Source organism: Pseudomonas rossensis, from assembly GCF_039888995.1.
Taxonomy (GTDB): Bacteria; Pseudomonadota; Gammaproteobacteria; order Pseudomonadales; family Pseudomonadaceae; genus Aquipseudomonas; species Aquipseudomonas rossensis.
Map to the genome: position 1 here is coordinate 1 of NZ_JBBWCB010000047.1, position 43096 is coordinate 43096.

Annotated in this window: 44 protein-coding genes; 35 read left to right on the forward strand and 9 right to left on the reverse strand. The window is 59.4% G+C overall.

What is annotated here, in order from left to right; all coding sequences use genetic code 11:
• The 4 genes from WLY71_RS14600 to WLY71_RS14615 form a co-directional block, all read right to left on the reverse strand.
• The coding region (locus WLY71_RS14600; protein ID WP_347804109.1) for a dipeptidase at positions 1-1115 on the reverse strand (1115 nt) is incomplete at its 3' end.
• 198 nt (positions 1116-1313) lie between these two features.
• On the reverse strand, positions 1314-1949 hold the full coding sequence (locus WLY71_RS14605; RefSeq protein ID WP_129437498.1) for a LysE family translocator: 636 nt from the start codon (positions 1947-1949) through the stop codon (positions 1314-1316).
• 1 nt (position 1950) lies between these two features.
• Positions 1951-2721, reverse strand: coding sequence for a 2OG-Fe(II)-dependent halogenase WelO5 family protein (locus WLY71_RS14610; protein ID WP_056742718.1), 771 nt, complete (start codon positions 2719-2721; stop codon positions 1951-1953).
• Between the two features lie 92 nt (positions 2722-2813).
• A complete protein-coding gene (locus tag WLY71_RS14615) occupies positions 2814-3440 on the reverse strand; it encodes an alanyl-tRNA editing protein (protein WP_347804110.1) in 627 nt (208 codons plus the stop codon).
• 91 nt (positions 3441-3531) lie between these two features.
• On the opposite strand from WLY71_RS14615, the gene WLY71_RS14620 reads away from it, so the two are divergent.
• A complete protein-coding gene (locus WLY71_RS14620; protein ID WP_347804111.1) occupies positions 3532-4530 on the forward strand; it encodes a LysR family transcriptional regulator in 999 nt (332 codons plus the stop codon).
• Positions 4531-4595: 65 nt separating this feature from the next.
• On the opposite strand, the gene WLY71_RS14625 is transcribed toward WLY71_RS14620, so the two are convergent.
• Together WLY71_RS14625 and WLY71_RS14630 are read right to left on the reverse strand one after the other, a co-directional pair.
• Complete coding sequence (locus WLY71_RS14625) at positions 4596-5003, reverse strand: PA2817 family protein (RefSeq protein ID WP_007905217.1); 408 nt, start codon at positions 5001-5003, stop codon at positions 4596-4598.
• 83 nt (positions 5004-5086) lie between these two features.
• Entirely contained in the window at positions 5087-7534 is a 2448-nt protein-coding gene (locus tag WLY71_RS14630; RefSeq protein ID WP_347804112.1) for an acyl-CoA dehydrogenase, read from the reverse strand.
• Between the two features lie 249 nt (positions 7535-7783).
• On the opposite strand from WLY71_RS14630, the gene WLY71_RS14635 reads away from it, so the two are divergent.
• The 4 genes from WLY71_RS14635 (at position 7784) to WLY71_RS14650 (ending at position 10952) form a co-directional block, all read left to right on the forward strand.
• Positions 7784-8443 (forward strand): transglutaminase-like domain-containing protein, encoded by a 660-nt coding sequence (locus WLY71_RS14635; RefSeq protein ID WP_347804113.1) that lies wholly within the window; start codon positions 7784-7786, stop codon positions 8441-8443.
• A gap of 43 nt (positions 8444-8486) precedes the next feature.
• Positions 8487-9110 (forward strand): glutathione S-transferase family protein, encoded by a 624-nt coding sequence (locus WLY71_RS14640; protein WP_347804114.1) that lies wholly within the window; start codon positions 8487-8489, stop codon positions 9108-9110.
• Between the two features lie 133 nt (positions 9111-9243).
• Positions 9244-10176 carry an ABC transporter ATP-binding protein gene (locus WLY71_RS14645; RefSeq protein WP_347804115.1) on the forward strand — a complete coding sequence of 311 codons (933 nt, stop codon included), beginning with the start codon at positions 9244-9246 and terminating at the stop codon, positions 10174-10176.
• Complete coding sequence (locus WLY71_RS14650) at positions 10173-10952, forward strand: ABC transporter permease (RefSeq protein WP_010461900.1); 780 nt, start codon at positions 10173-10175, stop codon at positions 10950-10952. The genes WLY71_RS14645 and WLY71_RS14650 overlap by 4 nt, the downstream gene beginning before the upstream one ends.
• A 45-nt stretch (positions 10953-10997) precedes the next feature.
• On the opposite strand, the gene WLY71_RS14655 is transcribed toward WLY71_RS14650, so the two are convergent.
• Positions 10998-11519 (reverse strand): DUF2062 domain-containing protein, encoded by a 522-nt coding sequence (locus tag WLY71_RS14655; RefSeq protein ID WP_347804116.1) that lies wholly within the window; start codon positions 11517-11519, stop codon positions 10998-11000.
• A 135-nt stretch (positions 11520-11654) separates the two neighbouring features.
• Between WLY71_RS14655 and WLY71_RS14660 the strand changes: the two genes are divergently transcribed.
• The 12 genes from WLY71_RS14660 to WLY71_RS14715 all read left to right on the forward strand — a co-directional run bounded on the left by WLY71_RS14660 (position 11655) and on the right by WLY71_RS14715 (position 23104).
• On the forward strand, positions 11655-13877 hold the full coding sequence (locus tag WLY71_RS14660; RefSeq protein WP_347804117.1) for a DNA internalization-related competence protein ComEC/Rec2: 2223 nt from the start codon (positions 11655-11657) through the stop codon (positions 13875-13877).
• 98 nt (positions 13878-13975) lie between these two features.
• Positions 13976-14611, forward strand: a complete 636-nt coding sequence (locus WLY71_RS14665) for a MotA/TolQ/ExbB proton channel family protein (RefSeq protein ID WP_283181269.1) — start codon at positions 13976-13978, stop codon at positions 14609-14611.
• Complete coding sequence (locus WLY71_RS14670; RefSeq protein ID WP_347804118.1) at positions 14608-15039, forward strand: ExbD/TolR family protein; 432 nt, start codon at positions 14608-14610, stop codon at positions 15037-15039. Before WLY71_RS14665 ends, WLY71_RS14670 begins: the two co-directional genes overlap by 4 nt.
• Positions 15039-16049 (forward strand): tetraacyldisaccharide 4'-kinase, encoded by a 1011-nt coding sequence (gene lpxK / locus WLY71_RS14675; RefSeq protein ID WP_347804119.1) that lies wholly within the window; start codon positions 15039-15041, stop codon positions 16047-16049. The genes WLY71_RS14670 and lpxK overlap by 1 nt, the downstream gene beginning before the upstream one ends.
• 25 nt (positions 16050-16074) lie before the next feature.
• Positions 16075-16260: a Trm112 family protein gene (locus WLY71_RS14680; protein ID WP_007945752.1), complete on the forward strand. Its 186-nt coding sequence runs from the start codon at positions 16075-16077 to the stop codon at positions 16258-16260.
• Positions 16257-17021, forward strand: coding sequence for a 3-deoxy-manno-octulosonate cytidylyltransferase (kdsB, locus tag WLY71_RS14685; protein ID WP_008152377.1), 765 nt, complete (start codon positions 16257-16259; stop codon positions 17019-17021). Before WLY71_RS14680 ends, kdsB begins: the two co-directional genes overlap by 4 nt.
• Complete coding sequence (locus WLY71_RS14690) at positions 17021-17485, forward strand: low molecular weight protein-tyrosine-phosphatase (protein WP_347804120.1); 465 nt, start codon at positions 17021-17023, stop codon at positions 17483-17485. The genes kdsB and WLY71_RS14690 overlap by 1 nt, the downstream gene beginning before the upstream one ends.
• Positions 17482-18501: a UDP-N-acetylmuramate dehydrogenase gene (murB, locus tag WLY71_RS14695; protein WP_347804121.1), complete on the forward strand. Its 1020-nt coding sequence runs from the start codon at positions 17482-17484 to the stop codon at positions 18499-18501. Before WLY71_RS14690 ends, murB begins: the two co-directional genes overlap by 4 nt.
• A gap of 244 nt (positions 18502-18745) precedes the next feature.
• A complete protein-coding gene (locus WLY71_RS14700; protein ID WP_131062737.1) occupies positions 18746-19216 on the forward strand; it encodes a (2Fe-2S)-binding protein in 471 nt (156 codons plus the stop codon).
• Complete coding sequence (locus WLY71_RS14705) at positions 19213-21534, forward strand: xanthine dehydrogenase family protein molybdopterin-binding subunit (protein WP_347804122.1); 2322 nt, start codon at positions 19213-19215, stop codon at positions 21532-21534. Before WLY71_RS14700 ends, WLY71_RS14705 begins: the two co-directional genes overlap by 4 nt.
• Entirely contained in the window at positions 21534-22517 is a 984-nt protein-coding gene (locus WLY71_RS14710) for an XdhC family protein (RefSeq protein WP_347804123.1), read from the forward strand. Before WLY71_RS14705 ends, WLY71_RS14710 begins: the two co-directional genes overlap by 1 nt.
• Positions 22514-23104, forward strand: coding sequence for a nucleotidyltransferase family protein (locus WLY71_RS14715; protein ID WP_347804124.1), 591 nt, complete (start codon positions 22514-22516; stop codon positions 23102-23104). The genes WLY71_RS14710 and WLY71_RS14715 overlap by 4 nt, the downstream gene beginning before the upstream one ends.
• Positions 23105-23279: 175 nt before the next feature.
• Here WLY71_RS14715 and rne read toward each other — a convergent pair whose 3' ends face one another.
• Positions 23280-26462, reverse strand: a complete 3183-nt coding sequence (gene rne, locus WLY71_RS14720) for a ribonuclease E (protein WP_347804125.1) — start codon at positions 26460-26462, stop codon at positions 23280-23282.
• Between the two features lie 700 nt (positions 26463-27162).
• On the opposite strand from rne, the gene rluC reads away from it, so the two are divergent.
• Genes rluC through WLY71_RS14735 form a run of 3 tightly spaced genes read left to right on the forward strand, consistent with a single transcriptional unit; the run spans position 27163 to position 29788 of the window.
• Positions 27163-28125 carry a 23S rRNA pseudouridine(955/2504/2580) synthase RluC gene (rluC, locus tag WLY71_RS14725; RefSeq protein ID WP_046049069.1) on the forward strand — a complete coding sequence of 321 codons (963 nt, stop codon included), beginning with the start codon at positions 27163-27165 and terminating at the stop codon, positions 28123-28125.
• Positions 28112-28774: an HAD-IA family hydrolase gene (locus tag WLY71_RS14730; protein ID WP_347804126.1), complete on the forward strand. Its 663-nt coding sequence runs from the start codon at positions 28112-28114 to the stop codon at positions 28772-28774. The genes rluC and WLY71_RS14730 overlap by 14 nt, the downstream gene beginning before the upstream one ends.
• A gap of 24 nt (positions 28775-28798) precedes the next feature.
• A complete protein-coding gene (locus tag WLY71_RS14735; protein WP_347804127.1) occupies positions 28799-29788 on the forward strand; it encodes a S49 family peptidase in 990 nt (329 codons plus the stop codon).
• Positions 29789-29936: 148 nt separating this feature from the next.
• Here the strand turns inward: WLY71_RS14735 and WLY71_RS14740 are convergent, their stop codons facing one another.
• Positions 29937-30515 (reverse strand): Maf family protein, encoded by a 579-nt coding sequence (locus WLY71_RS14740; RefSeq protein ID WP_347804128.1) that lies wholly within the window; start codon positions 30513-30515, stop codon positions 29937-29939.
• A gap of 105 nt (positions 30516-30620) precedes the next feature.
• Here WLY71_RS14740 and WLY71_RS14745 point away from each other — a divergent pair, with 105 nt between their 5' ends.
• The 15 genes from WLY71_RS14745 to WLY71_RS14815 all read left to right on the forward strand — a co-directional run bounded on the left by WLY71_RS14745 (position 30621) and on the right by WLY71_RS14815 (position 42970).
• Positions 30621-31148, forward strand: a complete 528-nt coding sequence (locus WLY71_RS14745) for a YceD family protein (RefSeq protein ID WP_004371317.1) — start codon at positions 30621-30623, stop codon at positions 31146-31148.
• 13 nt (positions 31149-31161) lie between these two features.
• Positions 31162-31344: a 50S ribosomal protein L32 gene (gene rpmF, locus WLY71_RS14750; protein ID WP_008152339.1), complete on the forward strand. Its 183-nt coding sequence runs from the start codon at positions 31162-31164 to the stop codon at positions 31342-31344.
• A 4-nt stretch (positions 31345-31348) separates the two neighbouring features.
• Positions 31349-32359, forward strand: a complete 1011-nt coding sequence (gene plsX / locus WLY71_RS14755) for a phosphate acyltransferase PlsX (RefSeq protein ID WP_347804129.1) — start codon at positions 31349-31351, stop codon at positions 32357-32359.
• A gap of 125 nt (positions 32360-32484) precedes the next feature.
• Positions 32485-33423: an ACP S-malonyltransferase gene (gene fabD, locus WLY71_RS14760; RefSeq protein WP_347804130.1), complete on the forward strand. Its 939-nt coding sequence runs from the start codon at positions 32485-32487 to the stop codon at positions 33421-33423.
• Between the two features lie 16 nt (positions 33424-33439).
• On the forward strand, positions 33440-34183 hold the full coding sequence (gene fabG / locus WLY71_RS14765; protein WP_347804131.1) for a 3-oxoacyl-ACP reductase FabG: 744 nt from the start codon (positions 33440-33442) through the stop codon (positions 34181-34183).
• A 191-nt stretch (positions 34184-34374) separates the two neighbouring features.
• Positions 34375-34611 carry an acyl carrier protein gene (gene acpP / locus WLY71_RS14770; protein ID WP_003442511.1) on the forward strand — a complete coding sequence of 79 codons (237 nt, stop codon included), beginning with the start codon at positions 34375-34377 and terminating at the stop codon, positions 34609-34611.
• Positions 34612-34719: 108 nt separating this feature from the next.
• On the forward strand, positions 34720-35964 hold the full coding sequence (fabF, locus tag WLY71_RS14775; RefSeq protein WP_095132060.1) for a beta-ketoacyl-ACP synthase II: 1245 nt from the start codon (positions 34720-34722) through the stop codon (positions 35962-35964).
• On the forward strand, positions 35964-36779 hold the full coding sequence (pabC, locus tag WLY71_RS14780) for an aminodeoxychorismate lyase (protein WP_347804132.1): 816 nt from the start codon (positions 35964-35966) through the stop codon (positions 36777-36779). The genes fabF and pabC overlap by 1 nt, the downstream gene beginning before the upstream one ends.
• Positions 36780-36782: 3 nt before the next feature.
• Positions 36783-38048, forward strand: coding sequence for an endolytic transglycosylase MltG (gene mltG / locus WLY71_RS14785; RefSeq protein ID WP_347804133.1), 1266 nt, complete (start codon positions 36783-36785; stop codon positions 38046-38048).
• Between the two features lie 19 nt (positions 38049-38067).
• On the forward strand, positions 38068-38700 hold the full coding sequence (tmk, locus tag WLY71_RS14790) for a dTMP kinase (protein WP_347804134.1): 633 nt from the start codon (positions 38068-38070) through the stop codon (positions 38698-38700).
• Positions 38693-39682, forward strand: a complete 990-nt coding sequence (locus WLY71_RS14795; protein ID WP_347804135.1) for a DNA polymerase III subunit delta' — start codon at positions 38693-38695, stop codon at positions 39680-39682. Before tmk ends, WLY71_RS14795 begins: the two co-directional genes overlap by 8 nt.
• 42 nt (positions 39683-39724) lie before the next feature.
• A complete protein-coding gene (locus WLY71_RS14800) occupies positions 39725-40081 on the forward strand; it encodes a PilZ domain-containing protein (protein ID WP_033056958.1) in 357 nt (118 codons plus the stop codon).
• Between the two features lie 14 nt (positions 40082-40095).
• Positions 40096-40881, forward strand: a complete 786-nt coding sequence (locus tag WLY71_RS14805; RefSeq protein ID WP_347804136.1) for a TatD family hydrolase — start codon at positions 40096-40098, stop codon at positions 40879-40881.
• A gap of 342 nt (positions 40882-41223) precedes the next feature.
• Positions 41224-41862: a TetR/AcrR family transcriptional regulator gene (locus WLY71_RS14810; RefSeq protein WP_095132065.1), complete on the forward strand. Its 639-nt coding sequence runs from the start codon at positions 41224-41226 to the stop codon at positions 41860-41862.
• A 139-nt stretch (positions 41863-42001) separates the two neighbouring features.
• Entirely contained in the window at positions 42002-42970 is a 969-nt protein-coding gene (locus WLY71_RS14815; RefSeq protein ID WP_347804137.1) for a GTP 3',8-cyclase MoaA, read from the forward strand.
• The last annotated feature ends 126 nt before the right edge of the window (positions 42971-43096 follow it).

Consider the following 43096-nt stretch of genomic DNA (forward strand, 5'->3'; position numbering starts at 1 on the left):
GGCTCGGAGGAGTGGGCCGAAACGCCGGTGACCGTCAGCTTGACGTCTTTGCCGACGACCTTGGCGGTTACCTCGAAGTTGCCGCCATTGCGCTTGGCATAATCGCTACCTGCCTTCTGCAGGCTGGCGGCCAATTCAGCAGGCTTGTCACTCAAAAGGGTGGCGACCGATGTCGACGGAATCTGGTTGGTGGCCATGCCGCCCGTCATCGATATGATTTCAGCGCCCTTGCCCTCTGCCTTGCGCTTGGCAAAGTTCGCCATGACAGTGCCGTAGCCTTTCTCGGCAATCACTACCGGGTAGCCACCATCCAGCGCCAGGTTGTAGTTGGGTGTCGGGTTGTGTTCGAAGTAATAGGGGATGGCGTCGCCGGTGGTTTCTTCGGTGGTGTCGACCAGCAACTTGAGATTCCTGGCCAGCGGCAGCTTCTCTTCCTTGATGATCTTCATGGCGTAGAGCGTTACCACGATGCCGTTCTTGTCATCCTCGGTGCCCCGGCCATACATGCGGTCGCCGATCAGAGTGACCTTGAACGGGTCAAGTCGGGTGCCGTCTTTCAGGACCCAGTTCTCCGGCGTCACGGGCACCACATCGGCATGCGCGTGAATGCCCACGACTTCATCGCCACTGCCTTCCAGGGAGATTTCATAGACGCGGTTGTCGATGTTGCGAAAGTTCAGGTTGAAGGCCTGTGCAAGACCCTTGATCTTGTCGGCGATCTTGATGAATTCGGGATTGTCGTGCTGGGCAACACCGTCCACGCGGAAGGTCGGAATTGCCACCAGCTCGCGCAGGGTCTCGGTGGCGGCGCTGCCGTACTTCACGCGTGCATAGAGGCCGAGCAGGCGATGGATCTCGTTCTGCTGTTCGGGGGATAGGGCCTTTTTGTCGAGAAAGGCGCTGATGGCCGGGCCGAGGTCGTCGGTTTTGCCAAGGTCGCTTTTGGCCAGGCCTCCCAGGAACTGCCTGAAATCCGTTACCGATGCGTCGCTGAAGGTCTTGAGGATGGCCGCGCTCTGTTGCGGGGTGATGTTAGCGTGCGCTGTCAGGGTGAACGACGAAAGGCTGGCCAGTATCAGGGTTGACGCGGCCAGGTGCTTGAGTGAGAAATTCATTGTTGGGGGCATTCCTTTGCAGGCAGTTTGTGAGAGATTTCTGATCGATGAGGCAAGAAAACTTTCCCAAACTAACACCACGAGTGAGCAGTACGGGAGTCCCTGAAGTGAGATCTGTCGCACAGAAATGCAAAAGCGACGCAGAAACGAAAAAGGCCCGTCAGCCGACTGAGCGGGCCTTCTGCATGGGTGCAGGTTTTACATCGACAGAATCAGGCGCCCCGCGAACAGGATCAGAATCACCCCCATGGTGCGTTCGAACCAGTGCCCCATGCGCATAAACAGCAGCCGTACCCGAGCACTGGAAAAGAACAGCGCGACGATCACAAACCACAGCGCATTCACAAAACACATCCAGATTCCGTAAAGCGCCTGGATCTTCAGTGGCGTTGTGGCGCTGATGATGGTGGTGAAGATCGCCAGGAAAAACAGTGTGGCTTTCGGGTTGGTCGCGTTGGTCAGGAAGCCGGTGGTAAATGCCTTCAGCAACGTTTGTTCTACGGCCGGTTCGTCAGGCTTGTCGCCTTCCAGTACGGTCTTGGGCTTGCTGCGCAACAGGCTGACACCGAGGTACAAAATGTAAGCGCCACCCACAACCTTGGCCACCGTCAGTAGCCAAGGCGTCGTGTGCATCAGCGCGCCGACCCCGAGCAAGGTGTAAAGCACATGCACGGAAATGCCCGCGCCGATGCCCAGCGCCGTGCAAATCCCGACCAGTCGACCGAAGCGCACACTCTGACGGATGGTCACTGCGAAGTCCGGTCCGGGTGCGACCACAGCCAGAAAGTGGATAGTTGCCAGCGCCAGAAACTCGCCCAGGTAATTCGAAAGCATTTCAACTCCAGAAAGTAAGGGGTGAAGCATTGCCGCGATAGCCGACAAAGAACGAAAGGCTCAAGCGCGGATCAGCCACACCCGGTGTCACCGAGTGCATGCAGCGCGAATTGAACATGATGAAATCACCCGGCTCGGGAAGAATCTCCAGGGTCGGAGTCCCGAGCAGAGCCGGATCGATTCCGTAACTGTCGCCACGCATTTCGTCGAACTGGTCCGGGGAGATGTCGTGGTCCCACATCTGCAGTGCACCGCCCTCGGCGGGCATGTTCAGGTAAACATTGCAGGCGAACTGCGCTTCCAGGCTTTTGGCCTGATAACTGTCCGGGGCGTCCTTGGCGAAAATGTCGTGGTGGGCCAGAAAACAGATCCCGGGTTTCACCACCCGGGACAGCCCGACATACATCTTGCGACCGTAGAGATTTTCCAGGTGCGCACCCGCCGGCCAGGACTCGTCGAGCATGCAGCGCAGGGTGTCGACGGGGGACGAATAGGGCGCACACCGGTTGCGTAATTCCGCAATGTTGCGGGTGGCGCGTTCGAAATAATCTTCGATCAGCAGCGGCTGGTTTTCCGCTTCATAAAACGCCATGCCGATGCGACCGATGCTTGGCGCATTGATATAGCCTTCGAAGCCCGGGGCGAGGATCTTGTCGCCAATCTGAATCGCCAGTGGCTTGGGCAACAAGCCTTTGACGCGGATGGCGAGGACTTCTTCGTTGGCCAGTTTTTTTATGCACGTCTCATCGAGACGCTCGACGTCAAGCATCATGTCTTAGGTCCATCTATCAGATAGTCAACAGAACCCGCGACCGCAGGTTCCCCCGGCGTCAGGCGATGACAGGAACGGCATCGCCCAAATGCTCAATCCACGCTGTAGTGGACTGACAGCGTTCCCTTCTTCAGTGAAAGGGACGTGATTGTGACCGTGCCCAGATCCTTCAGGCTGCGTACATGGGTGCCGCCGCAGCCGTAGGCGGGCAGTTCACCGAAACCGATTTCCCGGGCGCCTTCACGCATTGACGTCAGGCGCGGCAGATCATTGGCGATCCACTGCTCGATGCCGTGCTGAATCATCTCTGCATCAACCTCTTTTGCCGACTCTGCCGGTTTGAATTGCACGCGTCCTTCGCCCGGCCAGTGATGAGCCTTGATCGGCATCCAGCCCATGGCCTGGACGAAGTGGCCGATCAGGTGGCCGGCGGAATGCATGCGTGAATTGAACTGGCGGCGTTGTTCGTCGACACGAATCTGAGTCATGCCCGGTTTTACCGGATGGTCGACGAAATGAATGATCCGGTCCGGATCCTGAACAACCCGCAGCACCCGGCTTTCGCCGATCCAGCCGGTGTCAAAGGGCTGTCCACCGCCTTGGGGATGAAACAACGTGGCGCGCAGCACCACGACAAATTCGTTCTCGTGGGGCGTGCAATCCAGGACTTCCACATTGGCCTTGAGGTCATCACTATGGAAAAAGAGGCGAAGCGTCATATTCCATGCCCTTATTAACAATTCTATTTTTTATTATATGAAGCGTGGAATTGCGTGATAATCCGTTCAAACATCAAAGGACTGTTGCGCTGTGAGCATAAATCTTCCACTGCCATTGCTCGGTGAAATGGCGATCTTCGTCAAGGTTGTCGAGACCGGCAGCTTCTCCGAGGCCGCTCGCCAGTTGGGTTCTTCACCCTCGGCGGTCAGTCGCAGCATTTCGCGTCTGGAGAAGGCGCTCGCCACCCGTTTACTGCAGCGAACCACGCGCAAGTTGCGCTTGAGCGACGGTGGGGAAGAGGTGTTCAAGCGCTGCCGGGAGATGGTCAGCGCAGCCAAGTCGGTGATGGAGATCAGCGGTCAGTTCACCCATGAAGCGGAAGGACTGGTGCGCGTCAGTGTGCCGAAGGCGGTGGGGCGTTTCGTGATTCATCCGCATATGCCGGAATTTTTGCGTCGTTATCCCAAAGTGGATGTGGAGCTGTTGCTTGAGGACCGCCAGGTGGATTTGATCGACGACAACGTTGATCTGGCGATTCGTATTACAGATCGGCCACCTGCTGGACTGGTCGGGCGGCAATTGCTCACCATCGATCATATGCTCTGTGCAACGCCGCAATACCTGGCCGAACACGGCACACCGACCCATCCCCACGACTTGCTCAACCACAGCTGCATCTATCTGGGCGAAACGCCGAGCGATGCACGCTGGAAATTCAAGAAAGGCACCAAGGCTGTCACCGTTGGCGTGCGCGGACGTTATGCGGCCAATCACACCGGCGTGCGGTTGGGCGCAGTGTTGCAGCACATCGGGATTGGCAGCCTGCCGTACTTCACTGCGCGTCATGCGTTGGAGCAGGGGCTGATCGTGCAGGTGCTGCCGGACTGGACTTTTCTGGCGTCATACCACGGCGGTGCCTGGTTGCTGCATTCGCCAACCCGTTATTTGCCACCGAAGTTACGGGTGTTGATCGACTATCTGGTGGCGTGCCTGGAGAAGGAACCAACGCTGAGCAAGCCGGGCAAGTTGAGTAGTGCGGGCAAGCTCGCGGCGGAGTATGAGTTGCCGGAGAGTGATGGGTTGCTCTGAAGCGAAGATCAAAAAAAAGGCCCGCATGTTCAACCATGCGGGCCTTTTGCATTTCTGACCGAGGATCAGTGCTTGCTGTCCTGGTTCGACATCGCCAGCAGCTGTTTTTCCTGGTTCCAGTCGAAAGGTTCGTCGTTTTGTTCAGCTTCGAAACGACGTTCTTCCAGCGCCTGGTACAAGTCGATTTCATCGTCGGGCATGTAATGCAGGCAGTCACCGGCGAAGTACCACAGCAGGTCGCGCGGGACCAGGTGGGCGATTTGCGGATAGCGGGTAATCACCTGGCACAGAATGTCCTGGCCCAGGTATTGGCTTTCGATCGGGTCGACCGGCAGCAACGCACGCAGTTCGTCGAAGCGCTCCAGGAACAAGGCATGGCTTTCTTCGGGAACCTGTTCGGCCTCACCTACGGCGACCAGGATGCTGCGCAGGTGGTCGAGCAAGACAAGATGATCGGCAACGACATTGGACACGAGATAAGTCCTCAAGAGCAAAACGGGCGCGGGAGTATAAAGCGCCCGCGCCCTTTTTTACATGGTAGAGGGCGCTGGCTGGATCAGCGGACCTTTCCTTCTGCCAGCGCCAGTTCCTTTTTGTCGAAATCATCGACATCAATCACCTTGCGCCGCGCCGCTTCGGCGTCACGCAGGGTCTGCGCTTCAACGGGCTGCAACACGCCAGCTTCAAGCGCTGCATCGATGGCGTGTTCCCCGGCGACCGGTTTGACCTGGCCGCTTTTGAGTGCGACATGAAGCTTTTTGCGCAGCGGTTGCGCGGCACTCAGCAGGTTACACGCATGTTGCAGGGCGCCGACCGGGTCATCCGTGGATTGCGGCCGGTAGCAACCGCCGAGCAACTCTTCCAGGGTCGGATCGCCCTTGGCGCGACCGATCACCGCCGCCACTTCCGCGCCGAGATTGTCCGATGGCCCTTTGTGACGACGACCGAACGGGAACACGATCACTCGCAACAGGCAACCCAACACCTTGTTCGGGAAGTTGGTCAGCAGTTCATCCAGCGCTCGTTCCGACTGACCCAGACTTTCTTCCATGGCCCAAGTAAACAGCGGTGCCATGTGCTCCGGTGAATCGAGGTCGTGGTAACGCTTGAGTGCGGCGGAGGCGAGGTACATGTTGCTGAGCACATCCCCCAGACGTGCCGACAGACGTTCGCGTCGTTTCAATTCGCCGCCCAGCAGCATCATGCTCAGGTCGGCGAGCATGGCGAACGCGGCAGCCTGCCGATTGAGGGCGCGGAAGTAACCCTGGCTGAGCCTGTTGCCCGGCATGTGTTCGAAATGGCCGACACCAAGGTTCAGCACCAGGGTGCTGGCGGCGTTGCTTACGGCAAAACCGATGTGCTTGAGCAGCAGACCATCAAATTCAGTGAGGGCCTGATCCTTGTCCTCACGTCCGGCGAGGGCCATTTCCTTGAGCACGAATGGATGGCAGCGAATCGCACCCTGACCGAAGATCATCAAGTTACGCGAGAGGATGTTCGCGCCTTCCACGGTGATGAAAATCGGTGCGCCATTCCAGCTGCGACCGAGGTAGTTGTTCGGCCCCATGATGATTGCCTTGCCGCCATGAACATCCATGGCGTGACTGATGCACTCGCGGCCGCGTTCAGTGAGGTGGTACTTGAGAATCGCCGACAGCACCGACGGCTTCTCGCCCAAATCCACTGCATTGGCCGTGAGCATCCGCGCGGCGTCCATCATCCAGGCGTTGCCGCCGATGCGCGCCATCGCTTCCTGAATACCTTCGAAGGCCGACAGTGGAACATTGAATTGTTCACGGACCTGAGCGTACTGGCCGGTCACCAGACTGGTGAACTTGGCGGCGCCGGTGCCGACCGCTGGCAACGAAATCGAACGCCCCACCGACAGGCAGTTCATCAGCATCATCCAGCCTTTGCCGAGCATTTCCTGGCCGCCGATGAGGAACTCCAACGGTACGAACACATCTTTGCCGGAGTTCGGGCCGTTCATGAATGAAGCGCCCAACGGCAAGTGACGGCGGCCGATTTCGACACCGGCAATATCGGTCGGGATCAACGCCAGACTGATCCCCAGGTCTTCCTCCTCACCCAGCAGGTGATCCGGGTCGTAGGCCTTGAAGGCCAGGCCGAGGAGGGTGGCGACCGGGCCCAGCGTGATGTAACGCTTCTCCCAGTTCAGACGCAGACCCAAGGTTTCCTTGCCTTCCCATTCACCTTTGCAGATCACCCCGGTGTCGGGCATGGAGCCGGCATCAGAGCCGGCCAGTGGGCCGGTCAGTGCGAAGCACGGGATGTCATCGCCGCGCGCCAGTCGTGGCAGGTAGTGGTTGCGTTGCTCGTCGGTGCCGTAATGCAACAGCAGTTCGGCCGGACCGAGGGAGTTGGGGACCATCACGGTAGAGGCAAGGTCGCCGCTGCGGGTCGCCAGTTTCATCGCCACCTGGGAGTGGGCATAGGCGGAGAAACCTTTGCCGCCAAACTCCTTGGGAATGATCAGGGCGAAGAAGCCGTTTTCCTTGATGTAGGCCCAGGCTTCGGGAGGCAGGTCCATGGTTTGACCGATCTGCCAGTCGCTGACCATGGTGCAGAGTTCTTCAGTCGGGCCGTCGATAAAGGCCTGTTCCTCTTCGCTCAACTGTACTTTTGGATAGGCCAGCAGTGTGTTCCAGTCCGGGCGACCGCTGAACAGTTCACCGTCCCACCACACCGTGCCGGCATCGATCGCATCGCGTTCGGTTTGCGACATCGGCGGCAGGGTTTTCTGGAACCAGCTGAACAGCGGCGCACTGAAATATTTACGGCGTAGATCGGGCAGCAACAAGGGCGCTGCGACAGCCGCGATCAACACCCAGAGAACCAGCAGCAACCAGCCTGGCGCGCGGCTGAAAACACCCATCGCCACCAGGTAGACGGCAACGATACCCAAGGCAGGCAGTGGAGCGATACGTCGGTGGGCTAAATAAGCAATCCCGACAACCAGAACCAGTATCCACAACAGCAGCATATTTAATCCTCCGTGAAACCAGGGCAAAACCAACTTTCAGAGCTTAGACGGCATCCGCAAAACAGGGTGGTCAGAGCGATGTGATTGAATTCGTGGGAAACCATGGATGAGTTTTGTAGGCCCGGTGGGCAACAGGCCGCGGAAATCGTTCGTTGGGTGGGCGGCAAAGCGTCCATGTTTGGCCGAAACGTCGTTATCTCTGTGCTGAACGTGTCGCTAGACTCGAGGCTTCCCCAGGAGATTGTTCTCATGCACGAGTATCTGAGTCCCGGCCCCTTCATCGATAGTGACCACCCGTCGGTGGTGGAGTTCGCCGAAAAACATCGCGGCAGTAGTCGCGATCCGCTCGAACAGGCGGTCAATCTCTATTACGCCGTGCGTGAAGCCGTGCGTTACAACCCTTACACCTTCAGTCGCGACCCGGATACCTTGCGCGGTAGTTATGCGCTGGCAGCGGGGGAGAGTTATTGCGTGCCCAAAGCCACGCTGCTGGCCGGGTGCGCCCGACATTGCGCGATCCCTGCGCGTATCGGCCTGGCGGATGTACGCAATCATTTATCGACGCCGCGGTTGCTCGAGTTGCTCAAGAGCGATGTGTTCGCCATGCACGGCTATACGGAGCTGTATCTCAATGGCCGCTGGGTCAAAGCCACGCCAGCGTTCAACCAAGGCTTGTGTGAACTGTTCAATGTCGCACCACTGGAATTCGACGGAATCAACGACAGCGTTTTCCATCCGTTCAATCGCGACGGCGAGCAATTGATGGAATACCTGATCGACCACGGCCAGTTCACCGACGTGCCTGAAGCGTTCTTTTTCGAGCACCTAGAGAAGTGCTATCCGCATCTGTTCAGCGACACACTGCCCGTGCTGCTGGGTGACATGCAGAGCGATTTGAGACGCGCCTGATCCGGCGTATGCTGCCTGCGCTTTCATCCATAAAGAGGCGGTCATGCTGAAGATCTGGGGTCGGAAAAACTCGTCGAATGTCAGAAAACCTTTGTGGGCCGCCGAGGAGCTGGGCCTGGCCTATGAAGCCATCGATGCGGGCGGTGCCTTTGGAGTAGTCGATACGCCGGAGTACCGCGCGATGAACCCCAATGGTCGCGTGCCGGTGATTGAAGACGATGGTTTCGTGCTGTGGGAATCCAACGCCATCGTGCGTTACCTGATGGCTCGCCACGCCAACGGCACGGCCTGGTATCCAGAGGATCTGCAGTCCCGGGCTTCTGCCGACAAGTGGATGGACTGGACCACTTCAAGTTTTGCCGGCCCTTTCCGCACGGTGTTCTGGGGTGTGTTACGTACACCGGAAAGTCAACAGGACTGGCCTGCAATCAACGCCGCGATCAAGGAGTGCGATGGCCTGCTGTCCATGGCCGATCAGGCGCTGGCGACCCAAACGTATCTGTCGGGCGATGAGATCGGCATGGGCGACATTCCTCTGGGCAGTTTCATTTATGCCTGGTTCGAGATGCCGATCGAGCGCGCACCGCAGCCTCATCTGCAAGCCTGGTATGCACGCCTGAAACAGCGTCCGGCGTATCAGAAAGCGGTTATGACCGCGTTGACTTAATACTCACTATCGACACACTTGACTGTACTTGTGTGGCGGCGACAAGCACCATTGCGCTCGTGCGCCGCGGTTGTATTAGTCGCCGCCCGCGCTTATTTGTCCCTTTCATCCCTTCTTGGTGCGTAAATCCGATATGAGTTCCGCTCTGTCCATCCGGCAGCTAACCAAAACCTACGGCAACGGTTTCCAGGCCCTGAGTGGTATCGATCTGGACGTCGCCGAAGGTGACTTTTTCGCCTTGCTCGGCCCTAACGGCGCCGGCAAATCCACGACCATCGGCATCCTCTCGACCCTGGTGAACAAGACCAGCGGGACGGTGAATATCTTCGGTCACGACCTGGACAAAAATCCTGCGCAGCTCAAGCGCTCCATCGGCGTGGTGCCCCAGGAATTCAACTTCAACCAGTTCGAAAAAACCTTCGATATCGTCGTGACCCAGGCCGGTTATTACGGCATCCCGCCGAAAATCGCCAAGGAACGCGCCGAGCAGTACCTGACCCAACTGGGCCTGTGGGACAAGCGCGATACGCCGTCGCGTTCACTGTCTGGCGGCATGAAGCGTCGACTGATGATCGCCCGTGCGCTGGTTCATGAACCGCGCTTGCTGATCCTCGACGAACCGACGGCGGGTGTGGACATCGAACTGCGTCGCTCGATGTGGACGTTCCTCACCGAGCTGAACAAGAAAGGCATCACCATCATCCTCACCACCCACTACCTGGAAGAGGCTGAGCAGTTGTGCCGCAACATCGGCATCATCGATCACGGCACCATCGTCGAGAACACCAGCATGAAACAGTTGCTCGGCCAACTGCATGTGGAAACGTTCCTGCTCGACCTCAAAAACACTTTGCAAACCGCGCCGCAGTTGCTCGGTTACCCGACCAAGCTGCTCGACAGCCACACCATCGAAGTTCAGGTCGACAAGGCCATGGGCATCACCGCGCTGTTCACCCAATTGGCGCAGCAGAACATCGAAGTGTTGAGCCTGCGTAACAAAACCAATCGCCTCGAGGAGTTGTTCGTGTCCCTGGTGGAGAAAAATCTGTCGAAGGTGGCGGTATGAGTTCCGAGCTGCAACCCAACCTCGTTGCCCTCAACACCATCGTTTACCGAGAGGTCAAACGCTTTACCCGGATCTGGCCGCAGACGCTGCTGCCGCCGGCCATCACCATGGTTCTGTACTTCGTGATCTTCGGCAATCTGATCGGCCGGCAGATCGGTGACATGGGTGGCTTCACCTACATGGAGTACATCGTGCCGGGGCTGATCATGATGTCGGTGATCACCAACTCCTACGGCAACGTGGTCTCGAGTTTCTTCGGCAGCAAGTTCCAGCGTTCCATCGAAGAATTGATGGTGTCGCCCGTGTCGCCGCATACGATTCTGATCGGCTACACCCTGGGCGGCGTGCTGCGCGGCTTGATGGTAGGGCTCATCGTGACCCTGCTGTCGCTGTTCTTCACCGAGTTGCAGGTGCATCACCTGGGCGTGACCATTCTGGTGGTGGTACTGACGGCGACGATCTTCTCGCTGCTGGGCTTCATCAACGCCGTGTTTGCGCGCAATTTCGATGACATCTCGATCATCCCGACGTTTGTGCTGACACCGTTGACCTACCTGGGTGGGGTGTTCTACTCGATCTCCTTGCTGCCACCGTTCTGGCAGACCGTGTCCCTGGCCAACCCGGTGCTGCACATGGTCAACGCGTTCCGTTACGGCATTCTTGGCGTTTCGGACATCAGGATCAGCGTGGCGATCACCTTCATGCTGGTGGCGACCGTGGTGTTGTACATCGGTTGCGCACGGCTGCTGGTCAGTGGTCGCGGGATGCGTACCTAATCGCGCACTGCTCAATCAGAAACGGCACCTCAGGGTGCCGTTTTTTTATTCTTGCCTCCGTCTTTTCTGGCGCCGCCGCCACTGCCGCCCGACCCACCAGCGCCAGTACATCATGGTCAGGCAATAGGCGAGGGCACCCAGTACCAGCCCCATCACCACTGAGCCGAGCAAAAACGGCTGCCAAAGAGTCGAGAGTTCGCCGCTGATCCATTCCCAGGTCAGCTCGTCCGGCAAATGGCGGGTAGGAACGTCCATCAGCCAGGCGCCGGTCTGGTAAGTGCAGAAGAACACCGCCGGCATGGTGATCGGATTGGTCAGCCAGACCAGGCTGACCGCAATCGGCATGTTGCCGCGCACCATGATGGCGAGAATGGCGGCGAGCAGCATCTGCAGCGGAATCGGCAGGAACGCCGCGAACAGACCAACCGCCATGGCCCGAGCGACGGAATGGCGGTTGAGGTGCCAGAGGTTCGGGTCATGCAGCAGGGTGCCGAGAAAGCGTAAGGACTTGTGTTCCTTGATGCTGATCGGGTCTGGCATGTAACGTTTGAATAAGCGCCGGGGCATAAGGCTTCTCGGTCGGTTAAGGCGGCAAGTATGTCTGGATTCTATGAGCCGCCCATTCAGACTTTGTGACAATTAATAACGATGCCTGTGCGATTAGCCGGCTATGCCTAGGAGGGGACTCTCAAGGACGGGCGTATGCGCACAGGGATGATGGCGCTGGCGTTGGGTCTGTTGATCCTGCGTTTTTTACCGGTATTACCGCCGGTCTGGTTATGGATGTTGCTGCCGGTAATCGGTTTGATGTTGCTGCCGTTTCGCAGCTATCCACTGGCATTTTTGCTGTTCGGCTTCAGTTGGGCAGGCGCGAATGCCCACTGGGCGCTGGATGATCGGCTGCCGATGAGCCTCGATGGCGAAACCCGTTGGGTCGAAGGTCGGGTGACGGGATTGCCCCAGAACAATGAGGCCGTCGTGCGTTTCGAGTTGGCGGACGCCCGGTCGCGACACGGCAAGGTGCCGCAACTGATGCGCCTGGCCTGGTATGACGGGCCGCCGGTCAACAGCGGCGAACATTGGCGACTGGCGGTCAAGTTGAAGCGTCCTGCGGGGCTGCTCAATCCCCATGCCTTCGATTACGACGCCTGGCTGTTGGCGCAACGCATCGGCGCTACCGGGACGGTCAAGGCTGGCGAGCGACTCAAGGAAGCCCAATGGGCCTGGCGCGACGGCATCCGTCAGCGCTTGCAGTCCGTGGATGCCCAGGGGCGAACGGGAGCGCTGACGGCGTTGGTGCTGGGGGACGGCGCCGGACTGAGTCGCGAAGACTGGCAGGTGCTGCAAGACACCGGCACCGTCCATCTGTTGGTGATTTCTGGACAACACATCGGGTTGTTGGCAGGGCTGGTGTATCTGTTGATCGCCGGGCTGGCCCGTTATGGTCTGTGGCCGAAACGCTTGCCTTGGCTGCCGTGGGCCTGTGGACTCGCGTTTGCGGCCGCTCTCGGTTATGGGCTGCTGGCCGGTTTCGAGGTGCCGGTGCGGCGGGCCTGCGTGATGATCGGTCTGGTGCTGTTGTGGCGCCTGCGATTTCGTCACCTCGGCGCCTGGTGGCCGCTGTTGCTGGCGCTCGACGGTGTTTTGCTGCTGGATCCGCTGGCGAGTCTGCAACCGGGTTTCTGGCTGTCGTTCGCGGCGGTGGCGGTGTTGATCTTCACCTTCGGTGGTCGGTTGGGCCCATGGCGTTGGTGGCAAACGTGGACCCGTGCCCAATGGCTGATCGCGATTGGTCTGTGCCCGTTGCTGCTGGTGCTCGGGTTGCCGATCAGTCTCAGCGGGCCGGTGGCCAATTTGCTCGCGGTGCCGTGGATCAGTCTGGTAGTGCTGCCTCCGGCGTTGCTGGGTACGTTGTTTTTACCCGTTCCTTATGTGGGCGAAGGGCTGCTGTGGTTGGCAGGAGGTTTGATCGACCTCTTGTTCAAGGGCCTGGCGCTGATGGCCGGGTACTTGCCCGCGTGGGTGCCGGTGGCCGTCCCGTTGTGGATATGGGCACTCGGCACTCTCGGTGCCTTTCTACTATTGATGCCTCGAGGTGTGCCGTTTCGCTCGTTGGGTTGGCCGATGCTGCTGTTGCTGGTTTTTCCACCCAGGCAGGTCTTGCCTGAAGGCGTCGCCGAAGTCTGGCAGCTGGATGTCGGCCAGGGTTTGGCAATCCTAGTGCGCACCCGTCATCACGCACTGTTGTATGACACCGGGCCACGTTTCGGCGATTTCGACCTGGGCGAGCGGGTGGTGCTGCCGACATTACGCAAACTGGGCGTGGAGGGGCTCGATTTGATGCTGATCAGCCATGCTGACGCCGATCATGCGGGCGGCGCCCGGGCCGTTGCCAATGGCCTGCCGGTGAAACGGGTGGTCAGTGGCGATCCCCTGGTGCTGCCGGTCGAGTTGCAGGCAGAAGGCTGCGAGAGCGGCAAGCAATGGGTCTGGGATGATGTGAGGTTCCAGCTCTGGCAATGGTCTTCGGCCAGCGACAGCAATCAAAAATCCTGCGTCCTGCAGATAGAAGCCAACGGTGAGCGTCTGTTATTGACCGGTGATATAGACGCCGCAGCCGAGCGGGCGCTGCTCGACAGTCCACTGGCCGTCACCACCGATTGGTTGCAGGCACCGCACCACGGCAGTCGCAGTTCGTCATCGATGGCGTTGCTTGCCGCGTTGCAGCCCCAAGCGGTGTTGATCTCCCGCGGCCAGGGGAATTCATTCGGTCATCCCCATCCCACGATCATGGCGCGCTATCGAAAGCGCGGCATGTCGATCCATGACAGCGCCGAACAGGGTGCCATCCGTCTGCAACTGGGACGCTTCAAGCCGCCATGGACGATGCGTCAAGAACGGCGTTTCTGGCGCTCTGCGCAGTAACCCGGAGTGATTAAAGCCCGACCGGATGCGACATCACGGTCTTCGGTGCGCTCACCCCCTATGTTAGAGTGGCGCACTTTTTCGAGGGGACTGTCACTGTGTGGGAATTGGTCAAATCCGGCGGATGGATGATGATACCGATCATTCTGAGTTCCATCGCGGCAATGGCGATCGTCGCCGAACGTCTCTGGACCCTGCGAGCCAGCCGTGTGACCCCGGAGCATTTGCTCGGGCAGGTCTGGGTCTGGATCAAGGACAAACAACTCAATAAAGACAAACTCAAGGAACTGCGCGCCAACTCGCCGTTGGGTGAGATCCTGGCTGCCGGCCTGGCCAACTCCAGGCATGGTCGCGAGATCATGAAAGAGTGCATAGAAGAAGCCGCCGCGCGAGTGGTTCACGAGCTCGAACGCTACATCAATGCGCTGGGCACCATCGCCGCCATGGCCCCGTTGCTGGGTCTGTTGGGGACGGTGTTGGGCATGATTGATATCTTCAGCGCATTCATGGGTTCGGGCATGACCACCAACGCTGCCGTGTTGGCCGGTGGTATCTCCAAGGCGCTGATAACCACAGCCGCAGGCCTGATGGTCGGCATCCCGGCGGTATTCTTCCACCGGTTCCTGCAACGCCGGATCGATGAACTGGTGGTGGGCATGGAGCAGGAAGCGATCAAGCTCGTCGAGGTGGTGCAGGGTGACCGTGATGTTGACCTGAATGGGAGCAAAGCGTGAAATTCCGCCGCAAGCAACGGGAGAATGTGGACATCAACCTCGCGTCGCTGATCGACGTGGTGTTTATCCTGCTGCTGTTTTTCGTCGTGACCACCACCTTTACCCGTGAAACCCAGTTGCGCGTCGATCTGCCGGAAGCGGTCAGCGGTTCACCTGCCGAAGACCAGCAGGTCAAACACCTGGACGTTGCCATCAGTGCCGAAGGCGTGTTTTCGGTGAACAACCAAGTGTTGCCGAAAAACGATTTGGCCACCCTGATGGACGCGCTGCAGAAAGAGTCCAGTGGCGACACCAACCTGCCGCTGTCCATCAGCGCCGACGGCAAGACTCAGCATCAGGCCGTCATTACCGCCATGGACGCCGCCGGTAAACTCGGTTTCAGTCACTTGCGCATGACCACTGTCGAGGCGGCGCCGACCGCGCCCTGATGGCCATGTCCGACCGCTTGCTCGCCGCGTGGTACCAAGGTCATCCGGCCCTGAAGCTGTTGCAGCCGCTGGAGTGGCTGTATCGGCGCGTGGTCAATAACAAGCGCAAGCGTTTTCTGGCGGGTGAAGGCGAGATCTATCAACCGCCGGTGCCGTTGATCGTAGTCGGTAACATCACCGTCGGCGGCACCGGCAAGACGCCGCTGATTCTCTGGATGATCCAGCACTGCCAGCGCAGTGGCCTGCGGGTCGGGGTGGTCAGCCGGGGTTACGGCGCCAAGCCACCGCAACTGCCGTGGCGGGTTGAGGCGGATCAAAGCGCCGATACCGCAGGCGACGAACCGCTGTTGATCGTCCAGCGCACCGGCGTTCCGTTGATGATCGACCCCGACCGCAGCCGTGCCGTCAAAGCGCTGCTGGCGAGTGAGCCACTGGACCTGATCCTGTCCGACGACGGCATGCAGCATTACCGTCTGGCCCGGGACCTTGAACTGGTGCTGATCGACGCCGCCCGTGGCTTGGGCAACCAGCGTTGCCTGCCCGCCGGCCCGTTGCGCGAACCGGTTGAGCGTCTGCAAAGCGTCGACGCGGTGCTGTACAACGGTGCCGATGCTGATCGCGATGGCGGTTTTGCCTTCCAGCTTCAACCCACCGAACTGGTCAATCTGCACAGCGGCGAGCGGCGTCCCCTCGACCACTTTCCCGCTGGCCAGTCGGTGCACGCCGTGGCCGGGATCGGCAATCCGCAGCGTTTCTTCACAACCCTCGAAACGCTACACTGGCAGCCAGTCCCGCATGCGTTTGCCGATCACGCCGAATACAGCGTGCAGGCCTTGAATTTCACACCGTCATTGCCGTTGGTGATGACCGAAAAGGACGCGGTGAAGTGCCGTGCCTTCGCCGCCGCCGATTGGTGGTACCTGGCGGTCGATGCTGCGCCATCGCCGGCCTTCGTGGCCTGGTTCGATACGCAGCTGATGCGCCTGTTGCCGGCTCGTCTTTTGCCTTAAATCCATTTTTATCCAGGGAATGCTCATGGACACCAAATTGCTCGATATCCTCGCTTGCCCGGTCTGCAAAGGCCCGCTCAAGCTCAGTGCCGACAAAACCGAGCTGATCAGCAAGGGCGCAGGTCTCGCTTACCCGATTCGCGACGGCATCCCGGTGATGCTCGAAACCGAAGCCCGCACCCTGACCACCGACGAGCGTCTGGATAAATGACCACCGCCTTTACCGTTGTCATTCCATCGCGTTACGCCTCCACCCGCTTGCCGGGCAAACCGCTGCTGCTGATCGCCGGCAAGCCGATGATCCAGCACGTCTGGGAACAGGCGAGCAAAAGCAGCGCTCAGCGTGTGGTGGTTGCCACTGACGATGCGCGCATCGTCGAGGCCTGCAAAGGGTTTGGCGCTGAAGTGGTGCTGACCCGCGAAGATCACAATTCCGGCACCGACCGTTTGGCCGAAGTCGCCGCGAAACTGGGCCTTGCGCCCGATGCCATTGTGGTCAACGTCCAAGGTGACGAACCGCTGATCCCGCCGAGTGTGATCGATCAGGTGGCTGCCAACCTGGCCGCCCACACCGAAGCGCGCATGGCCACGCTGGCCGAGCCGATCGAAGACGTGGAAACCCTGTTCAATCCCAACGTGGTCAAGGTTGTCAGCGACCTTAATGGCCTGGCGCTGACCTTCAGCCGTGCCACGTTGCCGTGGGCCCGGGACGCGTTCGCCAAAAGCCGCGAGCAATTGCCGGAAGGCGTGCCGTATCGTCGGCACATTGGCATCTATGCCTACCGCGCCGGTTTCCTGCATGACTTCGTCAGCTGGGGCCCGTGCTGGCTGGAAAATACCGAATCCCTGGAACAGCTGCGTGCCCTGTGGCACGGCGTGCGGATTCACGTCGCCGATGCACTGATCGCACCGCCCACCGGCGTCGATACCGTCGAAGACCTTGAGCGCGTTCGTCGCCTGCTGGAGGCCTGATGCGGGTTTTGTTTGTCTGCCTGGGCAACATCTGCCGTTCACCCACGGCCGAAGGCGTGCTGCGGCATAAACTGCGCGAAGCGGGGCTGGTCGATCAAATCGAAGTCGCCTCCGCTGGCACCGGTGACTGGCACGTCGGCAAGGCCCCGGACAAGCGCAGCCAGGCGGCGGCCAAGCTGCGCGGTTATGACCTGTCCGCTCAGCGCGCCCAGCAAGTGTCCCGCGCCGATTTCGCCACCTACGACCTGATTCTGGCGATGGACAACAGTAACCTGCGCAACCTCAAGGCCTTGCAACCGGCCAAGGGCAAAGCCGAGCTGGACCTGTTCCTGCGTCGTTACCAGTCGGAAATCGATGAAGTGCCGGATCCGTACTACGACGGCGACCAAGGCTTTGAGCAGGTGCTGGACCTGATCGAGCGCGCCAGTGATTTGCTGGTGATCGAATTGAAGGGACGGTTATGAGTTTGCAGGTGCGCGCCCAGGTTTCGCTCAAACCGTTCAACAGCTTTGGTGTCGACGTTCAGGCCCGGCTGTTTGCCGAAGCCTACAGCGATGCCGACGTGCATGAAGCCCTGGCCTATGCGCTGGAACAAGATGTGCCACTGCTGGTGATTGGCGGTGGCAGCAATCTGCTGCTGACGGCCGATATCCAGTCGCTGGTGCTGCGCATGGCCACGCGCGGGATTCGCATCCTGAGCGATGACGGCAGCAAGGTCGTGATCGAAGCCGAGGCCGGCGAGCCTTGGCATCCGTTCGTGCAGCACACCCTGGCGCAAGGTTTGTCGGGGCTGGAGAACCTCAGCCTGATTCCCGGCACCGTCGGTGCGGCACCGATGCAGAACATTGGTGCTTATGGCGTGGAGATCAAGGACGTGTTCGCCGGCCTGACCGCGCTGGATCGCCAGACCGGCGACTTGCGGGACTTCACCCTGGAAGAATGCAACTTCGCCTACCGCGACAGCCTGTTCAAACAGGAACCGGGGCGTTGGTTGATCCTGCGGGTTCGTTTCATCCTGGACCGCGCCGCGCACCTGCATCTGGAGTACGGCCCGGTGCGTCAGCGCCTGACCGAGCAAGGTATCGATCATCCGACCGCCACCGATGTCAGCCAGGCGATTTGCAGCATCCGCAATGAAAAGCTTCCGGACCCGGCAGTGCTCGGCAATGCCGGCAGCTTCTTCAAGAATCCTTTGGTGCCAGCGGCGCTTGTCGCGCAACTCAAAGGTGAATACCCGGATCTGGTGGCCTACACGCAACCCGACGGGCAGATGAAACTGGCGGCGGGCTGGCTGATCGAGCGGGCCGGCTGGAAAGGTTTCCGTGACGCCGATGCCGGCGTGCATAAATTGCAGGCGTTGGTGCTGGTCAACTACGGCAACGCAACTGGCCTGCAATTGCTGAACCTGGCGCAACGCATCCAGAAAGACATTTCAGAACGTTTTCATGTCGACCTGGAAATGGAGCCCAATCGGTATTGAGGCTACGCTTTCAAGACTGATCTCAAAGCCCTGCACACGTTTAACGGTGCAGGGCTTTTTTGTTAATGCTGGGTTAACTTAGCCACCTAACGATGCAAGCGTTTGCTCCATCAAAGGCCCGATGCAGACGCTACCGTCCGCACAAGAGAGCCTCATTAGCCTGAGCCGATCTGCGTGATGCCAACCGCCAACCCCTGGCGGCAGATTGCTCGACCCCATAACCAGTAACTATGCGGGCGTGCCCATGATTACCCTGAAGCTCAATGGTCAAGACCATCAACTCGATGTCACCGAGGACATGCCGCTGCTCTGGGCGATCCGCGACGTGGCCGGTTACAACGGCACCAAATTCGGCTGCGGCATGGGCCTGTGCGGCGCCTGCACCATTCATATCGAAGGCGCTCCGGCACGCAGTTGCATCACGCCGATCGGTTCGGTGGTTGGCCAGAACGTCACCACCATCGATAACTTGCACGTTGACCCGGTCGGGCAAGTCGTCCAGCAAGCCTGGCTCGACACCGCCGTGGCCCAGTGTGGTTTCTGCCAGGGCGGGCAGATCATGTCGGCGACAGCGCTGCTCAAGACCAACCCGAACCCCAGCGACGAACAGATCGAAGAGGCGATGGTCGGCAATATTTGCCGCTGCGGCACTTACAATCGTATCAAGACCGCCATCCGCCAGGCATCCACTCACCTGAAGGAGGCCAAGGCATGAGCCAGTTACCGAATGATTTCGCGCTGAGCAACCTCAGTCGTCGCGGTTTCCTCAAAGGCGTTGGCGCCACCAGTGCGCTGGTACTGGTGGCGAGCTGGGGCTGGCAAGAGGCTTTCGCTGCCGAGAAAGAGAAGAAATTCGGCGCCGATGGCATGCCCAACGGCTGGATCGATGATCCCAAGGTGTACGTCAGCATCGCCGCTGACGGCACGGTGACCGTGGTCTGCAACCGTTCGGAAATGGGCCAGGGTGTGCGCACCAGCCTGACGATGGTGGTGGCCGATGAACTGGACGCCGACTGGGCGATGATGAAGGTGCAACAGGCACCGGGCGACGAAGTGCGCTTCGGCAACCAGGACACCGATGGCTCGCGCAGCATGCGCCACTGGTACGAGCCGATGCGTCGCTGCGGTGCTGCCGCGCGGACCATGCTTGAACAAGCCGCTGCCGAACAATGGAAAGTGCCGGTCAGCGAATGCCGCGCGCAACTGCATAAAGTCATTCACCAACCGACCGGTCGTGAGCTGGGTTACGGCGCCTTGGCCGCCGCTGCTGGTGCGTTGGCAGTGCCGGCGCGCGACAGCCTGCGGCTCAAGCAGCCGTCGGAATTCCGCTACATCGGCAAGGAAGGCACCAAGGCTATCGACGGTGCCGACATCGTCAATGGCCGCGCCATTTACGGTGCAGACGTACATTTCGACGGCATGCTCTACGCCACCATTGCACGCCCTGCGGTGTACGGCGGCAAGGTTAAGTCCGTCGACTCCAGCGCCGCGATGAAAGTCCCGGGCGTGATCAAGGTCATTCAGATCGAAAATCGTCCACTGCCGCTGGAGTTTCAACCGCTGGGCGGCGTGGCCGTGGTCGCCAGTAATACCTGGGCGGCGATCAAGGGCCGCGAAGCGCTGAAAATCGAGTGGGACGATGGCCCCAACGCCAGTTACGACTCGATCGCCTACCGCAAGGAAATTGAGGCAGCATCCCTCAAACCCGGCAAAGTGGTGCGCAATACCGGCAACATCGACGAAGCCATGGGCAGTGCCAACAGCACGCTCGAAGCGTCCTATTACCTGCCGCACCTCACGCAGGCGCCCATGGAACCGATGGTTGCCGTTGCCCGCTTCAAGGACGGTGTGTGCGAAGCCTGGGCCCCAAGCCAGGCACCTCAAGTCTCCCGTGAACGAATTGGCGAACGCCTCGGCATTCCGTTCGATAACGTCACCTTTAACGTCACCTTGCTGGGTGGCGGTTTCGGTCGTAAATCCAAACCGGACTTCATTATTGAAGCCGCGATCCTTGCCAAGGAGTTTCCCGGCAAGGCGGTGCGGGTGCAATGGACCCGTGAAGACGACATCCACTGCTCCTATTTCCACACGGTGTCGGCCGAGTACCTGAAAGCTAGCCTGAACAAGGACGGCCTGCCGTCCGGCTGGTTGCACCGCACCGTGGCGCCGAGCATCACTGCGCTATTTGCGCCGGGCATGAACCACGAGGCGGCCTTCGAACTGGGCATGGGTTTTACCAACATGGCTTACGCGATTCCCAACGTGCGCCTGGAAAATCCGGAAGCGACGGTCCATTCCCGCGTCGGTTGGTATCGCTCGGTGTCGAACATTCCTCATGGTTTTGCGATTCAGAGCTTTGTCGATGAACTTGCGCACAAAGCCGGCCAGGATCCTCTTAAGTACCAGATCAAATTGCTCGGCCCGGACCGGCAGATCGATCCGCGCACCTTGAGTGAAGAGTGGAATTACGGCGAATCCCCCGAGCGTTATCCGATTGACACCGCGCGTCTGCGCACGGTGCTGGAAACCGCTGCGAAAGCCGCCGGTTGGGGCCGTGAGTTACCCAAGGGCCGAGGCCTGGGGTTGGCGGTGCATTACAGTTTCGTGACCTATGTGGCGGCGGCGATTGAGGTTGAAGTCAAAGACGACGGCACGCTGATTGTGCACAAGGCCGACATCGCGGTGGATTGCGGTCCGCAGATCAACCCCGAGCGCATTCGTGCGCAGTTTGAAGGCGCCTGTGTCATGGGCCTGGGCAACGCGGTGCTGGGGGAAATCAGCTTCAAGGACGGCAAGGTTCAGCAGGACAACTTCCACATGTACGAAGTGGCGCGCATGTCCCTGGCGCCGAAGGAAGTCGCGGTTCATCTGGTCACACCACCGGGTGATGTGCCATTAGGCGGTGTCGGTGAACCCGGCGTACCACCGATCGCACCTGCGCTGTGCAACGCAATCTTTGCCGCCACCGGCAAGCGCATCCGCAACTTGCCGGTTCGCTATCAGCTGCAAGGTTGGCAGAAGGCGCAGGCCTGATGGACAGCGTCGATCTGAATGTCCTGCGCAGCGTGCTCGAATGGCGCCGCGCCGGTCAGCGGGTGGTGTTGTACAGCGTGGTCCAGACCTGGGGCACCGCGCCGCGGGCACCTGGCGCCATGCTGGCCTTGCGTGAAGATGGCGTGGTGATTGGCTCGGTGTCCGGTGGTTGTGTCGAAGACGATTTGATTGCCCGGCTGCACGACGGTCGTATTCCAGCCGATGGGCCGCCGGTGCAATTGATCACTTACGGCGTCACCCGTGAGGAGGCGGCACGCTTCGGTTTGCCGTGCGGCGGTACCTTGCGCCTGACTGAGGAGCGGGTCGGCGATCCGGCTTGGGTCGCCGAGTTGCTGGCGCGCTGCGAGGCGCATGAAATCGTGGCTCGCTCACTCTGTGTCGAGACGGGTGAAGTCATGCTGCAACCGGCTGACAAGACTGATGTCCTGACGTTCGATGGCAAGACGTTGCGGGCCATTTACGGTCCGCGTTGGCGGCTGTTGCTGATCGGTGCGGGGCAGTTGTCCCGTTATGTCGCCGAGATGGCGCGGCTGCTGGATTTCGAAGTGCTGATCTGCGATCCGCGCACCGAGTTCGTTTACGGCTGGGAAGAGCAGCACGGGCGATTTGTCTCGGGCATGCCCGATGAAGCGGTGCTCAGCATCCAGACTGACGAGCGTACGGCCATCGTCGCGCTGACCCACGATCCTCGACTCGATGACATGGCTCTGCTCACGGCGCTGGACTCCAGGGCGTTTTATGTGGGTGCGCTGGGCTCCCGGGTTAACAGCTTGAAGCGCCGGGACAACCTCGCTCAGCTAGGCTTGTCACAAGAGGCTATCTCTCGGCTGCACGGCCCGATCGGTTTGCACATTGGCAGCCACACACCGGCGGAAATCGCCTTGTCGCTGCTGGCCGAAATCGTGGCGATCAAAAACGGCGTCGAACTGAAGCAGAAGAAGCTGTTGCAGGAGGTGGTATGAGTGAGCCCATCGGCGTCATCGTTTTGGCAGCGGGGCAGGGCAGTCGGTTTCGACAGGAGGCCGGTGCCGAGAGGGACAAGCTGGTGGCGGATTGTACGGGGCGCGAGGGTGCTGTTCATTCGATGATCGAGCAAGTGCTGGTGAATTTGCCGGCTTCCCTTGAGAAGCGCGTCCTGGTGACCACTGTGGATCGACCGCAAGTGATCCGCATGGCCAAGGCCTATGGCTGCGAGATTGTGCTGATCGAATCGACCGGCATGGGCGATAGCATCGCGGCCGGGGTGGCGGCGTGTCCGCAGCTCGGTGGCTGGCTGATTGTGCTGGGGGATATGCCGTTCATCCTTCCAGCGAGTATTGAACGTGTGGTGGCGGGGATTACTGATGACGCCGTCAGTGTTCCGGTGCATCGGGGGGAGTTTGGGCACCCGGTGGGATTTGGGCGCAGTTTTGGTCCGGCGTTGATGGTGTTGTCCGGTGATCGAGGGGCCAAGGCGTTGTTTGCGCAGGCGAGGGTGGTCGAGGTGGCGGTGGACGATTCCGGAGTGTTGTGGGATGTGGATGTTCCAGAGAAATTAGTGTTTGCGTGATCCCCAAAAGATCGTCCGAACGCGGCCCGAACCTTCGGCAGCTCCTACAGAGATTGAGTTCACCCTGTAGGAGCTGCCGAAGGTTCGGGCCGCGTTCGGACGATCTTTTGATTTTTTGGACATAAAAAAAGCCCCGCCTGGATCACCAGGCGGGGCTTTTTAGTGGCCGATGGAATCAGACGAGAGGTTTAGGCTCGTGTTCTTTTTCCAGGGCTTGCTCGTGTTGCTCTACCGCTTCCTGAACGGAGCGCGGTGCTTCTTCGATCACCGATGCAGCCGGTTCAGCTGGAGCAGGAACTGCTTCGACTTCTTCAGCAACAACCGGTGCAGGCTCTGCAGCCACAACCGCTTCAACCGGAGCAGCAGTGGCAGCCAGTTCGGCTTCTTTCTGCAGACGCTCGGCTTCACGCTTGCGACGACGCACTTCACGTGGGTCGTTAGGCGCACGGCCACTTGGCGTCAGGGCGCTGACAGGGGCGGCTTCGACTTCCGGTGCGGCCACTTCGGCAACAACCGGCGCTTCAACCACCGGAGCAGGCTCGGCAGCAGCAACCACTGGCTCGGACACCTTGGCCTCGGCTTCTGGCGCTTCGGCGGCGGCTGGCTCGGCAACCCAGTTGAACGCGGTTTGCTCTTCGCGAACTTCACGGACAGCTTCAGTCACTGTTTCGCTGGCTGTTTCGACAACCGGTTCAGCGGCAACCACTGGTTCAGCGGCAGCTTCAACGACAGGCTGTACTTCACGAACCGGGGCGACTTCGATTTCCGGAGCGGCGGTGGCTTCGACCGGAGTCGTTGCTTCAACCACTGGCGCTTCCACTGGAGCAGTTTCCAGGGTGGCGGCAGTCGCGCGTTCGGCTTGCTCGTTAGCCTGTGCTTCGGCTGGAGCGCTGATCACGGTGCTGGCAACGGCTGCGGTAACAGCCAGGCCGGCGGCAAGATCGGCAGCGCTTGGCGCTTCGTTGGTTTCGGCAGCTTCGTTACCTTCGGCGGACTCGGATTCTTCCGAACCTTCGATCACATTACCGTTGGCATCGCGCTGACGCTCACGACGGTTGCTGCGACGACGCTGACCGCGGGAGCGGCGGCGTGGACGATCGCCTTCGGCGCCTTCCTGACCGTCTTCCTGCAGTTGCTCTTCGTTGGTAACCAGCTCTTCTTCAGCTACTGCGGCAGCGGCTTGCTCGGCACGTGGCTGGCGTTCTTCACGCGGTGGGCGTGGAGCACGTTCCTCACGTGGCTGGCGAGCTGGACGCTCTTCAGCGGTAGCAGCAGCGGCCGGAGCAGCATCTAGAGGCTCGCGCAGTTCACGAACCGGACGCTCTTCACGATCGCCACGTGGCTTGCGATCTTCGCGAGGAGCGCGCGGTGCACGTTCTTCACGAGGAGCGCGTGGTGCGCGCTCTTCACGTGGAGCGCGTTCTTCGCGGGCGACTGCTGGCGTTTCTTCGCGGGCTTCGCGTGGTTCACGTGGTGCGCGTTCTTCACGCGGTGCACGTTCCTCACGAGGCTTGCGCTCTTCATCACGGCGACCGTTACGGTTGCGGCTCTGCTGACGACCGTTGCGACGCTCTTCGTTACGGGCCGGACGCTCGGCGGCCGGTTTTTCAACCACAACCGGAGCAGCAGGCTCTTCCTTGGTCGCGAACAGGCTGACCAGCGATTTCACCAGGCCTTTGAACAGGCTTGGCTCAGGCGCGGCGGCCGGTGCGGCAACAGGTGCGGCAGCGACGACTTCGGTCGGAACCGGAGCGTTGGCGCGGGCCGGAGCCGTCTTGACCGCGGCTTCCTGGCGAACCAGGGTGCGGGTCGCAGCGGCTGGCTGGACTTCTTCCACTTCGGCAGCGGCAGCAGCGATTTCGTAGCTGGACTGGCCGACCGCGGCTTCCGGGCTGTCATCGCGCAGACGCTGAACTTCGAAGTGCGGCGTTTCGAGGTGATCGTTCGGCAGAATGACGATGCGGGCACGGGTGCGCAGTTCGATCTTGGTGATCGAGTTGCGTTTTTCGTTGAGCAGGAACGCGGCGACCGGGATAGGCACTTGTGCGCGAACTTCGGCAGTGCGGTCTTTCAGGGCTTCTTCTTCTATCAGGCGCAGAATCGCCAGCGACAGCGATTCAACGTCACGGATGATGCCGGTGCCGTTGCAACGCGGGCAAACGATGCCGCTGCTTTCGCCCAGCGATGGACGCAGGCGCTGACGGGACATTTCCAGCAGGCCGAAGCGCGAGATGCGACCGACTTGCACGCGAGCACGGTCGGCTTCCAGGCATTCGCGGACTTTCTCTTCCACGGCGCGCTGGTTCTTGGCAGGGGTCATGTCGATGAAGTCGATGACGATCAGGCCGCCGATGTCGCGCAAGCGCAACTGACGGGCGATTTCTTCGGCGGCTTCAAGGTTGGTCTGCAGAGCGGTTTCTTCGATGTCGCTGCCTTTGGTGGCGCGCGCCGAGTTGATGTCGATGGACACCAGGGCTTCGGTCGGATCGATAACGATGGAGCCGCCGGAAGGCAGTTCAACGACGCGCTGGAAAGCGGTCTCGATCTGGCTTTCGATCTGGAAACGGTTGAACAGCGGAACGCTGTCTTCGTACAGCTTGATCTTGCTGGCGTACTGCGGCATCACCTGGCGGATGAAGGTCAGGGCTTCGTCCTGGGCTTCAACGCTGTCGATCAGCACTTCACCGATGTCCTGGCGCAGGTAATCGCGGATGGCGCGGATGATCACGTTGCTTTCCTGGTAGATCAGGAACGGCGCGGAGCGATCCAGCGAGGCTTCTTTGATGGCGGTCCACAGTTGCAGCAGGTAGTCGAGGTCCCACTGCATTTCTTCGCTGCTGCGGCCGAGGCCGGCAGTGCGAACGATCAGACCCATGTCGGCTGGGGCAACCAGGCCGTTCAGGGCTTCACGCAGTTCGTTGCGCTCTTCACCTTCGATGCGACGGGAGATACCGCCGGCACGCGGGTTGTTCGGCATCAGAACCAGGTAACGACCGGCCAGGCTGATGAAGGTGGTCAGGGCTGCGCCCTTGTTGCCACGTTCTTCTTTTTCGACCTGAACGATGACTTCCTGGCCTTCGCTCAGGACGTCCTTGATGTTGACGCGGCCTTCGGGGGCTTTCTTGAAGTATTCGCGGGAGATTTCTTTGAGGGGCAGGAAGCCGTGGCGCTCAGAGCCGAAATCGACAAAGGCAGCCTCAAGGCTTGGTTCGATGCGAGTAATTCGGCCTTTATAGATGTTGGCCTTTTTCTGCTCGCGTGCACCGGATTCGATGTCCAGGTCGTAGAGGCGTTGGCCATCTACCAGTGCAACACGCAACTCTTCGGGTTGAGTTGCGTTAATCAACATTCTTTTCATGTAGTACCGTCGGTTTCCGGGCTGCCGGAAACGGCGTTCGGCACACACGACTTCTCATGGTCGGTGTCAGGTGCGTCAGGAGTGGTTGGACACTCCAGTGTCTAGCGAACCCCGACCAATTGGGCCGGCGTCGCGACGTACGCGTCCTGCTTGCTGTGGCTACTTAAGCACTCAGTCAGGAGGAGGAATCAACCAGCGGCTGTGGACGAGATGAAGCGTCTTGATAAAGCCTATTGCTACACAGTCCAGCGGTTGTGCATCTCCACCCTACACGTATCCCTGATAATTCGGGTGCTGCCGCGCGCAGAATCCGCAGCGGGTTGGCATTTACCGTGAGCTCCGAAAGGGGAGGTCACGCATCATGGCTAATTTAGGCGTTGTTTCCGAAGCGTTCGCTCGGGGTTGTTCGTAGCTGACTGCACTTTGTGAACTGGCCGTGAATATTTGCTCGCAAGGCGAGTGAAAACTCTGCTTTGCGGCATGCTTCAGGCCTCATGTCACCTGCGCTCGTTACAACTGCAAACTCTACCGTTTCGTAGCGAAAGCCCCGTAGGACGGCCTCTCGTCCTCGTGAATTGCGTTGGTCAGGGCCGGTTTTTGACCGTTAGTCCGCTGTCCAGGCCACTTTTGGCGGCGTTCGCGACTATAGCAGCAATGATTAAGTGCTTCAATTCCATAAAAAATTGTTATCATCCGCGCCATGACAACTACTGCCCCTTCGACCCCAGCCGTACAACTGCTGGAGGTCTCGCCGGAATATGCCGGCCAACGTATTGATAACTTCCTTCTCGCTCGGCTCAAAGGCGTGCCCAAGACCTTGATTTACCGCATTTTGCGCAAAGGCGAAGTGCGGGTGAACAAAGGTCGGATCAAGCCCGAATACAAACTGCAGGCGGGCGATATCGTGCGCGTGCCGCCGGTTCGCGTGCCTGAGCGCGACGAGCCGGTGCCGCTGGCACAAGGCCTGCTGCAGCGCCTCGAAGCCTCGATTGTGTTCGAGGACAAGGCGTTGATCGTGATCAACAAGCCTTGCGGCATCGCGGTTCACGGTGGCAGCGGCTTGACTTACGGGGTGATCGAAGCCTTTCGTCAGTTGCGTCCCGATTGCAAGGAGCTCGAACTGGTTCATCGTCTCGACCGTGACACCTCCGGCCTGCTGATGATCGCCAAGAAGCGCAGCATGCTGCGTCACTTGCACACGGCATTGCGCGGCGATGGCGTCGATAAGCGCTACATGGCGCTGGTTCGCGGCAACTGGGCGGCCTCGATCAAGCAAGTCCGAGCGTCGCTCGGCAAGAGCAATCTGCGCTCCGGCGAGCGTATGGTCGAGGTCGACGAGGAGGAGGGTAAGGAGTCCGTGACCGTGTTTAAGGTCCTGCGTCGTTTTGGCGACTTTGCCACCCTGATCGAAGCCAAACCGATTACCGGCCGGACTCACCAGATCCGCGTCCACACCTTGCACGCCGGACATTGCATTGCCGGCGATACCAAGTATGGCGATGAAGGCTTCAGCAAAGAGATTCGTGACCTAGGCGGAAAACGCCTGTTCCTGCACGCCTACATGTTGACCGTGCCGCTGCCGGATGGTGGTGAGCTGAAGTTGCAGGCGCCAGTCGACGAGATGTGGGCCAAAACCGTGGAGCGCCTGAGTGCACCCATCTGATTACAAGCTGCTGATTTTCGATTGGGACGGCACTCTCGCCGACTCCATTGGTCGGATTGTCGAGGCCATGCATGTCGCGTCCGAGCGCTCCGGATTTCAGTTGCGTGATGATTTTGCCGTCAAGGGCATCATCGGTCTGGGCTTGCCGGAAGCGATTCGTACGTTGTATCCGGAAATCGGCGACGACGAATTGGTAACCTTCCGTCAGCACTATGCTGAGCACTACATCGCCTCTGAGGCTGTTCCTTCGCCGTTGTTCGAGGGTGTGGTCGAGTCGATGGAAGCGTTTCGTGCCGAGGGTTATCACTTGGCGGTCGCGACCGGCAAGGCCCGTCGCGGGCTGGATCGGGTGCTGAAGGCGCACGGCTGGGAAGATTATTTCGATATCACTCGCGCGGCCGACGAAACCGCCAGCAAACCCCATCCGCTGATGCTCGAGCAGATCCTCGCTCACTGCGACGTTCGCCCGGAGCAGGCGCTGATGGTGGGCGATTCGTCCTTTGACTTGCAGATGGCGCGCAACGCCGGCATGGATTCGGTGGCAGTCAGCTATGGCGCTCAATCGATCGAAGCGTTGAAATTATTCGAGCCGGCACTGGCCATTGATCGTTTTTCAGAATTGCATGCCTGGCTGAGTCAGCGGGCTTAATAGGTTTTTGCTGGGGTAGATGTCATGACCGACGAATGGAAAGCGCCCGCCAAGGCGAGCGCAGAGAGCGGTGACGAGAAAAGCTGGAAGCTGCTGGAAAAGACCCTGCTGGCCGGCGTGCAGGAGCAGCGCCGGTCCCGTCGCTGGGGGATTTTCTTCAAGCTGCTGACCTTTGTGTACCTGTTGGGTGCGCTGGTCCTGTTCACGCCGCTGATGGACATGGAAAAAGCCGCCACCCGCAGTGGCAACTACACCGCGCTGATCGACGTGACTGGCATGATCGCCGACAAGGAGCCTGCCAGCGCTGACAACATCGTCGGCAGCCTGCGTGCAGCGTTCGAGGACGAGAAGGTCAAAGGTGTCATCCTGCGAATCAACAGTCCGGGCGGCAGTCCGGTGCAATCGGGCTACGTCTATGACGAGATCCGCCGTTTGCGCGGCCTGCATCCGGACACCAAACTTTACGCGGTGATCTCGGATTTGGGCGCTTCGGGTGCTTACTACATCGCCAGTGCGGCGGATCAGATCTACGCCGACAAGGCGAGCCTGGTGGGTTCCATTGGTGTGACGGCGGCCGGTTATGGCTTTGTCGGGACGATGGAGAAGCTGGGTGTCGAGCGTCGCACTTACACCTCCGGCGAGCACAAATCGTTCCTCGATCCGTTCCAGCCGCAGAAGCCTGAAGAAACTCAGTTCTGGCAGGGTGTGCTCGATACCACTCATCAGCAATTCATCAGCAGCGTCAAGAAAGGCCGTGGCGACCGCCTCAAGGACAAGGAGCATCCGGAGTTGTTCTCCGGGTTGGTCTGGTCGGGCGAGCAGGCGCTGCCGCTGGGTCTGATCGATGGTCTGGGAAATGCCAGTTCGGTGGCGCGTGACGTGATCGGCGAGAAAGAGTTGGTGGATTTCACCGTTCAGGAATCGCCTTTCGATCGCTTCTCGAAAAAGCTCGGTGCCAGCGTGGCTGAGCATCTGGCGATGTGGATGGGCTTCCAGGGGCCTTCGTTGCGCTGATCTTCTTGCTGCATAAAAAAACCGGCTTTTTGCCGGTTTTTTTTAACGTCAAAAGATCGCAGCCTCGTTTCACTCGACAGCTCCTACAAGGGATACGCATTTCAATGTAGGGGCTGTCGAGTGAAACGAGGCTGCGATCTTTTGACTTTTAAGGTATCTGCACGCCTTCTGCGAGCAGCATGTCGATCAGGCGGATCAGCGGCAGGCCGATCAGGCTGGTGGCGTCAGGGCCCTCGGTGCTTTGAAACAGGCTCACCCCCAAACCTTCGGCTTTGAAGCTGCCAGCGCAGTCGTAGGGCTGTTCGGCGCGCAGGTAGCGTTCGATGCGTGCGGTGTCGAGTGTGCGCATGTGCACGGTGAACGGCACGCAGTCGACCTGGCAATCGCCGGTCTGGCTGTTGAGCAGAGCCAGGCCGGTAAGGAAGGTCACGCTGGCACCGCTCGAGGCCAGCAATTGTTCGCGGGCCTTTTCGAAGGTGTGGGGTTTGCCGATGATCCGATCGCCAAGTACGGCGACCTGATCGGAGCCGATGATCAGGTGAGCGGGGTGGCTGCTGGCCAGCGCGCGTGCTTTTTCCTCGGCGAGGCGCTTGACCAGCTCGATGGCTGACTCGTCGGGACGATGGCTTTCGTCAATATCCGGTGAGCTGCAGGAAAACGGCAGCTGCAAGCGGGCCAGCAATTCCCGGCGATAAACCGAGCTAGAAGCGAGTAATAAAGGCAGCATGCGCATCTCCAGAAGACAGGCGCGAATTCTAGCGAGGCTTCCAAGTGACGGACAAGGCTGAATTTCCTTTGACATGGCTGGGGGCATCCCTATAATGCTGCGCCTATGTTGAATGACCCGATTCCACCTCACGTTGACCCGCGCAAATTGGCTGATCGTGGCACCACCCTTCAAGGTGAACTGCTGCTGGCCGATTTGGAGAGACTCTGCGACCCGCTTTCCGATACTGTCGGTACGGTGCAGGCTAAATTCGTTTTTGAACGAGATGAACGTAAGTCTGTGGTAATCCACAGTTTTATCGACACCGAAGTCAAAATGGTTTGCCAGCGTTGTCTTGAGCTGGTCACCCTGCCGATCCATAGCGAATGCAGTTATGCTGTGGTGAAGGAGGGTGCGAATACCCAGTCGTTGCCGAAAGGTTATGACGTGCTGGAACTGGGCGAAGATCCTTTGGATCTGCAGTCACTGATCGAGGAGGAGCTTCTGCTCGCCTTGCCCATTGTGCCTGCTCATCATCCGGAAGAATGCCAGCAGCCGGCGGGTCTCGATGAGCCCGAACCGAGCGAGGACGAGGTAACGCGGTCCAACCCGTTCAGTGTATTGGCGCAGTTAAAGCGTGACCCAAACGTTTAGGAGTTAATCAATTATGGCTGTTCAGCAGAACAAAAAATCCCGCTCTGCCCGTGACATGCGTCGTTCGCACGACGCCCTGACGGCAAGCACTCTGTCTGTAGAAAAAACCACCGGTGAAATTCACCTGCGTCACCACGTATCGCCAGAAGGCGTATACCGTGGCCGTAAAGTGATCGACAAGGGCGCTGACGAGTAATCACTTGTCTGCTCAAGTCATCGCGATTGACGCAATGGGCGGGGACTTCGGTCCCCGCAGCATTGTTCAGGCCAGTCTTGCTTGTCTGTCTGCTACGCCCTCGCTACACCTGACCCTCGTCGGTCAACCCTCCCTTCTTGAAGAATTGCTCTCTGGCCAGTCGGCTGTGGATCGCTCGCGTCTGTCGATCGCGCCGGCGTCCGAAGTCATCGCCATGGACGAAAAACCTGCACAGGCTCTGCGCGGCAAGCCCGACTCGTCGATGCGCGTGGCGCTCGAGTTGCTGCGAGACGGCAAGGTGCAGGCCTGTGTCAGTGCCGGCAATACTGGTGCGCTGATGGCGTTGTCGCGGTTTGTGCTCAAGACCTTGCCGGGCATTGATCGGCCGGCGATGGTGGCGGCGATTCCGACGCAGAAGGGTTATTGCCAGTTGCTCGACCTGGGCGCCAATGTCGATTGCAGCGCCGAGCATCTGTTGCAGTTCGCTGTGATGGGGTCGGTGGCGGCGGAAACCCTGGGCATCGTTCGTCCGCGCGTGGCGCTGCTGAACATCGGTACTGAAGACATCAAGGGCAATCAGCAGGTAAAGCTGGCGGCCACCTTGTTGCAGAGTGCTCGTGGCATCAATTACATCGGTTTTGTCGAAGGTGACGGTGTGTACCGTGGTGAGGCGGATGTGGTGGTATGTGACGGTTTTGTCGGCAATATCCTGCTCAAATCCAGCGAAGGCCTGGCGACCATGATTGCCGGGCGCATCGAAGCCTTGTTCAAGAAAAACCTCGCGTCTAAAGTGGTCGGTGCTCTGGCCCTGCCGCTGATGAAGCGCTTGCAAGCCGATCTGGCGCCTGCTCGGCATAACGGCGCAAGCTTCCTCGGGTTGCAGGGGATTGTGGTGAAAAGCCATGGTTCGGCGGGGGTTCAGGGCTTCCAGAGTGCGATTCAGCGCGCCTTGATCGAGATTCAGGAAAACCTGCCGGAACGTATTCATGGTCGCCTGGAGGATTTGTTGCTTTAGGCGTTTTCGTCGGACAATGCTTAAATGTGACCGCTCAGTTCAATTTGCCATCCAACTGTCAGTTTCTTGCGTCCCCCAAGCGGGACGTCAATTCTCCGACGACAAGATCATTAGGGGCTTGTTACATGTCTGCTTCCCTCGCATTCGTCTTTCCGGGACAGGGTTCGCAGTCCCTCGGCATGCTGGCCGAGTTGGGCGCGCAACATCCGGTTGTCCTCGAAACATTCAAAGAAGCTTCCGATGCTCTGGGTTACGACCTGTGGGCACTGACCCAGCAAGGGCCGGAAGAGCAACTCAATCAAACCGATAAAACCCAGCCGGCCATTCTGACCGCCTCGATTGCCTTGTGGCGTCTGTGGCTGGCTGAAGGCGGTGCGCGTCCGGCTTATGTTGCCGGTCACAGCCTGGGCGAATACAGCGCTCTGGTCGCTGCGGGCAGCCTGAGCCTGGGCGACGCCGTCAAGTTGGTAGAGCGCCGTGGTCAGTTGATGCAGGAAGCCGTTCCGGCCGGGCAAGGTGGCATGGCCGCCATTCTCGGTCTGGACGATGCTGATGTGCTGGCAGCCTGTGCCGAAGCGGCACAAGGCGAAGTGGTCAGTGCAGTCAACTTCAACTCCCCTGGCCAAGTGGTCATCGCCGGTGCCAAGGCAGCGGTCGAGCGTGCCATCGAAGGCTGCAAGGCCCGTGGTGCCAAGCGCGCCATGCCGTTGCCGGTCAGCGTGCCGTCCCATTGCGATCTGATGCGTCCGGCGGCCGAGCGTTTCGCCGAGTCGATCGCAGCGATCGATTGGCAGGCGCCGCAGATTCCAGTGGTTCAGAACGTCAGCGCCAATGTGCCGGCCGATCTGGAGACCCTCAAGCGCGATCTGCTTGAGCAGCTTTACAAGCCTGTACGCTGGGTCGAATCGGTTCAGGCGCTGGCCGCCAAAGGTGCTACCCAGTTGGTCGAATGCGGCCCAGGTAAAGTGCTGGCGGGCCTGAACAAGCGTTGCGCCGAAGGCGTGTCGACATCCAACCTCAATACCCCCGACGCCTTCGCTGCCGCCCGCGCAGCGTTGGCCTGAATCAGGAGAAGCCTGCATGAGTCTGCAAGGTAAAGTTGCACTGGTCACTGGCGCAAGCCGCGGTATCGGCCAGGCTATCGCCCTGGAACTGGGCCGTCAGGGCGCCATCGTTATCGGTACCGCGACGTCTGCCTCGGGTGCCGAACGCATTGCGGCAACCCTGAAGGAAAACGGGATTCAAGGCACTGGCCTGGAACTCAATGTCACCAGCGACGAATCTGTTGCGGCAGTGCTGGCGAGCATCCAGGAGCAGTTCGGTGCGCCGGCGATCCTGGTCAACAATGCCGGTATCACCCGCGATAATCTGATGATGCGCATGAAAAATGAGGAATGGCATGACGTCGTCGATACCAACCTGAACAGTCTGTTCCGCCTGTCCAAGGGCGTTTTGCGCGGTATGACCAAAGCCCGTTGGGGACGAATTATCAGTATTGGCTCGGTTGTGGGTGCCATGGGCAACGCAGGCCAAGTAAACTACGCAGCCGCCAAGGCCGGTCTGGAAGGTTTCAGCCGTTCGCTGGCGCGTGAAGTCGGTTCGCGTTCGATTACGGTAAACTCGGTGGCCCCTGGGTTCATCGACACCGATATGACCCGCGAACTGCCCGAGGCACAGCGTGAAGCCTTGCAGACGCAGATTCCGCTGGGCCGTCTGGGGCAAGCTCAAGAGATCGCGTCTGTGGTCGCTTTTCTTGCATCCGACGGTGCGGCTTACGTTACTGGGGCTACAATCCCGGTGAACGGCGGGATGTACATGAGTTAAATGTGACGGGTTGCTTCAAAAAAATGTCATACGAGCTGTCTAAAATCCGTTATAAAGCTGCAATCTATTTATAGGCAGAGGGTCGTCGGGTTTGAGGAGTGAAGCTTTCAGTTGAAAAACTGAAAAGTCTTTCTATACACTTACCCACTGGCCAGCTGCCTGAATTTGTCCATTAGGAGTGAAAACAAGGTATGAGCACCATCGAAGAGCGCGTCAAGAAAATCGTTGCTGAGCAACTGGGCGTTAAAGAAGAAGAAGTGGTCAACACTGCTTCCTTCGTTGAAGACCTGGGTGCCGACTCCCTTGACACCGTTGAGCTGGTGATGGCTCTGGAAGAGGAATTCGAGACCGAAATCCCTGACGAAGAAGCTGAGAAGATCACTACTGTACAAGCCGCAATCGATTACGTTACTAACCACCAGGCTTAATAGCTTGTAATCGTTGCTTGCTGTCATGGAAAAACCGCACTGCCATCACGGCGTGCGGTTTTTTCTTTAGGCCCGATGCAAAGTCGTCATTTGAAAAAGGAGAGTGCTGTGTCGCGTAGACGCGTCGTAGTCACCGGTATGGGTATGTTGTCGCCACTGGGCACGGATGTGCCGAGCAGTTGGCAGGGCATTCTGGCTGGCCGCAGTGGCATTGGTCTGATCGAACACACCGACCTTTCTGCCTATTCCACCCGTTTTGGCGGCTCGGTAAAGGGCTTCAATGTCGAGGAATACCTGTCGGTCAAGGAAGCTCGCAAGCTCGACCTGTTCATTCAATACGGTCTGGCCGCAGGTTTTCAGGCAGTTCGTAACGCCGGTCTGGAAGTTACCGACGCCAACCGCGAGCGCATCGGCGTGGCCATGGGTTCGGGTATTGGCGGACTGACCAATATCGAAGAAACCAGCCGCACGCTGCATGATTCCGGCCCACGACGGATTTCTCCGTTTTTCGTGCCTGGCTCGATCATCAATATGATTTCCGGTTTCCTGTCCATCCATCTGGGCGCACAGGGACCTAACTACGCCATCGCCACCGCGTGTACCACCGGTACGCACTGCATCGGCATGGCGGCACGCAACATCATGTACGACGAAGCCGACGTGATGATTGCCGGCGGCGCTGAAATGGCAGCTTGCGGTCTGGGCATGGGCGGCTTCGGTGCCTCCCGAGCACTGTCGACCCGTAACGACGAACCGACCCGCGCCAGCCGTCCATGGGACAAGGGCCGTGATGGCTTCGTACTGTCCGACGGTGCCGGCGCTCTGGTTCTGGAAGAGCTGGAACACGCCAAGGCCCGTGGTGCGACGATCTATGCCGAGCTGATCGGCTTTGGCACCAGTGGCGATGCCTACCACATGACTTCGCCACCGGCGGATGGTGCAGGTGCTGCACGTTGCATCACCAATGCCTTGCGCGATGCCAAGATCAATGGCGATCAGGTTCAGTACGTCAACGCCCACGGCACCTCGACGTCGGCCGGCGACCTTGCCGAAGCCTGTGCGATCAAGTCGGTATTCGGCGATCACGCTTACAAGCTGGCGGTCAGTTCGACCAAGTCCATGACCGGTCACCTGCTGGGTGCGGCGGGCGCGGTCGAGGCGATCTTCAGTGTGCTGGCGATCAACAGTCAGGTAGCGCCGCCGACCATCAACCTTGATGAGCCGGACGAAGGTTGCGACCTCGATTTCGTACCGCATACCGCGCGCAATATGGATATCGATGTGGTGCTTTCCAACTCCTTCGGGTTTGGCGGTACCAACGGCTCGCTGGTGTTCCGCCGGTTCGCTGACTGATGGACAGCTGGGTCGACGGTCAGCCGGCTGACGCTTTGTCGCTGAAGGATCGCGGCCTGGCTTACGGTGATGGTCTGTTCGAGACCATTGCCGTGCGCAACGGCGCTCCGGTGTTGCTGGATCGGCATCTGCTGCGTTTGGTCAAAGGTTGCCAGCGGTTGGCAATTAATCTCGATCATGCGGCTGTCTGCACAGAGTTACTGACCTATGCCCAAGTGTTGGGCGAAGGTGTGCTCAAACTCATCGTCACGCGTGGCGAAAGCGCGCGCGGTTATGCGCCCGATCCTTCGGCTCAGGCGCGCCGCATCATGCTGGGCAACCCTCCTGCCGTTTATCCTGCTGCCAATGCGGAGCAGGGCGTTCGCCTGTTCCCCTGTGCGACGCGGCTTTCCAGGCAGCCTCTGCTCGCCGGTCTCAAACACCTGAACCGTCTTGAGCAGGTCATCGCCCGCTCCGAATGGCAAGACACCGATCATGCCGAAGGCTTAATGCTCGATCAGGCCGGGCGCGTCATTGAAGGCGTGTTCAGCAATTTGTTCCTGATTCGCGATGGCGTACTGATCACGGCTGATTTGAAGCGCTGTGGCGTTGCCGGCGTGATGCGTGCCGAATTATTGTTTCAAGCCGAGTCATTGGGGATTCCCACGCAAATCATCGACATCACCCTCGATCAGCTGCAATGGGCTGATGAAGTATTTGTCTGCAACAGCGTGTATGGCGTTTGGCCGGTGCGCGCCTATGCCGCACTGAGCTGGCCGGTTGGTCCGCTCACCCGTAAACTCCAAACCATTGCCCGCGCGCTACTGGATGTTTGATACGTGAGACGTAAATTCTTGCTGCTGCTGGAAACCGGATTGGTTCTGGCAGGGCTGTGTCTGGGCGCTTCCGCCTGGAAAATCCATTCGGCGCTGGAACAGCCGCTGAACATCACTCAGGAAGAGCTGCTGGAAGTGCCAAAAGGCACGACACCGACCCGCACCTTCTATCGACTCGAAGCCGATGGCGTCATCAAGGATGCTTTCTGGCTGCGGGTGTATTGGCGCTTCAATCTCGCCAAACAACCGTTGCACAAGGGCGAGTACCGCATGCAGCCTGGCATGACCGTCGAAGGGCTGATTGACCTGTGGAAACGCGGGGAAATGGTTCAGTACAGCCTGACCCTGGTCGAGGGCTGGAATTTCCATCAGGTCCGCGCTGCTCTGGCCAAGGATGAAAAACTCGAAAAGACCCTCGACGGTTTGAGTGATAGCGAGGTGATGGACAAACTCGGCCACACCGGGATTTTTCCGGAAGGGCGATTCTTCCCTGACACCTATCGCTTCGTGCGCGGCATGACCGATGTCGAGCTGCTGAAAAAAGCCTACGACCGCCTCGACGAAGTCCTTGCCAAGGAGTGGAGCCAGCGCGCCGCTGATGTGCCGTACACCGAACCCTATCAGGCGCTGATCATGGCCTCGCTGGTGGAGAAGGAAACCGGCGTGCCGCAGGAGCGCGGGCAGATCGCTGGCGTGTTTGTACGGCGCATGGAAATGGGCATGTTGTTGCAGACTGATCCGACCGTGATCTACGGCCTCGGTGATCGTTACAACGGCAAATTGACTCGCGCCCATCTCAAGGAAGCGACGCCATACAACACCTACATGATTTCGGGACTGCCGCCGACCCCGATCGCCATGGTTGGCCGCGAAGCGATTCATGCAGCGCTGAATCCGGTGGCTGGCAATAGCCTCTATTTCGTTGCTCGTGGTGATGGCAGCCACGTGTTCTCCGATGATCTGGACGCGCACAATAACGCTGTACGTGAGTTCCAGATCAGGCGCCGTGCCGACTACCGCTCCAGCCCCGCGCCGACCACGGCGCCAGAGGCGACGGATGAGCAGGCACCGATTCCGGCTGCTTCGCCCGACACAGTCCCCGAGGCTTTGCCGCAAGTGCCGCCGCAAGAGCCTGCTCAGCCGGCGCCACCAGAGCCGCAAGCGCCTGACCCGTCGCCATCAACGGAGCCGGTGCAAGAACCCGCTCAAGAACCCGCAGCCGCACCCGCGCCCGAACCGGATGCAACCGCGCCGCAAAGCCCGCAATGACTCTGACTAAGGACTGCCTGTGACTGGCTTGTTTATTACCCTGGAAGGCCCGGAAGGGGCCGGCAAGAGCACCAATCGCGAATACCTGGCCGAGCGCCTGCGCGCCGCTGGTATCGAGGTCGTGCTGACTCGCGAACCAGGCGGCACGCCGTTGGCCGAGCGGATCCGCGAAGTGTTGCTGGCGCCGGTTGACGAAGTCATGAACCCCGACACCGAGTTGCTGTTGGTGTTCGCCGCGCGAGCCCAGCATCTGGCCGAGGTGATTCGCCCGGCACTGGCCCGCGGTGCGGTGGTCCTGTGTGATCGCTTTACCGATTCGACCTACGCCTATCAGGGTGGCGGTCGCGGCCTGTCGCTGGAGCGCATCGCGACGCTGGAAGCCTTCGTCCAGGGCGATCTGCGCCCGGACCTGACGTTGATTTTCGATCTGCCGGTGGAAGTGGGCCTGGCCCGCGCCAGCGCTCGTGGTCGTCTGGATCGCTTCGAACTCGAAGGCCGAACCTTTTTTGATGCGGTGCGCAGTGCTTTCCTCAAGCGTGCTGAAGCGGATCCTGCGCGTTATGTCCTGGTCGATGCCGCCCAGTCGTTGGCGCAGGTTCAGCAGGCACTGGACGCCTTGCTGCCGCGTCTGCTGGAGTTGACCCGTGGCTGAAGCCTATCCGTGGCAGGACAGTCTCTGGCAGCATTTGGCAGGTCGCAAGCAACATGCTCACGCCTATCTGTTGCATGGCCCGGCCGGGATCGGCAAGCGCGCGCTGGCCGAGCGCTTGATGGCCAGTTTGCTGTGCCAGCGTCCGAGCGCCGCCCACGATGCTTGCGGCGAATGCAAATCCTGTCTGTTGCTCAAGGCCGGCAGTCACCCCGACAACTACATTCTTGAACCGGAAGAAGCCGATAAGGCGATCAAGGTCGATCAGGTTCGTGATCTGGTCAGCTTCGTGGTTCAGACCGCGCAGATGGGCGGCCGCAAAGTGGTGCTGATCGAGCCGGTCGAGTCGATGAACATCAACGCCGCCAACGCTTTGCTCAAAAGCCTTGAAGAACCTTCCGGCGATACCGTTTTGTTGTTGGTCAGTCACCAGACCAGTCGTCTGTTGCCGACCATCAAGAGCCGCTGCGTGCAGCAGGCTTGTCCATTGCCGAGCGAAGCCATGAGTCTTGCATGGCTGGCGAAAGCTTTGCCGGACTGCTCGGAAGAAGAGCGTATCGAGTTGTTGACCTTGGCCGCCGGTTCGCCACTGGCCGCCGTCAACTTGCAGGCCCAGGGCGTGCGCGAGCAGCGGGCGCTGGTGGTCGATGGCGTGAAGAAGTTGCTCAAGCAGCAACAGTCGCCAACGCAACTGGCCGAAGGCTGGAATGCGATTCCGCTGTTACTGTTGTTCGACTGGTTCTGCGACTGGTCGAGCCTGATCCTGCGCTATCAGCTGACTCAGGACGAAGAAGGCCTGGGACTGACGGACATGCGCAAGGTGATTCAGTATCTGGCGCAGAAAGCCGGCCAGGACAAAGTCCTCAACATTCAGGACTGGATCCTCGCCCAGCGCCAGAAAGTGATGAGCAAAGCCAACCTCAATCGGGTGTTGTTGCTGGAGGCGCTGTTGGTGCAATGGGTGGGTTTGCCTACCCAGAAGTGATCGTCTGCGCCTAGACTCTGGTCATCAGCAACGGAGGTCAGCATGAATGAACTCGTCAATCCGGGACCGCGCAACGGCATTTTGTCCCTGACGATCAAGGACAAGTCCGTGCTTTACGCGGCCTACATGCCGTTCATCAAGAACGGTGGCCTGTTTATCCCGACCAACAAGAGTTACAAGTTGGGCGATGAGGTATTCATGCTGTTGAACCTGATGGACGAGCCGGAGAAGATTCCGGTCGCCGGCAAGGTCACCTGGATCACCCCCAAAGGTGCGCAGGGCAACCGGGCCGCCGGGGTCGGCGTACAATTCAACGATGGCGACAATACCGCGCGCAGTCGAATCGAAACCCATCTGGCCGGAGCCCTGAAGTCCGACCGTCCCACTCATACGATGTAAGTTGCAGCCCTTTTATGCTCGTAGATTCCCATTGCCACCTTGATCGCCTCGACCTCGCCGCCCACGACGGCTCCCTGGATGCTGCACTTGATGCGGCCCGTCTGCGCGGGGTAGGGCACTTTCTGTGTATCGGCGTCAGCGTCGAGAACGCCGCCGACGTCAAAGCCCTGGCCGAACGTTACGACGACGTCGACTGTTCGGTTGGCGTGCATCCGCTTGACGTGCAACCGGGCGCCGCACCAGCACTGGATTGGCTGTTGCGCGAGCTCAACCACCCGCGTGTGGTGGCGATCGGTGAAACCGGTCTGGATTACCACTACGAGCCGGAAGCAGCGAAGTTGCAGCAGGAGTCGTTTCGCCTGCATCTGCAAGCGGCGCAGCAGACGGGCAAACCGGTGATCATCCACACCCGTGGTGCCCGCACCGATACGTTGAACCTCCTGCGTGAAGCAGCGCTGCCCCAGGCGGGCGTGCTGCATTGTTTCACCGAAGACTGGGACATGGCCAAAGCGGCGCTGGACATGGGGTATTACATTTCCTTGTCCGGGATTGTCACTTTCCGCAATGCCGACGCTCTGCGTGATGTGGCCAGTAAAGTGCCGGCTGACCGATTGCTGGTGGAAACCGACTCGCCTTACCTGGCGCCGATCCCTCATCGCGGCAAGCCAAACCTGCCGCAGTACGTGCGCGACGTAGCGGAATTTCTGGCAATGTTGCGAGGTGAGCCCTACGAGCGGTTTGCCGAGCAAACCACCGAAAATTTCAAGCGGCTGTTTCCGCTGGCCCATGTGAAAGGTTAAATCGCAGGCAAAAAAAACCCGGGTTCTGGGGGGTGAATCCGGGTTAAGACCATTAGGAGTAAAACAAAGGCACGCGGTCCGTTGGTACCTATATCGGCGCAACACTTGGGGGAGATGTCCCGCCGACAGTTGAAGTATTGATCAGTATTGCGCCGAGTCCAGTTTACTGGCGCCGGTTTTTAAACAAATTTGGAATACGGGCGCTTCGGTTGAGTTCTCATTAATCTGCGAGGCTGCCGGAATTCATCAAGAAACACATATATGGTCGGATGATCCGTGCATTTTTGCGCAAGTTAGGCATAATACGCGGCTTCGAATTTTGACCCCTACAGACCTTTTCTTATGCATAAAGAACCTCGTAAGGTCCGTGAGTTTCGTCGCCGCGAGCAAGAAATTCTCGATACCGCGCTCAAGCTGTTCCTCGATCAAGGTGAAGACAGTGTCACCGTCGAGATGATTGCTGATGCCGTCGGTATCGGCAAAGGCACGATCTACAAGCACTTCAAATCCAAGGCTGAGATCTATCTGCGCCTTATGCTCGATTACGAGCGCGATTTGAACGAGCTGTTGCATTCGGCCGATGTCGACAAGGACAAGGAAGCCCTGTCCCGGGCCTACTTCGAATTCCGCATGCGCGACCCTCAACGCTATCGGTTGTTCGATCGCCTGGAAGAAAAGGTGGTCAAGGGCAATCAGGTGCCGGAGATGGTCGAGGAGCTGCACAAGATTCGCGCCTCGAACTTCGAACGCCTGACCCAGCTGATCAAAGGCCGGATCAGCGAAGGCAAACTTGAAGACGTGCCGCCTTACTTCCATTACTGCGCATCCTGGGCGCTGGTGCACGGCGCCGTGGCGCTGTATCACTCGCCGTTCTGGAGCAATGTGCTGGAAGATCAGGAAGGCTTCTTCCAGTTCCTGATGGACATCGGCGTGCGCATGGGCAACAAGCGCAAGCGCGATACCGACACCCCGAGCAGCTGAACCATTCAGTTGCCTTATTGCGCCATGATTTCGCTACGTGGTGCAGTACCGCAGGAATATACTCAGGCATAGGACTTGCTAAAACTTGATTTGTGAGTCAAGTTTTAGCGGTCCGAATATTCTTCCGCCGGAGTAATCCATGATCGTTGACCGTCAAGGCAGGCGTTTTCGCAATTTGCGAATCAGCCTGACTTCAGCCTGCAATTACGCTTGTACCTACTGCGTGCCCAACGGCAAGCGGTTGGTGGCTGCGCAGGATGAATTGTCGGCCGAGGCCATGGCGCGTGGCGTGGCCTATCTGATTGAAGCAGCGGGCATTGAGCGTTTGCGCATCACCGGCGGCGAGCCGCTGGTCAGCCCCAAACTCGAAACTTTCATGACCGCTGTCGGGCAGATGGGCCTGGCGGACATCAGCCTGACCACCAATGGTCAGCTGCTGGCGAAGAAACTGCCACTGCTAGTGGGCGCCGGCATTCGTCGCATTAACGTTTCCCTCGATACCCTGGATGCCAGCGCTTTTCGCAGCATTGCCCGTGGCGGCGATCTGGCGACAGTGCTTGACGGTATGGATCAGGCCAGCGCCGCCGGCCTGAAGATCAAGGTCAATATGGTGCCGCTGCGTGGGCAGAACCTCGATCAGGTGATGCCGCTACTCGATTACTGTCTGGAGCGCGGCTATGAGCTTCGTTTCATCGAGTTGATGCGCATGGGCCACCTGGCCAGCGACTCCAATGCTTTCCTGCAACAGTTTGTCAGCCTCCAGCAGTTGCTCAGCCTGATCGGTGAGCGCTACGAATACCTTCAGGCCGATGCGCCGGTAGATGCCACCGCCGTGCGTTACGAAATTCCGGGGCAGGGCTACTTCGGCGTTATCGCCAACGAAAGCGTTCCATTCTGCCGCACCTGTTCGCGGCTGCGTCTGTCCTCCACGGGCTGGCTGCATGGCTGCCTGTCGTCGAGCAACCGCCACTATGTCGGCGACCTGCTGGACAAGCCCCGTCATCAAGCTTTGCCCGCCTTGCAGAGGCTCTTGGTGAAAGCCTTGGGTGATAAGCAGGAAGTGGCATTTTCTGGTGGCGCGACCGTGATGAAAATCATCGGCGGCTAAACACGATCCCTGTAATTGGATGGACTCGCCCAAGCCGAGGCGTCAATGCGCCACGGTGGCAGTCTAATCAGCCAACGACAGCGAGGGCGAGTCCATGAAAAAGCATACTTCGATTGATCAATCCCT

Bases quoted from the DNA above. Each gene is read 5' to 3' on its own strand.
- WLY71_RS14705 (WP_347804122.1), top strand. From the start codon at position 19,213: ATGAGCCAGTTACCGAATGATTTCGCGCTGAGCAACCTCAGTCGTCGC.
- WLY71_RS14805 (WP_347804136.1), top strand. From the start codon at position 40,096: ATGCTCGTAGATTCCCATTGCCACCTTGATCGCCTCGACCTCGCCGCC.
- WLY71_RS14640 (WP_347804114.1), top strand. From the start codon at position 8,487: ATGCTGAAGATCTGGGGTCGGAAAAACTCGTCGAATGTCAGAAAACCT.
- WLY71_RS14710 (WP_347804123.1), top strand. From the start codon at position 21,534: ATGGACAGCGTCGATCTGAATGTCCTGCGCAGCGTGCTCGAATGGCGC.
- rne (WP_347804125.1), bottom strand. From the start codon at position 26,462: ATGAAAAGAATGTTGATTAACGCAACTCAACCCGAAGAGTTGCGTGTT.
- lpxK (WP_347804119.1), top strand. From the start codon at position 15,039: ATGGCCATGTCCGACCGCTTGCTCGCCGCGTGGTACCAAGGTCATCCG.
- WLY71_RS14610 (WP_056742718.1), bottom strand. From the start codon at position 2,721: ATGATGCTTGACGTCGAGCGTCTCGATGAGACGTGCATAAAAAAACTG.
- WLY71_RS14605 (WP_129437498.1), bottom strand. From the start codon at position 1,949: ATGCTTTCGAATTACCTGGGCGAGTTTCTGGCGCTGGCAACTATCCAC.
- WLY71_RS14740 (WP_347804128.1), bottom strand. From the start codon at position 30,515: ATGCTGCCTTTATTACTCGCTTCTAGCTCGGTTTATCGCCGGGAATTG.
- fabD (WP_347804130.1), top strand. From the start codon at position 32,485: ATGTCTGCTTCCCTCGCATTCGTCTTTCCGGGACAGGGTTCGCAGTCC.
- acpP (WP_003442511.1), top strand. From the start codon at position 34,375: ATGAGCACCATCGAAGAGCGCGTCAAGAAAATCGTTGCTGAGCAACTG.
- rpmF (WP_008152339.1), top strand. From the start codon at position 31,162: ATGGCTGTTCAGCAGAACAAAAAATCCCGCTCTGCCCGTGACATGCGT.
- WLY71_RS14745 (WP_004371317.1), top strand. From the start codon at position 30,621: ATGTTGAATGACCCGATTCCACCTCACGTTGACCCGCGCAAATTGGCT.
- WLY71_RS14655 (WP_347804116.1), bottom strand. From the start codon at position 11,519: ATGCCCCGGCGCTTATTCAAACGTTACATGCCAGACCCGATCAGCATC.
- WLY71_RS14690 (WP_347804120.1), top strand. From the start codon at position 17,021: ATGCGGGTTTTGTTTGTCTGCCTGGGCAACATCTGCCGTTCACCCACG.
- murB (WP_347804121.1), top strand. From the start codon at position 17,482: ATGAGTTTGCAGGTGCGCGCCCAGGTTTCGCTCAAACCGTTCAACAGC.
- WLY71_RS14680 (WP_007945752.1), top strand. From the start codon at position 16,075: ATGGACACCAAATTGCTCGATATCCTCGCTTGCCCGGTCTGCAAAGGC.
- WLY71_RS14800 (WP_033056958.1), top strand. From the start codon at position 39,725: ATGAATGAACTCGTCAATCCGGGACCGCGCAACGGCATTTTGTCCCTG.
- kdsB (WP_008152377.1), top strand. From the start codon at position 16,257: ATGACCACCGCCTTTACCGTTGTCATTCCATCGCGTTACGCCTCCACC.
- WLY71_RS14700 (WP_131062737.1), top strand. From the start codon at position 18,746: ATGATTACCCTGAAGCTCAATGGTCAAGACCATCAACTCGATGTCACC.
- fabG (WP_347804131.1), top strand. From the start codon at position 33,440: ATGAGTCTGCAAGGTAAAGTTGCACTGGTCACTGGCGCAAGCCGCGGT.
- WLY71_RS14645 (WP_347804115.1), top strand. From the start codon at position 9,244: ATGAGTTCCGCTCTGTCCATCCGGCAGCTAACCAAAACCTACGGCAAC.
- WLY71_RS14630 (WP_347804112.1), bottom strand. From the start codon at position 7,534: ATGCTGCTGTTGTGGATACTGGTTCTGGTTGTCGGGATTGCTTATTTA.
- rluC (WP_046049069.1), top strand. From the start codon at position 27,163: ATGACAACTACTGCCCCTTCGACCCCAGCCGTACAACTGCTGGAGGTC.
- WLY71_RS14615 (WP_347804110.1), bottom strand. From the start codon at position 3,440: ATGACGCTTCGCCTCTTTTTCCATAGTGATGACCTCAAGGCCAATGTG.
- WLY71_RS14650 (WP_010461900.1), top strand. From the start codon at position 10,173: ATGAGTTCCGAGCTGCAACCCAACCTCGTTGCCCTCAACACCATCGTT.
- pabC (WP_347804132.1), top strand. From the start codon at position 35,964: ATGGACAGCTGGGTCGACGGTCAGCCGGCTGACGCTTTGTCGCTGAAG.
- WLY71_RS14735 (WP_347804127.1), top strand. From the start codon at position 28,799: ATGACCGACGAATGGAAAGCGCCCGCCAAGGCGAGCGCAGAGAGCGGT.
- WLY71_RS14810 (WP_095132065.1), top strand. From the start codon at position 41,224: ATGCATAAAGAACCTCGTAAGGTCCGTGAGTTTCGTCGCCGCGAGCAA.
- WLY71_RS14660 (WP_347804117.1), top strand. From the start codon at position 11,655: ATGCGCACAGGGATGATGGCGCTGGCGTTGGGTCTGTTGATCCTGCGT.
- WLY71_RS14635 (WP_347804113.1), top strand. From the start codon at position 7,784: ATGCACGAGTATCTGAGTCCCGGCCCCTTCATCGATAGTGACCACCCG.
- WLY71_RS14815 (WP_347804137.1), top strand. From the start codon at position 42,002: ATGATCGTTGACCGTCAAGGCAGGCGTTTTCGCAATTTGCGAATCAGC.
- WLY71_RS14715 (WP_347804124.1), top strand. From the start codon at position 22,514: ATGAGTGAGCCCATCGGCGTCATCGTTTTGGCAGCGGGGCAGGGCAGT.